Annotated in this window: 59 protein-coding genes, 6 tRNA genes, 1 riboswitch and 1 other annotated feature (1 of these 67 running past the window's edge); of the genes, 19 read left to right on the top strand and 46 right to left on the bottom strand. The window is 39.3% G+C overall.

What is annotated here, in order from left to right; genetic code table 11:
* A protein-coding gene (locus MLE13_RS11475) for a DeoR family transcriptional regulator (RefSeq protein ID WP_008429018.1) crosses the window boundary here: on the top strand, positions 1 to 173 show its 3' portion. Its footprint begins 49 nt before the window's first position; only the last 173 of its 222 coding nucleotides appear in the window; the start codon falls outside the window, past its left edge; it ends in the stop codon at positions 171 to 173.
* A gap of 158 nt (positions 174 to 331) precedes the next feature.
* Here the strand turns inward: MLE13_RS11475 and MLE13_RS11470 are convergent, their stop codons facing one another.
* A complete protein-coding gene (locus MLE13_RS11470; protein WP_240749826.1) occupies positions 332 to 1,045 on the bottom strand; it encodes a pseudouridine synthase in 714 nt (237 codons plus the stop codon).
* Positions 1,046 to 1,055: 10 nt separating this feature from the next.
* Positions 1,056 to 2,660 (bottom strand): putative polysaccharide biosynthesis protein, encoded by a 1,605-nt coding sequence (locus MLE13_RS11465; protein WP_240749825.1) that lies wholly within the window; start codon positions 2,658 to 2,660, stop codon positions 1,056 to 1,058.
* Positions 2,661 to 2,788: 128 nt separating this feature from the next.
* On the opposite strand from MLE13_RS11465, the gene MLE13_RS11460 reads away from it, so the two are divergent.
* The gene (locus MLE13_RS11460; protein ID WP_240749824.1) at positions 2,789 to 4,072 is read left to right on the top strand and encodes an NAD(P)/FAD-dependent oxidoreductase; all 1,284 of its coding nucleotides are present in this window, start codon (positions 2,789 to 2,791) and stop codon (positions 4,070 to 4,072) included.
* A 344-nt stretch (positions 4,073 to 4,416) separates the two neighbouring features.
* Here MLE13_RS11460 and leuS read toward each other — a convergent pair whose 3' ends face one another.
* The 3 genes from leuS to MLE13_RS11445 form a co-directional block, all read right to left on the bottom strand.
* Positions 4,417 to 6,828: a leucine--tRNA ligase gene (gene leuS / locus MLE13_RS11455; RefSeq protein WP_240749823.1), complete on the bottom strand. Its 2,412-nt coding sequence runs from the start codon at positions 6,826 to 6,828 to the stop codon at positions 4,417 to 4,419.
* Positions 6,829 to 6,871: 43 nt separating this feature from the next.
* Positions 6,872 to 7,077, bottom strand: a binding site (T-box leader).
* A 44-nt stretch (positions 7,078 to 7,121) separates the two neighbouring features.
* Positions 7,122 to 7,775, bottom strand: coding sequence for a 3-oxoacid CoA-transferase subunit B (locus tag MLE13_RS11450; protein WP_240749822.1), 654 nt, complete (start codon positions 7,773 to 7,775; stop codon positions 7,122 to 7,124).
* Positions 7,776 to 7,793: 18 nt separating this feature from the next.
* The gene (locus MLE13_RS11445) at positions 7,794 to 8,486 is read right to left on the bottom strand and encodes a CoA transferase subunit A (RefSeq protein WP_008429012.1); all 693 of its coding nucleotides are present in this window, start codon (positions 8,484 to 8,486) and stop codon (positions 7,794 to 7,796) included.
* Positions 8,487 to 8,661: 175 nt separating this feature from the next.
* Here MLE13_RS11445 and MLE13_RS11440 point away from each other — a divergent pair, with 175 nt between their 5' ends.
* Together MLE13_RS11440 and MLE13_RS11435 are read left to right on the top strand one after the other, a co-directional pair.
* Entirely contained in the window at positions 8,662 to 9,615 is a 954-nt protein-coding gene (locus tag MLE13_RS11440; protein ID WP_430905214.1) for a TIGR01212 family radical SAM protein, read from the top strand.
* Positions 9,612 to 10,163, top strand: a complete 552-nt coding sequence (locus tag MLE13_RS11435; RefSeq protein ID WP_240749821.1) for a class I SAM-dependent methyltransferase — start codon at positions 9,612 to 9,614, stop codon at positions 10,161 to 10,163. The genes MLE13_RS11440 and MLE13_RS11435 overlap by 4 nt, the downstream gene beginning before the upstream one ends.
* 56 nt (positions 10,164 to 10,219) lie before the next feature.
* Here the strand turns inward: MLE13_RS11435 and MLE13_RS11430 are convergent, their stop codons facing one another.
* Genes MLE13_RS11430 through MLE13_RS11420 form a run of 3 tightly spaced genes read right to left on the bottom strand, consistent with a single transcriptional unit; the run spans position 10,220 to position 13,461 of the window.
* Positions 10,220 to 11,503 (bottom strand): MFS transporter, encoded by a 1,284-nt coding sequence (locus MLE13_RS11430; protein WP_240749820.1) that lies wholly within the window; start codon positions 11,501 to 11,503, stop codon positions 10,220 to 10,222.
* Positions 11,504 to 11,557: 54 nt separating this feature from the next.
* Positions 11,558 to 11,977 (bottom strand): universal stress protein, encoded by a 420-nt coding sequence (locus MLE13_RS11425; protein ID WP_240749819.1) that lies wholly within the window; start codon positions 11,975 to 11,977, stop codon positions 11,558 to 11,560.
* Positions 11,978 to 12,000: 23 nt separating this feature from the next.
* The gene (locus MLE13_RS11420; protein WP_240749818.1) at positions 12,001 to 13,461 is read right to left on the bottom strand and encodes a SulP family inorganic anion transporter; all 1,461 of its coding nucleotides are present in this window, start codon (positions 13,459 to 13,461) and stop codon (positions 12,001 to 12,003) included.
* Positions 13,462 to 13,634: 173 nt separating this feature from the next.
* On the opposite strand from MLE13_RS11420, the gene MLE13_RS11415 reads away from it, so the two are divergent.
* The gene (locus MLE13_RS11415) at positions 13,635 to 14,177 is read left to right on the top strand and encodes a recombinase family protein (protein ID WP_240749817.1); all 543 of its coding nucleotides are present in this window, start codon (positions 13,635 to 13,637) and stop codon (positions 14,175 to 14,177) included.
* 78 nt (positions 14,178 to 14,255) lie between these two features.
* Here the strand turns inward: MLE13_RS11415 and MLE13_RS11410 are convergent, their stop codons facing one another.
* From MLE13_RS11410 to MLE13_RS11365, 10 genes are all read right to left on the bottom strand, one after another.
* Entirely contained in the window at positions 14,256 to 14,759 is a 504-nt protein-coding gene (locus MLE13_RS11410; protein WP_240749816.1) for a redoxin domain-containing protein, read from the bottom strand.
* Positions 14,760 to 14,801: 42 nt separating this feature from the next.
* Positions 14,802 to 15,467, bottom strand: a complete 666-nt coding sequence (locus MLE13_RS11405; protein ID WP_240749815.1) for a haloacid dehalogenase type II — start codon at positions 15,465 to 15,467, stop codon at positions 14,802 to 14,804.
* A gap of 191 nt (positions 15,468 to 15,658) precedes the next feature.
* The gene (locus tag MLE13_RS11400) at positions 15,659 to 17,119 is read right to left on the bottom strand and encodes a murein hydrolase activator EnvC family protein (protein WP_240749814.1); all 1,461 of its coding nucleotides are present in this window, start codon (positions 17,117 to 17,119) and stop codon (positions 15,659 to 15,661) included.
* 360 nt (positions 17,120 to 17,479) lie between these two features.
* Positions 17,480 to 17,782 (bottom strand): hypothetical protein, encoded by a 303-nt coding sequence (locus tag MLE13_RS11395; RefSeq protein ID WP_240749813.1) that lies wholly within the window; start codon positions 17,780 to 17,782, stop codon positions 17,480 to 17,482.
* A gap of 2 nt (positions 17,783 to 17,784) precedes the next feature.
* Entirely contained in the window at positions 17,785 to 17,988 is a 204-nt protein-coding gene (locus tag MLE13_RS11390; RefSeq protein ID WP_008428995.1) for a helix-turn-helix transcriptional regulator, read from the bottom strand.
* A gap of 142 nt (positions 17,989 to 18,130) precedes the next feature.
* Complete coding sequence (locus MLE13_RS11385) at positions 18,131 to 18,601, bottom strand: peptide-methionine (S)-S-oxide reductase (RefSeq protein ID WP_240749812.1); 471 nt, start codon at positions 18,599 to 18,601, stop codon at positions 18,131 to 18,133.
* 110 nt (positions 18,602 to 18,711) lie between these two features.
* A complete protein-coding gene (locus tag MLE13_RS11380) occupies positions 18,712 to 19,521 on the bottom strand; it encodes a S26 family signal peptidase (RefSeq protein ID WP_240749811.1) in 810 nt (269 codons plus the stop codon).
* Positions 19,508 to 19,984, bottom strand: coding sequence for a sigma-70 family RNA polymerase sigma factor (locus MLE13_RS11375; RefSeq protein WP_240749810.1), 477 nt, complete (start codon positions 19,982 to 19,984; stop codon positions 19,508 to 19,510). The genes MLE13_RS11380 and MLE13_RS11375 overlap by 14 nt, the downstream gene beginning before the upstream one ends.
* 383 nt (positions 19,985 to 20,367) lie before the next feature.
* Positions 20,368 to 20,817, bottom strand: a complete 450-nt coding sequence (locus tag MLE13_RS11370) for a hypothetical protein (protein ID WP_240749809.1) — start codon at positions 20,815 to 20,817, stop codon at positions 20,368 to 20,370.
* A 797-nt stretch (positions 20,818 to 21,614) separates the two neighbouring features.
* Positions 21,615 to 22,136: a YfiT family bacillithiol transferase gene (locus tag MLE13_RS11365; RefSeq protein WP_240749882.1), complete on the bottom strand. Its 522-nt coding sequence runs from the start codon at positions 22,134 to 22,136 to the stop codon at positions 21,615 to 21,617.
* A gap of 189 nt (positions 22,137 to 22,325) precedes the next feature.
* On the opposite strand from MLE13_RS11365, the gene MLE13_RS11360 reads away from it, so the two are divergent.
* Together MLE13_RS11360 and MLE13_RS11355 are read left to right on the top strand one after the other, a co-directional pair.
* Positions 22,326 to 23,198 carry a LysR family transcriptional regulator gene (locus MLE13_RS11360; protein ID WP_240749808.1) on the top strand — a complete coding sequence of 291 codons (873 nt, stop codon included), beginning with the start codon at positions 22,326 to 22,328 and terminating at the stop codon, positions 23,196 to 23,198.
* Between the two features lie 212 nt (positions 23,199 to 23,410).
* Positions 23,411 to 23,776 (top strand): hypothetical protein, encoded by a 366-nt coding sequence (locus tag MLE13_RS11355; protein ID WP_240749807.1) that lies wholly within the window; start codon positions 23,411 to 23,413, stop codon positions 23,774 to 23,776.
* A gap of 237 nt (positions 23,777 to 24,013) precedes the next feature.
* Here MLE13_RS11355 and MLE13_RS11350 read toward each other — a convergent pair whose 3' ends face one another.
* The gene (locus tag MLE13_RS11350; protein ID WP_240749806.1) at positions 24,014 to 24,436 is read right to left on the bottom strand and encodes a hypothetical protein; all 423 of its coding nucleotides are present in this window, start codon (positions 24,434 to 24,436) and stop codon (positions 24,014 to 24,016) included.
* Between the two features lie 239 nt (positions 24,437 to 24,675).
* Between MLE13_RS11350 and MLE13_RS11345 the strand changes: the two genes are divergently transcribed.
* Positions 24,676 to 24,879, top strand: a complete 204-nt coding sequence (locus tag MLE13_RS11345) for a hypothetical protein (protein WP_240749805.1) — start codon at positions 24,676 to 24,678, stop codon at positions 24,877 to 24,879.
* Between the two features lie 117 nt (positions 24,880 to 24,996).
* Here the strand turns inward: MLE13_RS11345 and MLE13_RS11340 are convergent, their stop codons facing one another.
* From MLE13_RS11340 to MLE13_RS11320, 6 genes are all read right to left on the bottom strand, one after another.
* Positions 24,997 to 25,374 (bottom strand): hypothetical protein, encoded by a 378-nt coding sequence (locus tag MLE13_RS11340; RefSeq protein WP_240749804.1) that lies wholly within the window; start codon positions 25,372 to 25,374, stop codon positions 24,997 to 24,999.
* Between the two features lie 1,343 nt (positions 25,375 to 26,717).
* Positions 26,718 to 27,461 carry an amidohydrolase family protein gene (locus MLE13_RS11335; protein WP_240749803.1) on the bottom strand — a complete coding sequence of 248 codons (744 nt, stop codon included), beginning with the start codon at positions 27,459 to 27,461 and terminating at the stop codon, positions 26,718 to 26,720.
* Positions 27,462 to 27,558: 97 nt separating this feature from the next.
* A complete protein-coding gene (locus MLE13_RS11330) occupies positions 27,559 to 28,206 on the bottom strand; it encodes a uridine kinase family protein (protein ID WP_240749802.1) in 648 nt (215 codons plus the stop codon).
* Between the two features lie 45 nt (positions 28,207 to 28,251).
* Complete coding sequence (locus MLE13_RS18030; RefSeq protein WP_346429164.1) at positions 28,252 to 28,440, bottom strand: GrpB family protein; 189 nt, start codon at positions 28,438 to 28,440, stop codon at positions 28,252 to 28,254.
* A complete protein-coding gene (locus MLE13_RS11325; protein ID WP_346429163.1) occupies positions 28,401 to 28,745 on the bottom strand; it encodes a GrpB family protein in 345 nt (114 codons plus the stop codon). Before MLE13_RS11325 ends, MLE13_RS18030 begins: the two co-directional genes overlap by 40 nt.
* Before the next feature lie 200 nt (positions 28,746 to 28,945).
* Positions 28,946 to 29,413 carry a GNAT family N-acetyltransferase gene (locus MLE13_RS11320; RefSeq protein ID WP_240749801.1) on the bottom strand — a complete coding sequence of 156 codons (468 nt, stop codon included), beginning with the start codon at positions 29,411 to 29,413 and terminating at the stop codon, positions 28,946 to 28,948.
* A gap of 471 nt (positions 29,414 to 29,884) precedes the next feature.
* Here MLE13_RS11320 and MLE13_RS11315 point away from each other — a divergent pair, with 471 nt between their 5' ends.
* Positions 29,885 to 30,208, top strand: coding sequence for a hypothetical protein (locus MLE13_RS11315; protein ID WP_240749800.1), 324 nt, complete (start codon positions 29,885 to 29,887; stop codon positions 30,206 to 30,208).
* A gap of 42 nt (positions 30,209 to 30,250) precedes the next feature.
* Entirely contained in the window at positions 30,251 to 32,245 is a 1,995-nt protein-coding gene (locus MLE13_RS11310) for a hypothetical protein (RefSeq protein WP_240749799.1), read from the top strand.
* Positions 32,246 to 33,117: 872 nt separating this feature from the next.
* On the opposite strand, the gene MLE13_RS11305 is transcribed toward MLE13_RS11310, so the two are convergent.
* Positions 33,118 to 33,750 carry a DUF2599 domain-containing protein gene (locus MLE13_RS11305; protein ID WP_058385118.1) on the bottom strand — a complete coding sequence of 211 codons (633 nt, stop codon included), beginning with the start codon at positions 33,748 to 33,750 and terminating at the stop codon, positions 33,118 to 33,120.
* 846 nt (positions 33,751 to 34,596) lie between these two features.
* On the opposite strand from MLE13_RS11305, the gene MLE13_RS11300 reads away from it, so the two are divergent.
* Genes MLE13_RS11300 through MLE13_RS11290 form a run of 3 tightly spaced genes read left to right on the top strand, consistent with a single transcriptional unit; the run spans position 34,597 to position 35,816 of the window.
* Positions 34,597 to 34,920, top strand: a complete 324-nt coding sequence (locus tag MLE13_RS11300; RefSeq protein WP_058385117.1) for a PadR family transcriptional regulator — start codon at positions 34,597 to 34,599, stop codon at positions 34,918 to 34,920.
* Entirely contained in the window at positions 34,920 to 35,483 is a 564-nt protein-coding gene (locus MLE13_RS11295; protein WP_058385116.1) for a DUF2812 domain-containing protein, read from the top strand. The genes MLE13_RS11300 and MLE13_RS11295 overlap by 1 nt, the downstream gene beginning before the upstream one ends.
* A 15-nt stretch (positions 35,484 to 35,498) precedes the next feature.
* Positions 35,499 to 35,816, top strand: coding sequence for a hypothetical protein (locus MLE13_RS11290; protein WP_058385115.1), 318 nt, complete (start codon positions 35,499 to 35,501; stop codon positions 35,814 to 35,816).
* 538 nt (positions 35,817 to 36,354) lie between these two features.
* On the opposite strand, the gene MLE13_RS11285 is transcribed toward MLE13_RS11290, so the two are convergent.
* From MLE13_RS11285 to MLE13_RS11275, 3 genes are all read right to left on the bottom strand, one after another.
* On the bottom strand, positions 36,355 to 37,437 hold the full coding sequence (locus MLE13_RS11285) for a M14 family zinc carboxypeptidase (RefSeq protein ID WP_240749798.1): 1,083 nt from the start codon (positions 37,435 to 37,437) through the stop codon (positions 36,355 to 36,357).
* A 281-nt stretch (positions 37,438 to 37,718) separates the two neighbouring features.
* On the bottom strand, positions 37,719 to 38,726 hold the full coding sequence (locus MLE13_RS11280) for an LLM class flavin-dependent oxidoreductase (protein ID WP_240749797.1): 1,008 nt from the start codon (positions 38,724 to 38,726) through the stop codon (positions 37,719 to 37,721).
* Between the two features lie 36 nt (positions 38,727 to 38,762).
* On the bottom strand, positions 38,763 to 39,569 hold the full coding sequence (locus MLE13_RS11275) for an alpha/beta hydrolase (RefSeq protein WP_240749796.1): 807 nt from the start codon (positions 39,567 to 39,569) through the stop codon (positions 38,763 to 38,765).
* A gap of 113 nt (positions 39,570 to 39,682) precedes the next feature.
* Between MLE13_RS11275 and MLE13_RS11270 the strand changes: the two genes are divergently transcribed.
* Positions 39,683 to 40,198, top strand: a complete 516-nt coding sequence (locus MLE13_RS11270) for a gamma carbonic anhydrase (RefSeq protein WP_008428971.1) — start codon at positions 39,683 to 39,685, stop codon at positions 40,196 to 40,198.
* Between the two features lie 60 nt (positions 40,199 to 40,258).
* On the opposite strand, the gene metK is transcribed toward MLE13_RS11270, so the two are convergent.
* Entirely contained in the window at positions 40,259 to 41,455 is a 1,197-nt protein-coding gene (metK, locus tag MLE13_RS11265) for a methionine adenosyltransferase (protein WP_008497270.1), read from the bottom strand.
* 202 nt (positions 41,456 to 41,657) lie between these two features.
* A riboswitch (SAM riboswitch) is annotated at positions 41,658 to 41,770 on the bottom strand.
* Between the two features lie 270 nt (positions 41,771 to 42,040).
* Here metK and pckA point away from each other — a divergent pair.
* A complete protein-coding gene (gene pckA, locus MLE13_RS11260; protein WP_240749795.1) occupies positions 42,041 to 43,630 on the top strand; it encodes a phosphoenolpyruvate carboxykinase (ATP) in 1,590 nt (529 codons plus the stop codon).
* A 43-nt stretch (positions 43,631 to 43,673) separates the two neighbouring features.
* On the opposite strand, the gene MLE13_RS11255 is transcribed toward pckA, so the two are convergent.
* The 3 genes from MLE13_RS11255 to MLE13_RS11245 all read right to left on the bottom strand — a co-directional run bounded on the left by MLE13_RS11255 (position 43,674) and on the right by MLE13_RS11245 (position 45,405).
* Positions 43,674 to 44,453 (bottom strand): alpha/beta hydrolase family protein, encoded by a 780-nt coding sequence (locus MLE13_RS11255; protein WP_240749794.1) that lies wholly within the window; start codon positions 44,451 to 44,453, stop codon positions 43,674 to 43,676.
* Entirely contained in the window at positions 44,434 to 44,892 is a 459-nt protein-coding gene (gene ytkD / locus MLE13_RS11250) for an RNA deprotection pyrophosphohydrolase (protein ID WP_240749793.1), read from the bottom strand. Before ytkD ends, MLE13_RS11255 begins: the two co-directional genes overlap by 20 nt.
* A 66-nt stretch (positions 44,893 to 44,958) precedes the next feature.
* Entirely contained in the window at positions 44,959 to 45,405 is a 447-nt protein-coding gene (locus tag MLE13_RS11245; RefSeq protein WP_240749792.1) for a Dps family protein, read from the bottom strand.
* A gap of 107 nt (positions 45,406 to 45,512) precedes the next feature.
* On the opposite strand from MLE13_RS11245, the gene yidD reads away from it, so the two are divergent.
* A complete protein-coding gene (gene yidD, locus MLE13_RS11240) occupies positions 45,513 to 45,743 on the top strand; it encodes a membrane protein insertion efficiency factor YidD (RefSeq protein WP_065527851.1) in 231 nt (76 codons plus the stop codon).
* A gap of 86 nt (positions 45,744 to 45,829) precedes the next feature.
* Complete coding sequence (locus MLE13_RS11235; protein ID WP_240749791.1) at positions 45,830 to 46,819, top strand: metal ABC transporter solute-binding protein, Zn/Mn family; 990 nt, start codon at positions 45,830 to 45,832, stop codon at positions 46,817 to 46,819.
* A 107-nt stretch (positions 46,820 to 46,926) separates the two neighbouring features.
* On the opposite strand, the gene MLE13_RS11230 is transcribed toward MLE13_RS11235, so the two are convergent.
* From MLE13_RS11230 to MLE13_RS11200, 7 genes are all read right to left on the bottom strand, one after another.
* Positions 46,927 to 47,595 (bottom strand): MOSC domain-containing protein, encoded by a 669-nt coding sequence (locus MLE13_RS11230; RefSeq protein ID WP_240749790.1) that lies wholly within the window; start codon positions 47,593 to 47,595, stop codon positions 46,927 to 46,929.
* 113 nt (positions 47,596 to 47,708) lie between these two features.
* On the bottom strand, positions 47,709 to 48,779 hold the full coding sequence (menC, locus tag MLE13_RS11225) for an o-succinylbenzoate synthase (RefSeq protein WP_240749789.1): 1,071 nt from the start codon (positions 48,777 to 48,779) through the stop codon (positions 47,709 to 47,711).
* Entirely contained in the window at positions 48,770 to 50,194 is a 1,425-nt protein-coding gene (locus tag MLE13_RS11220) for an o-succinylbenzoate--CoA ligase (protein ID WP_240749788.1), read from the bottom strand. The genes menC and MLE13_RS11220 overlap by 10 nt, the downstream gene beginning before the upstream one ends.
* 63 nt (positions 50,195 to 50,257) lie before the next feature.
* The gene (gene menB, locus MLE13_RS11215) at positions 50,258 to 51,076 is read right to left on the bottom strand and encodes a 1,4-dihydroxy-2-naphthoyl-CoA synthase (RefSeq protein ID WP_008497278.1); all 819 of its coding nucleotides are present in this window, start codon (positions 51,074 to 51,076) and stop codon (positions 50,258 to 50,260) included.
* Positions 51,073 to 51,900, bottom strand: coding sequence for a 2-succinyl-6-hydroxy-2,4-cyclohexadiene-1-carboxylate synthase (gene menH, locus MLE13_RS11210; protein ID WP_240749787.1), 828 nt, complete (start codon positions 51,898 to 51,900; stop codon positions 51,073 to 51,075). The genes menB and menH overlap by 4 nt, the downstream gene beginning before the upstream one ends.
* Complete coding sequence (gene menD / locus MLE13_RS11205) at positions 51,897 to 53,597, bottom strand: 2-succinyl-5-enolpyruvyl-6-hydroxy-3-cyclohexene-1-carboxylic-acid synthase (RefSeq protein ID WP_240749786.1); 1,701 nt, start codon at positions 53,595 to 53,597, stop codon at positions 51,897 to 51,899. Before menD ends, menH begins: the two co-directional genes overlap by 4 nt.
* Positions 53,584 to 54,975, bottom strand: coding sequence for an isochorismate synthase (locus MLE13_RS11200; RefSeq protein WP_240749785.1), 1,392 nt, complete (start codon positions 54,973 to 54,975; stop codon positions 53,584 to 53,586). Before MLE13_RS11200 ends, menD begins: the two co-directional genes overlap by 14 nt.
* A 171-nt stretch (positions 54,976 to 55,146) precedes the next feature.
* On the opposite strand from MLE13_RS11200, the gene MLE13_RS11195 reads away from it, so the two are divergent.
* Both MLE13_RS11195 and MLE13_RS11190 read left to right on the top strand, forming a co-directional pair.
* Positions 55,147 to 56,058, top strand: a complete 912-nt coding sequence (locus MLE13_RS11195; RefSeq protein WP_240749784.1) for a 1,4-dihydroxy-2-naphthoate polyprenyltransferase — start codon at positions 55,147 to 55,149, stop codon at positions 56,056 to 56,058.
* A gap of 126 nt (positions 56,059 to 56,184) precedes the next feature.
* Entirely contained in the window at positions 56,185 to 57,150 is a 966-nt protein-coding gene (locus MLE13_RS11190; RefSeq protein WP_240749783.1) for a DMT family transporter, read from the top strand.
* A 13-nt stretch (positions 57,151 to 57,163) separates the two neighbouring features.
* On the opposite strand, the gene MLE13_RS11185 is transcribed toward MLE13_RS11190, so the two are convergent.
* The 6 genes from MLE13_RS11185 to MLE13_RS11160 all read right to left on the bottom strand — a co-directional run bounded on the left by MLE13_RS11185 (position 57,164) and on the right by MLE13_RS11160 (position 57,657).
* Positions 57,164 to 57,235, bottom strand: a tRNA-Glu gene (locus tag MLE13_RS11185).
* Positions 57,236 to 57,241: 6 nt separating this feature from the next.
* A tRNA-Ser gene (locus tag MLE13_RS11180) sits at positions 57,242 to 57,332 on the bottom strand.
* A 4-nt stretch (positions 57,333 to 57,336) separates the two neighbouring features.
* Positions 57,337 to 57,411, bottom strand: a tRNA-Asn gene (locus MLE13_RS11175).
* Position 57,412: 1 nt separating this feature from the next.
* Positions 57,413 to 57,489, bottom strand: a tRNA-Ile gene (locus MLE13_RS11170).
* A gap of 13 nt (positions 57,490 to 57,502) precedes the next feature.
* Positions 57,503 to 57,576 (bottom strand) — tRNA-Gly (locus tag MLE13_RS11165).
* A 5-nt stretch (positions 57,577 to 57,581) separates the two neighbouring features.
* Positions 57,582 to 57,657: transfer RNA gene (locus tag MLE13_RS11160), tRNA-Phe, on the bottom strand.
* Positions 57,658 to 57,671 lie beyond the last annotated feature (14 nt).

Raw genomic sequence — 57,671 nt, 5'->3', positions numbered from 1 at the left:
AGTACATTCTCGAGAATGGGACTGTAACGACGCAAGATCTTGTCGACGAATTCGGCATCACTCCTCGCACCATTCAAAGAGATTTGAATGTGTTAGCCTTTAACGACTTGGTAACCAGCCCAACTCGAGGCAAATGGACAACGACGCACCGTAAAGTGAAAATGACGTCCTAACAGATTTCCTAAACAAAGAAAATGACCGCAGTTATGCGGTCATTTTCTTTGTTTAGATAGTCGAGAAATATCTCTTTAATCATGGTTTTCCGAAGCTTACCGCAAGGATAACGAACGGAGCGATTTGTAGCCAATAGAAAATGACCGCAACTATGCGGTCATTTTCTATCTTTTAAGCTAGTAAGTTCTTCTTCTGTTAAATGACGATATTCACCAAGTTCTAATTCTGGATCAAGACTTAACGGTCCCATCGACAAACGTTTCAAGTAGATAACGCTTTTGCCGACACTTTCGAACATCCGTTTAACTTGATGAAATTTCCCCTCTGTAATCGTCAATTCAATTTTAGACAGAGCAGCACTTTCCAAGATGTTTAAACTTGCAGGCTTTGTCTCATAACCATCATCAAGCGTAACACCATTTTTAAATGCTTCTGCATCTTCTTCCGTCACTACCCCTTCAACATGTGCAAAATATGTTTTATCCACATGCTTTTTAGGCGATAGCAATTCATGTGCTAACTTGCCGTCATTTGTTAATAGTAAAAACCCTTCCGTGTCCTTGTCTAGTCGCCCTACAGGAAACGGCTCGAAATGCTGCTCATCTTCAGCCAGCAAATCGATGACTGTTTTATCGTACTTATCTTCCGTTGCCGAAATCACACCTTGAGGTTTATTCATGAGCAAATAAATAAATTCTGTATAAATAACAGCTTCTCCACCGACCGAAATGTGATCGGTATGCTCTTTGACATGCACTTTTGGGTCGCGAACGATTTCACCGTTTACTTCAACTGCTTTTGACTTCAACAGAACTTTAACTTCTTTTCTAGAGCCATAGCCCATATTCGAAAGGTATTTATCTAAACGCATTGTGTCACTCCTAAAAGCCTAATTTCCGTGAGATTTTTGTTATTTTTGAGCCCATCAACTTTTGTGCTAAGCCTGTTTTTAAGCCGAGATAACCATAAACAACTGCGCCAACACCACCGATTAAAATGATACGAATCATGGATAAGAATTTATTGTCCATGCTGATAAACAAATCGATTCCTGACATCGACACGTAAACCGCACCTGCCATAATCAAGTTCAAAATAACAATTAACATCACGCGTCTTGTGACCATTTGCGAATGGTAATTCATTGTTTTAACGATTACAATCATGTTCATCCCAATAGCTGCTATATAACCAATAATCGTTGCTGCTATAGCACCGTCTGTTTCAAAACGTTCGATCAACGGTGTATTTAACAGAGCTTTTAATAATAGACCTGTCGACAAGTTGATGATGATCCATTTTTGTTTGTTGATACCTTGTAAAATAGAAGCTGTGACTGGAAAAGCAGAAAACAAAATTGCCACGGGTAAATAATGCGCTAAAATTTCAGATCCAACATCACTTACTTCGTAAAAGACATGGTATAACTCATCAGAAAGCATCGTCATCCCAATAACTGCAGGTAATGTTAAGAACAATAATAACTGAATTGATTGATCTAATGTTTTTGATACTTGTAAATACTCTCTACGTGTAAAATGCTTGGTGATCAATGGGATCAATGCCATTGAGAAACCAGTAGCAAGCATGACGGGGATCATGACAAGTTTATGAGCAGTTAAGTTTAAAATACCTAAAAGGTCGATTTCTGAGAAATTCCCACCAGAACTCATCGCTCGGTTAAACGTCATTAAATCGACAAACTGGAACAATGGATTGGCAATACCGAGGAAAATGACTGGTACGGCATAAATCACAATCTCTTTGTACATATCACGTAATTTCACGTCATACGATTCAACAGAGTTCGCTAGCAGCTGATTGTATTCGGGCTTTTTCTTTTTCCAGAAATAACCCAATGTTACAATTCCGCCGAGAGCTCCGATTGCCGCAGACAATACCGCAAACTGAATCGCTGTTTTTGGCGTACCATCAAAAATATAAAGAACTGCAAATGCGCCGCCTAAAAGGAAAATAATGCGAACAATTTGCTCGACCAATTGGGAAACAGCAGTCGGCATCATGTAGTTATAGCCTTGGAAAAACCCTCTCCATAGACTCATAAATGGTACGACGATTAATGCAAAACTGACCCAACGAATCGCTTCGGTAACATCCCCAACCGAATAAATCCGTTCATCTTCAGAGATGGTAATACGCGCAAGTGGCTCTGCGAAGATATAAAGCAAGAGAAACGAAACAAAACCGGTAATCATCATCGTCAGAAGGCCTGACTTTAATAATCGCCTACCCGTTTCATAATCACCGAGGGAATTGTATTTAGCGGTAAATTTCGAGAAAGCGATTGGAGCGCCTGAAATAGCCAGCGCCAGCATCAAGTTATACGGGATATATGCATATTGATAAAGCCCGATATTGTCTTCTCCTACCATGCTATAAAACGGAATGATATAAATAACTCCCAATATTTTTGACAAAAATAGACCTAATGTTAAGATGGCTGTACCTTTAACTAATGACGACATTTTACACTTCCTGACTTGTTCATAATAAAAGCAATCTACACGATAGTTTACACCTATAGATGAAATTACTCAACGTGTTTCGCTGCATCGTGTATACTAAAAAGAAAACGAAAGCGAGTTCTTAATATATGTATGACGTTATAATCATCGGCGGGGGTCCCTCCGGCTTAATGGCATCAATTGCCGCAGCTTCAAATAACCAAAAAGTGTTACTGATTGAAAAAGGAAAGAAATTAGGAAAAAAATTAATCATTTCCGGCGGTGGCCGTTGCAACGTAACCAACCGATTGCCGCTAGACGAAATTGTTAGGCATATTCCAGGGAATGGCCGTTTTCTTCACAGTCCTTTTTCTGTATTCAATAACGAAGACATTATTTCCTTCTTTGAAGGCCTTGGTGTCGCGTTAAAAGAAGAAGATCATGGGCGCATGTTCCCCGTATCTAACCGTGCACAAGATGTGGCGGATGCCATGTTCAAAGAAATGGACCGGTTAAATGTTACGATTATGCTCGATTCACCCGTTAAAAAATTATTAATGACTGATGAAAAAGTGACCGGAGTTCGCCTTCATACAGGAGAAGAGTATACAGCGAAAGCGATTGTCGTTGCCGTTGGTGGCAAAGCAGTACCACAAACCGGCTCTACAGGAGATGGCTACCCATGGGCTGAAAAAGCAGGTCATTTGGTGACCGAGCTTTATCCAACGGAAGTACCACTGTTGTCGAAAGAACCGTTTATCGTTAGCCGTGAACTTCAAGGTTTAGCGCTACGTGACGCAGCTGTAACCGTATTAAACAAAAAAGGCAAAGTGCTTGTCACGCATCAAATGGATATGCTGTTTACTCATTTTGGTTTGAGCGGCCCTGCAGTTTTACGCTGTAGCCAATACGTCGTAAAAGAAATGAAGAAAAACGGCGGCCAACCGGTCGAAATGCGCATCAATTCACTACCAAATGAAAATGCCGAATCCGCTTTTCAATTGCTCATGAAAATGATGAAAGACGAACCAAAAAAATCGGTTAAAAATGTTTGGAAAAGCCTTGCTCAAGAACGCTGGCTGCTATTCTTGCTAGGACGTGCAGAAATCGATCCTCAATTGACAGGCGCAGAATTGCCTAGCGACAAAGTACGAGAATTCGCAAAGCAGCTGACAGCCTTTACAATGTTCGTTACCGGCACACAACCTATCGAAAAAGCGTTTGTTACTGGAGGCGGTGTGTCGATCAAAGAAATCGAACCCAAAACGATGGCTTCTAAAAAGAAACCTGGATTGTATTTCTGTGGTGAAATTTTAGACATTCACGGGTACACGGGCGGCTACAATATTACTTCTGCATTAGTGACAGGCAACGTTGCCGGACAAAGCGCAGCTCGTTTTGCGAAAGAACACCGAGTAGAGAGCAGAGCTTAATAGCTTTTGTATAGTTATTCCGCAAACCAGCTTTCTTTTCTGCTGGCTTGTGGCAATCTCTACTGGTTTGATTCACAGTTTGTTTCTATATAGAAAATCTTTAATTTTAAATCAAATACCTCAGCACCGGCGCGTCTACGGGCTAGGCGAAGCAAGAAGACTGGCGTTCTTTGCCTGGCTTCTTGTGAAAGCCATGCCCAAAGCGGCCGAAGCGATTCAAATGAGATATTAATCTATCTTACAAACACAAAAGAGGCAGACTGGAAAATTTCCAGTCTGCCTCTTTTTATTATTCTACTTTCAAAATGCTCCCGGAAGGTTTTGCATTTTCATGTCTACCTTTTTTAGCCTACTACGATGTTAACCAATTTCCCTGGAATAACAATTACTTTGCGAATTTGTTTACCGTCAGTGGCCTTTTGAACATTGTCATCCGCAAGTGCTGCTGCTTCTAGTTCTTCTTTCGTGCTGTCTTTAGCGATCGCTAGCTTTGTTTTTACTTTGCCGTTAACTTGTACTACTACTTGGATTACATCATCGATCATTTTCGATTCGTCGTATTGTGGCCAGTTTTCGTAAGTTACTGATCCTTCATGACCCAATTTCTCCCATAGCTCTTCTGCTACGTGAGGTGCAATTGGAGACAAGAGTTTCACAAAACCTTCTACGTATTCTTTTGGAATGGAATCGACTTTATAGCCTTCGTTAATAAAGACCATCATTTGTGAAATCGCTGTGTTAAAACGCAATCCTTCAAAGTCGTCTGTTACTTTTTTAACAGTCTGGTGATAGACTTTTTCCAGTTTGCCATCGTTTGAATCCGTGATTTTTGCACTCAATTGCTCTTCGTCCATCAACAAACGCCAAATGCGGTCTAGGAATCGACGAGAACCGTCTAGACCATTTGTTGACCAAGCGATAGATGCTTCAAGTGGTCCCATAAACATTTCGTACATACGCAATGTGTCTGCACCGTGGCTTTCGATAATTTGGTCGGGGTTCACGACATTGCCTTTTGATTTCGACATTTTCTCGTTTCCTTCGCCCAAAATCATGCCCTGGTTAAATAACTTTTGGAAAGGTTCTTTTGTTGAAACCACACCGATATCGTATAGCACTTTATGCCAGAAACGCGCATATAGCAGGTGAAGTACTGCGTGCTCTGCGCCACCGATATACACATCAACTGGCAACCAGCGTTTCAATAGTTCAGGGTCAGCCAACATTTCATCATTAGTTGGGTCGATAAAGCGCAAGTAATACCAGCAGCTTCCTGCCCATTGTGGCATCGTGTTGGTTTCGCGACGACCTTTCATTCCTGTTTCTGGATGAACGACATTTACCCAATCGGTAATATTAGCAAGTGGAGACTCGCCTGTCCCGCTTGGCTTAATATCCGTTGTTACTGGCAACATAAGCGGCAAGTCTTTTTCTTCAACAGGCGTCATTGTACCATCTTCCCAATGAATGATCGGAATTGGCTCGCCCCAGTAACGCTGACGGCTAAACAACCAATCGCGCAAGCGGTAAGTAATTTTCTTTTCGCCGACTTTTTTATCAACTAGCCAGTCAATCGCTTTTTCAATTGCTTCTTTTTTGTTTAACCCGTTAAGGAAATCGGAATTGATCAATTCGCCATCGCCTGCATAAGCTTCTTCTTCAATATTGCCGCCTGATACTACTTCGACGATAGGCAAATCGAATTGCTTCGCAAATTCATAATCACGCTCGTCGTGAGCTGGAACTGCCATAATTGCGCCTGTTCCGTAAGTTGCCAATACATAATCGGCGATCCAAACTGGCATTTTTTCGCCACTTGCTGGGTTTGTTGCATAAGCGCCTGTGAAAACACCTGATTTGTCTTTCGCCAAATCTGTGCGTTCCAAATCACTTTTCGTTTTCACGTCGTCAATGTATTTTTCAACAGCTTGTTTTTGTTCTGCTGTTGTAATCGCAGCTACTAATTTATGTTCAGGCGCAAGCACAGCATAAGTCGCACCAAAAATTGTATCTGGACGTGTTGTAAACGCGCGGAAAGAATGTTCCGTATCCGCTACTTGGAATTCCAATTCTGCGCCTTCTGATTTCCCGATCCAGTTGCGCTGCATGTCTTTCAAGCTTTCTGGCCAATCAAGATCATTCAAGTCTTCAAGCAAACGGTCCGCATAATTTGTGATACGCAATACCCATTGGCGCATTGGACGACGCTCAACCGGATGACCACCGCGTTCTGATTTGCCATCGATCACTTCTTCGTTCGCAAGAACTGTTCCAAGTGCTGGGCACCAGTTAACTGCAACTTCATCAACATACGCTAGTCCTTTATTATACAATTGGATAAAAATCCATTGCGTCCATTTATAATAAGACGGATCTGTCGTGCTAATTTCACGGTCCCAGTCATAAGAAAATCCAAGTTCTTGAATTTGGCGCTTGAACGTTTCAATGTTTTTAGCCGTAAATTCAGCTGGATCATTTCCTGTATCCAGTGCATATTGCTCTGCTGGAAGACCAAAAGCATCCCAACCCATTGGGTGCAAAACATTATAGCCTTGCATGCGTTTAACACGGCTTAAAATATCAGTCGCCGTGTAGCCTTCTGGGTGACCCACATGAAGTCCAGCCCCTGATGGATATGGGAACATATCTAGTGCATAAAATTTCGGTTTAGACGGATCGTCTACCATTTTAAACGTTTTGTTGTCTTGCCAATATTTCTGCCATTTTTTCTCAACTAGTTTGTGCTTGAATGTCATTTCCAATTCCTCCTCAAAATAAAAAAATCCCGCCCCTTAAAAAATAAGGGACGGGATTTTCCCGCGGTACCACCCAAATTAGCGACTGCTCGCTCAACTTGACTCCTTAACGCGGAAAACGGTGTATCTTACTTAGTTTCACATACACTGACTCCAAGGTGAGTTCGTTTGGGCATTTTACCGACTTGCACCAACCGCCGGCTCTCTGTAAAAAATACGCAAACTACTAGTCCTCTTCGCTGTCATTACCTATTGTCTTCATTTTAGACGAGTCGCCGTTTTTTGGCAATAGCTTAAGAGACTTTAACGTTTTCTGTGTTTAATGGTGCATCTGTTGAATCGATAATATCTTGAACCGTAAAGCCATCAAATACTTCTGTTAAGACCAATCCAGCATCTGTCACTTCAATTACAGCACGTTCTGTAATGATTTTGTTGACGACACCTTTGCCTGTTAGCGGCAAATCACATTGTTTTTTTATTTTGGCAGAACCGTCTTTTGATACATGATCCATAATAACGATTACTTTTTTCGCACCGTGCACCAAATCCATTGCGCCGCCCATGCCTTTAATCATTTTCCCTGGAATCATCCAGTTCGCTAAGTCCCCATTTTGAGCTACTTCCATACCACCAAGAATCGCGACATCAATATGTCCACCGCGGATCATCGCGAATGATTCAGCACTTGTAAAGAAAGCCGAACCAGGAATCGTTGTAACAGTTTCTTTACCCGCATTGATTAAGTCCGGATCAACATTTTCTTCTGTCGGATACGGTCCGATTCCTAAAAGTCCGTTTTCTGATTGAAGAACAACACTTTTATTGTCGGAAATGAAGTTCGCAACTAAAGTTGGCATACCGATTCCTAAGTTGACGTAATCGCCGTCGTTGATTTCTTTTTCAGCTCGTTTTGCAATGCGTTCTCTGACTAATTGTTTATCCAAGATTTTCTCCACCCTTTCTTAAACAGTGCGTGTTGTAAGACGTTCGATCCGTTTTTCTTGGTCTGCTTGAAGCAAGCCTTGTACATAAATGCTTGGCGTTTGAACGTGATTCGGATTGATGTCACCGATTTCCACGATTTCTTCTACTTCCGCAATGGTAATTTTCCCAGCCGCTGCAGCAAGTGGATTAAAGTTTTGTGCTGTTTTGTTATAAACAAGGTTGCCCATCTTATCAGCTTTATGTGCTCTAACTAATGCAAAATCTGCTCGTAACGCGTGTTCAAGCACATATTCTTTGCCATCGAATTCGCGAATTTCTTTGCCTTCTGCAACAGTTGTACCTACGCCAGCTGGTGTGAAGAAAGCTGGAATCCCCGCTCCACCTGCACGCATTTTTTCAGCTAACGTTCCTTGCGGAGTCAATTCAACTTCGATTTCGCCCGATAACACTTGACGCTCGAATTCTTTGTTTTCACCTACATAAGAACCGATCATTTTTTTAATTTGTTTGTTTTTCAATAATAGGCCAAGACCCCATTCGTCTACTCCACAGTTATTGGAAATGACGGTCAGATCGGTTACCCCTTTATCAACTAGTGCTAAAATAAGCTGTTCAGGTATTCCTACTAACCCAAATCCGCCTACCATAATTGTGGCACCGTCTTGAATTTGTTCAACTGCTTCTTTTGCAGAACTGTAAATCGGTTTCATTCCATTATGCCTCCTCTGACTCATCCACTTAAATTCATTATTAAAACGCTTCCATTTTTAATTTAAACAAACTATTGCTCTAAACGCAATATTCATAAAAATCCATTGTCTCATTAGTAGGCATTGTTTGCCGTTTTGTCGTCATGCTACAATGGCTTTCGAGGAGTTGTTTCGATTGAGTAAAGAGTTTCCTTTTTCATCTGATGGAAAACGTTATTATACATGGAATCGCCATTTGCGCGATCATTTTGGCTTTAAGGTCATGAAAATCGCTTTAGATGCAGGGTTTGATTGTCCGAACCGGGACGGAACAGTAGCACACGGGGGCTGTACGTTTTGCAGCGTAGCAGGTTCTGGTGATTTTGCCGGAGATCGTGTCGACTCGATTTCTGAGCAATTTGATAAAGTTAAAGAAAAAATGCATCGCAAGTGGAAAGATGCTAAATATATGGCGTATTTTCAAGCCTATACCAATACACATGCGCCGTTACCCGTGATTAAAGAAAAGTTTGAAGCGGCACTCGAACAAGAAAATGTTATCGGTTTGAGCATCGCAACGCGTCCGGACTGTTTGCCAGATGATGTCGTGGATTATTTAGCCGAATTAAACGAACGCACGTATTTATGGGTCGAACTTGGATTGCAAACGATTCATGAGCGAACGGCCCTTTTGGTCAACCGTGCGCATGATTTCGAAGCATATGTAGAAGGCGTAACAAAATTACGTAAGCGCGGCATTCGCGTGTGTACACATATCATCAACGGCTTACCACTTGAAGACCGAGACATGATGATGGAAACTGCTCGTGAAGTGGCAAAACTTGATGTTCAAGGCATTAAAATTCACTTGTTGCATTTATTAAAAGGCACACCAATGGTCAAGCAATACGAAAAAGGCATGGTCGAGTTTCTTGAAAAGCAAGAATACATTAACTTAGTAGCCGACCAACTTGAAGTGTTGCCACCAGAAATGGTTGTCCAACGCATTACAGGAGATGGCCCGATAGATTTAATGATTGGTCCGATGTGGAGCGCCAACAAATGGGACGTCTTAAACGGCATCGATGCAGAACTCGCACGCCGCGAAAGTTGGCAAGGTAAACTTGCTGCTGGGAGTGTGTCTTCATGACGGTACAACGTGTATTGCCTTTTACAAAATCATTGCTTGAACAAGCGGTCTCTTCTGGAGACGTAGCCATTGATGGCACTGCTGGCAACGGACATGATACACACTTCCTTGCAGGTTTAACTGGAGCAACCGGAAAAGTTTTCGCTTTTGATATTCAAGCAGAAGCGATTGACGCGACACGAATTCGAGTGCAAGACGTTGACCACGTCGAACTTATTCATGACAGCCATGCCAAAATAAAAGACTATGTGTCAGAGCCCATTGCAGCTGCCGTTTTCAATCTTGGCTATTTGCCAAAAGGTGATCACAGCATTATTACAAAAGCAAAAAGTACGCTTGCTGCTCTCGAACAATGTTTAGATCTTTTGAAAATAAAAGGCGTTTTGTTAGTTGTCGTATACAGTGGCCATGAAGGCGGCAGCGAAGAACGTGATGCCGTTATGGAATTCGTTTCCTCCCTACCGCAAAAAACTTTTGATGTGCTGAAATATGAGTTTATCAACCAGCAACATTCACCTCCGTTTCTTTTAGCAATTGAGAAAAAATAAGAAATCATTTAAAAAACGCTGAAAAGAGCAATTGCTCTTTTCTGCGTTTTTTAAGCTTAGTTTTCTATTCCTTCTTTTTCCGGCGGATTTGCTAGTAAAGCTGCCACAATTCCAAGAAGCGGGAAAATCATAATAACCCATAACACTTCTTTATAGCCACCAAAGAAATCGTAAAACAAGCCGAACGGTAATGGACCAAGGGCAGAACCAACTACCATAAAGGCCATCGAAATGCCGGTAATGCTACCAAGGTATTGCCGACCGAAATAATTTGGCCACACAACACTAAGGGTCACGCGTTCAATTCCCAACATAAAGCCCCATACAACGGCAAAAAGAATTGCTCCTGAAAACAAGTCCGCTTCTTTCAATAAGAAAATCGAGGCAATTTCCCCAACAAAAACAAAAGCTAACATCCACTGAACGCGTATTTTATCAAGCAAATAACCTGCCAGAAACGTTACTGGAAAACCAATAACCGCCATCAAACTCAAGACAGTCGCAGCTGTTTCAGGTGCTAATGATTGAATCGAAAAAATAGACACCAAATGGAAAGTCATTCCGGTATTAACCAATGCAGGAACCACTACACAAAACAACAGGAGCCAAAAAGAGCGGGTCTTTTTCGCTTCTTTTACCGTCCAACTAATGTCTGAAGATAAAGCCTTGTGTGGATCCTCTTCTCTTACTAAAGGTCCATTATCCGGCAGCAAGCCAATATCTTCTGGCCGATTTCGGATAAAGAAAAATGCTAAAGGTGTAAAAATCAGGACAATGGATGCGCCAAGAATTTGCCAAGTCGTTCGCCAACCATAAGCTTCAATTAGCCAAACATTGATCAATGGAAATGCAGCAGATCCAATCATCCCACCTAGCGCAGCTAACCCAAGCGCACGACCACGTTTTTGTATAAACCATTGTGGCACTAAAGCGTTTGGAACGAGCGTCATCGAGCCTTGACCAAATAGCCGTATAGCGAAAAAGCCCATAAACAACATCACCCAATTGACTACGAAACTATTAAATATACTGGCTGCTGCTAGAATTAAGGATACGGCAATCGCCATTTTTCGCGCACCGACTTTATCAATCATTCGACCGATGATAAACAATAAAAATCCTGCAAGAAGTGTCGCTGATGAGTAAATACCGGACACGGTCGAGCGGCTCCAGCCAAATTCTTCTATGTAATAATCTATAAAAATGGCGTTTGAATAGGTTTGTCCAGGTCCAGAAAAAAAGTGAGACAATCCCGCGAGAATAACAATTACCCAGCCGTAATAAAATGGCGTATGGATAACGCCGTTTCCATTAATCCTATTTTCCTTTGTATTCTTCATAACAACCCTCCCTCACAAAAAAAGAGCCCATTTGAGCTCTTTATATTCGTGCTATTATTTTACAATTAAAACGGGGCAATTTGCACGTTTTACCACTTTATGACTAACACTACCAAGAACCATTTCTTGAAGTGAGTTCAAGCCGCGGCTGCCGATGACAAGTACGTCGAATTCATCTTGGTTAGCATATTCAACAATGGCAGGTCCAGGTGTACCATGGAGAATTTCCACTTTGTAATTGACGCCTCCCGCACTTAACGCATCTTCTACCGGCTGAAGATTTTTTCTACGTTTAAGGTCAAGTTCCGTGGAACTGCCACTATGCAAAACTTCTTTTTTAGAATCATCATAATCTGCCACAAAGACAATGGTTACTTGAGGTTCAGCTGATCCTTTTGCTAATTTCACAGCTTCTTTCGCAGCGCGCTCGGAATGTTCCGAGCCGTCCACCGCTAATAATATTCGAGTATACATGCACCAGCACTCCTCTGCTATTTTTAATGGGTTGGTAATTTTACATGTTGATTGTTAAAAACTGCTAGCTGATCAATCAGCTTTTGACTGCCGGTATCCAAGCCAACAATTTTCACATTATTGCCGTTTTCCTGGAATTTCAAGACAACCCGATCAACGGCACCAACGCCGGAATCATCCCAAATATGTGACTCAGTAAAGTCAATGATAACCGTTTGTCCTTGCGTTTCGTAGTCAAATTTTTCAAGGAAATCTTCAACTGAAGCAAAGAACAATTGACCTACCACTTCGTAATATGTGTCTTCCAATAGTTTTTTCTTCACTTTAATCTTCGATATTTTTGCGACAAAGAAGATGGCACTCAACAGTACGCCAGCTAGCACACCGATTGAAAGGTCATGTGTGTAGACAACAATCATTACAGTTGCCAGCATAACAATAGAGTCGGCTTTTGGCGCTTTTTTCAAATAACTAAATGACGACCAGTCAAAGGTGCCGATAGATACCATAATCATGATTCCGACTAAAACCGGCATTGGAATCTGTACCACGACATTTCCTAAAACAATAATGAGGAACATGAGGAACGCACCGGCTACAAAAGCCGACAGTCTGCCTCTCCCACCTGACTTGACGTTAATAATAGATTGACCAATCATGGCACATCCCGCCATTCCACCGAAAAATCCAGTGACAAAATTGGCGATTCCTTGTCCTCGAGATTCCTTATTCTTATCACTTGTTGTACTTGTCATATCATCTACAATATTCGCTGTTAACAAGGATTCAAGTAACCCAACCACTGCTAAAGCTAGAGAATAAGGTAAAATAATCAGTAAAGTTTCCATGTTAAATGGAACATTCGGCAGCAGGAAAGTCGGCAACGTTTGACTAATAACACCTAAATCCCCTACTGTTCTCAAATCTAGTCCCCCGTAAATTGCAGCACCCGTCAAGACCACTAACGCAATCAATGGCGCTGGGATTGCTTTAAAGAACCTGGGAACGATGTAGACAATGGCAAGCGTAATTGCTACGAAAACATACGTTAAATTATTGATGCCGATAAAATGCGGCACTTGTGCCATGAAGATGAGGATGGCAAGTGCATTAACAAATCCGATCATTACTGCGCGTGGGATGAATTTCATCACTTTTGCGACTTTAAAAACTCCAAATAAGATTTGAATAACGCCCGTTAAAATAGTAGCAGCCAATAAATATTCCAAACCATGATCCCGCACCAACGGTACCATTAGCAGCGCCATGGCTCCGGTTGCCGCAGAAATCATACCGGGGCGACCTCCTACAAACGCGATAATAACCGCGATACTAAATGAAGCGTACAGCCCGACCATTGGGTCCACTCCGGCGATGATTGAAAATGCTATAGCTTCCGGGATCAATGCCAGAGCGACAACAATTCCCGCCAGGACATCTCCTCGTACATTTCCGAACCATTGCGTTTTAATTTTTTTCCACATATTCACTTTCTCCTCTTACATTTTTTTGACTTTTAACTCTCATAAAAGCCGATCCGTTTTACCAATAAAATTAGTGTATCATCTTTTTACCCAAAAAAGAACCTTTTTGGAACTATCGACACTTTTACCTTGTGCTATGATAGATATGACTCGCTATGAAAGGGGATTTTAACTTGTTGATAGGTTACGCAAGACCTAGCGTTGAAGATCCAGAGTGCCAACACCAACTCATGCTTCTTAAAAATTTCGGCTGCACTAAAATATATGTAGAAATGCACGCCTCTCCAAAAAATCGGTTGCAACTTGAAAATTTGTTGGAACAAGCAGAAGATGGCAGTCAACTAGTTGTTGCCAGGCTATACACTTTTGCGGATTCTACTCGGCAGTTAGTAGAGCTTCTAAACATACTGGAAACAAAAAAGACCACTTTTTTTTCTATCCATGAAAATATTGATACAAATAACGAAAAAGAGTACCCGTTCATTAAAATTTTGAGCTATTTGTCCGATTTTCAAAGTGATGCCATCAGTGAAAAAACCAAAGCGGGATTATCTCTTGCCAAGGAAAAAGGTGTCGTCTCTGGTCGCCCCAGAAAAGCAGACAAAAACGTAAAAAAAGCAATCGAACTGTACGAAAGCAAACAATTTACCTTAGCTGAAATTAAAGAAAAAACCGGTATCAGTAGGTCTACCTTGTATCGCTATTTAGAGAATTAATGACAGTAAAAAGACCCTTACCTAAAATTAGGCAAGGGTCTTGCTGAGTAAATTAAATGTTCATTTTCTAATGAATTATCACTTTAAATTCTTTTTAATATACTGCACAACTTTGCGAAGCTCTGTTGCGCTTGGACGTCCATAAGGGCTCGTTTGCTGCTGTTGATAAAGAATATTCCCTTTTTCATCAAGCAAATAATGAGCAGCTTCCCCGTGGATTCCATGATCTTCATATAGTGCATCTTCTCCGTGGTAATAAGCGCCATACTGGTCTAACAAATCTGTTGTAAGGTCAGACAAGAGCGGAAAGCTTAAGCTATGCTCATTTTTCATCCCCAATGAGTTTTCTTGGCTATCTGTTGATAGAGCCGTAAAATAAACGCCTTTTCCTTCAAAATAAGAAAGGCTTTCTTCAATTTCTTTTAAATCTTGGTTACATACTGGGCACCATGATCCTCTGAAAAAGACCAAAAATCTCCAACCTGGACGATCCGTCAAATCTTGTTCGAGAGAATAAGTACCGCCTTCTGCTAATGGTAGTTCAAATAATGGTGCTTTATCACCGAGTTGCAATGTTGTCATAGTTAATTTCCTCCTCATTTTTAAAACTCAATCGATTAAACTTTATTTCCACTTTAACAATCCATTTAAATCGTCGAATATATAATCCGGCTCCAGATCAAGCTCTTCGACCGGCATTCCTTTTCGGTTGATCCAAGCTGTTTGGAATCCGAAACTTTTCGCACCCGATACATCCCAGCCATTAGACGACATAAAGAGAACTTCATGACTTTCGATTCCGAGTTGCTCTAACGCATATTGATAAGATGCCGGTGTTGGTTTAAATTCTTTCACGTCATCAATACTCAACACATGATCAAACAACTCTTCTAATCCGGCATTTTTAACTAAAGGATCTAGCATATCGTGAGAGCCATTTGAAAAAACCACTAAGTTTTTATCTTTTAACTGCGTAAGAACTTCTTTAGATTCTGCGTAAAGCGGTAAATGCAGATAGGCATCCAATAACTTTTGTTCATTTTCTTTACTTGGCTGCAAGTCATTTTCGTTAAGTGCATATTTTAATGCATCATGTGTAATGGCATAGAGCGTGGCATAATTGCCCATCAGCTGGCGCAACATAAAGTATTCAACTTGCTTGGATCTCCATGTCTGACTGATTTTTTCTCCATATCCGGGATATAATTCTTCGCATTCTTTTTTTATCGCCGTAACGTCGAACAAGGTTCCGTAAACATCGAACACAAAGGCTTTGATTGAATTCTCCACGCCACATCCTCCTTTTGTTGACTCTGCAAACAATTTACTAATTTGCTTTACAGCCTTTTACTACTATACCCAAAGCCAGTTGGATTAATCGGAGATAAACAAATTCATCTAACATAAATATAAAAAAACCCGAACCGGCGCACTTTTAAAGTGCTTCGGGTCGGGTTAATTTTTTCCTTTTTATAACTATTTTAGAAATAATTCATTGGATTCACTGCGTTTGAGCGAGCTCCATTCCATGGACCAACATGGATTTCAAAATGAAGATGTGGTCCGGTAGATCGTCCTGTGCTGCCAACGAGTCCAACATTTTGACCTTGTGAAACTGCCTGTCCAGATGACACATTGATAGCACTCATATGAGCATAAACAGTTGCATACGTTTGGCCTTGAATTGAGTGAGTTAAAATTACTACGTTACCATAACCACCCATGTTACCGGCATAGGAAACATAACCAGTTGCCGCCGCAGAGATTGGTGTACCCGTTACATTGGCAATGTCTTGTCCAAGATGTGATTCGGCACCGTCACCGATATCACGTCCACCAAAACCTGAAGAATGTCGTCCAGAAGCTGGCCAAATAAACATCGCACTAGGTGCTGGTTCTGCTACTGGTACTGGTGCAACTTCTACTTTTACTGGTGGAGTCACAGCAGGTGTAGGTGCTTTCGGCTTGCTTGCTGATTCAGCTTTGGCACTACTTTTAGCTTGAGCCTGTGCTTCTGCCTCTGCTTGTGCACGAGCTTTTTCTTCTGCTGCGGCTTTAGCAGCTGCAGCTGCAGCCGCTTCTGCTTCTGCTTGTAGACGAGCCTCTTCTGCAGCTTTTTCAGCAGCAATTTTTCGCTGGCGTTCTTCTTCTTCTTTTCTAGCAATTTCTGCTAAACGTGCTTGTTCGTTCATGATTTGTTTTTCTAAATCTGCACTAACTTCAAGAGCTTCGGCATGTTCAAATTCTAACTCATTTTTTTCAGCTGCCAGGCGTTTTTGTTCTTTTTCTAAGTTTTGAACAGCTTGTGCTTGTTCTGCTTTTTTACTGCTTAATGAAGCTTTTAACCCAACCAATTCTAAACGTCGAGATTCTTGTTCAGCTAACTTGGATTCTACTTGTTCTTTTTGTTCAGCTAGCAGTTTTTTATCTGCCGCTTGTTCCCGCATGATTTCTCTGTCTGCTTCTATTAACGTATTCACCGCAGAAAAACGATCAATAAAATCAATAAAACTGTTTGCGCCAAGTAAGACATCTATGTAATCTACAGAACCGCCACTTAACTGGATAGCACGAGCTCGTTCTTTCAACAACTCTTCACGTTCTTCTATTTTTTTTTCAAGTTCTTCAATTGACTTTTTCAGCTCATCAATTTCTACTTTAGTTTTATCGATTTTCGCTTGAACATCACTGATTTTTGTTTCTGTACCCGTAATTTGTGCGTTCAATTCTTCAATTTTTGCTGTTAATTGGTCTAACTTTGATACGTTTTGATTGATTTGTCCTGCTTTTTCACTAATATCAGAAGTTAATTCACTTTTTTGTTGTTCTGTTTCTTGCTGTTTCTGCTCTAATTCATTTAATGTATCTGCGTTAGCTGTCGGTATCAATATTGATAAAGCTAATACAGAGGATAAACTAGTTACTAACCATTTCGATATCATGTGTTTTATCCCCTTTCAATAATTACGAGTGTTTCATCTATGTATATTTTGAATGTTAAGTTGAAATAACACAAAAGCCTCCATTTAATGCAACATGTTCAGTATAACAGCTTGGAATCTTTATTCTGTTACAGCAGTATTTCAATTTATTCTAATTGTGAAATATTTATGTAATATATTAGAAATTATAATATTTGAAATTATGAGATTTTTAAACTAGAAAGGCTTAGAATTTAATTGTCATAGCTTAATTTGTTGCTGTATATTTATTTTTTGCCTTAAGAAACAACTGAACGCAAAGAAGAGCTACGAAGGTGTAGCTCTTCTTTGTATAAAAAATAGGATCACTCCTCGGCCCACTTAAAGTTTGGAACTATAATACACCGTAGAAATCGCCCAACCAGCTAAATGAATAATCAGTAAAGTACCTACTACTTCAATTGCTGCCAACTCCATTCCGAAAATTACAAAGATGAACTGAATATACATGGCGACCAATGTGATCTTCCAGGCATTTGCTAAAGCTTTCATAGTGATACTTGCGTACCGCTCATCAAGTCCTCTGTTTTCTGCAGCTTTCTTCCGTCCCCACCACAGTCCGAAAAGTCCTCCCGTTACTCCGAGCAATAATCCCAGTAGACCTAACAGTTGGTTTGTTTCCATCCTTATTCACTCCCTTTCTCAAATATAAAGACATCTTCAATGCGAAGTTGAAATAAAGTAGCGATTTTATACGCTAATTCCAATGACGGTTTATAGCGTCCATTCTCAATTGAAATGATTGTTTGTCTCGAAACACCTAATTTCTCAGATAGCTGCTCTTGCGTATACCCGAAAGATGTTCTTAGCTCTTTAATTCGATGCTCCATATTCTATCCCTCCGTGTAAAGCTCGCTTTACGTAAAGTATACTTTACTTCGAATAAAATGTAAAGCCTCCTTTACTTCCGTTTATAGTCACAAAAAAAGAAGCCCGCACTGGCGCTTCTCTTTCGGTAATAATGTACATTACCTATTTATATTTACTTAACAATTCTTTTGGGATATGACAATAATCATTGGGACATCTCGTTAGCCGGTCTTGATGTTCTTCCGCACTTTTTACATAATTCGAAAGCGGTAGCACTTCGACAACTATACGCTCACAATCGTTTCTCTCACGAATAAATGCTTTTACCTCTTCTAAATGCTTTGGATTTTCACTATACACGCCAGTTCTGTATTTTTCTCCAACATCTTGCCCTTGCCGATTCGAACTATAAGGATCAATGATTTCAAATACATACGACATCAAGTCTCGAATCGTCAACATTTCTGGATCAAACTCTGTTTTCACACATTCCGCGTAGCCATCATAGTCCCCATCAAGTGTATGACTCGTCCCATTTGCTCGTCCTGCTTCTGTCGCCTTTACTCCAGGCAAGGTTTTGATAAACGCTTGTACTCCCCATAAACATCCACCCGCAATATATATGACTTCCATATGGAACCTCCCTAGCCTAACTATTTAGAGCCAGTATAACATTATCATAAAGCCTGCTCATTAATTAATACTTACTTTATATTGAAGAAAGGCTGTGTAATAACCACTCTTTATGGCTTATAATAACCCAGTACTTCCGCTTGTATTGCCTCTACTTTCAATGAATGCTGACTGCTTCTAAACCAATCATCCCCGATGAGAAAAACTTCATCTTCTCCTAAATAAATTTTTTCCATACTCATTTGAAAAATCTCTTCCATTCCCGAAGTGCTGCTGTTAGGGGATGCATTTTTTTCAAACCATGCATTGTATTCTTCAAGAGAGCCAATTCCTAAGCGATGAGCCTTACCATAAAATGTATTCAATTTTTGTTCATCAACAAAAATTTGCCCGTCTAAAATTTCAATTGTTTCCCCCGGCAAACCGATAACCCGAGAGATGGTTTCTTGCATTCCATCAAAAAAATCATATTCGTATTTAACAACATCTCCGCGCGATATCTTTTTGTCTTTATACGCCAATGGATTAATTACTAGCGGATATTCTGCATACTCATGATTGCCTCTATCCATCGCATCATAGTTAAACTCAAAAATTTCTAGTGGCTGCGTATATTCCGCAAAAACGGGGATGTCTACATCTGGATCTGTATCAGTCACTACTGATTTTTCTATGCCACCAGTTGATGGTAGTTGCGGCACTCGCCCTTTATCGTTAACAATCTGGATTGCAAAAAGCGCAACGACTGTCAATAAGATCACAAAAACCGCTGCATATGTGAACCACTCATATTTTTTTATAGTAAATTTATGTGGCCGTTCTCCAGCTTGTATTTGAAATAGCATATTGCGTTGTAAAGATTTGCTAAACCTCGGGCTTTTGCCAATAAAATCATCGATATCCCGCTTAAATTTGTTCATCTTGGAATCCCTCCCACTCGCTTGTATCAACAGAGTTTCTTAACAAACTTTTAGCTCTGTGCAATCTTGTTTTCACCGTACTTTCCGGACAGTTCAGCAGTTTGGATATTTCGTTAATAGTGAATTCATGATAATAATAAAGAAGAATGGCTTCTCTGTATTTGATCGGCAAATCTAAGACATATCTTGTTAAATTGAAAATATCTGATTCTAATTCATACGATTCTTCAATTGATTTTGAGTTCAATAGTAGATTCCCAACAGTCTCAGTAAAAATAATTCGTTTATTTTTCCAGCTTCGCAAATAATCATGGCACCGATTGATCGCCATTTTAGATAGATACGTTTTCAGCGAAGAGCGATGTTCAAACTGATTGGCTTTTTGATAATAAGTAAAAAAAACTTCTTGAAGGATATCTTCCGCAATCGACCAATCTTTCACATATAGATAAATTAACCGCATCAAGTATTCACCCTAAACACTCATGACCTGTTCAATGTGTTCCTCATTTAATTTTTTATCTCTAAGATTCTTAGCCAACTATTACACCGCCCCTTCCTAAACACCCCATAGACGTAAGTTTTAAGATTTTAGTTTCAAATTTTTAAAAATAGAAGTTTAAAAGTCTATCCGGCCGCTGAAATAATAAAAGGCAGATAGTGGCTTTAATGCCTTCTATCTGCCTTGCCTTTATTATATAAAATAATTAGGTATATGATTTGACGGATTATTTACTTCCGATAATCCGGAATATGTAAACCAAACCTAATCGAAATTGCTTTTAAAAAAAACTTACGAAAGAACCCATCGAGTGTTCTGTTTACTAGTAACCTCTTTTGCACTTGTCACTCTTCTCGATATTCAACAATTTCTTTTATATACTCGCTATCACTTTCATCAATTTTATAAAAGTCGATTTGATCCCAACTCTCACTTGTTCTTCTTCCAATAATTGCAGTATCTTCAACAAACCATAATTTTGAATCGATTAATCCAACAGAAGCATTTGGATTATTTAACTCAATGTACATATCAGGTTTTTCCAAATCAATATTGGGATCATCAATTTCCTTCGCGTTCAAGTAAATCATAATGAAATTATCGATAATAGTTGGGTTTTCTGAATCAGTAAAAACACTTTCGTGAATTATTTTGCTTGAATTTTCGATGTCCTCATAACCAATTTTTATTTCTTTCATAACTTTGGCCTCACCTATGTTGCCTACAAAAAAACCACTCAAAAATATTAGACCAATAATTAACAAACTACCGATTAATTTCACTGTTGTACTCAAGTAAATCCTCCTCTCATATTTACATCAAGAAAAATTTGAAATATCTTCTTACATAGCATTTTTCGGTTAACTTAATTATACCAATTTTACCCATTAAAAAATATGTAATAATCAAAATTTTTAGGTATATTTAATTTTATTTCTGAGATACTAAATAACTCTAACCGTCCGTAAAAGTACAGTTTCGTAAACAAAAAGGAGAAAAGATGCGCTATGTACAGCCCCTTCCCGCCATTTCACTATAGGTAGCTTCCGATAAGGTGTCCTATGTTAACTAATTTTCTTTAAATTCCACAAGTTCCTAAGGTATTTAATACAAATATCTAATAAAAAACTCGAAAAGAACAACTTGTTCTCTTCGAGTTTCAGTTATTTTACTAATTTAAAATAAGTTATTTAATAATGAACCATGCCATCTTTTCACCCGTCCATTCTTCGGCAATACACAGATGAAGAAGAGTAGTATAAAAGAATAAGTTATTTGAAATCCATATCATCCCTAAAGGGTTTAGAGGTTTTTTAGGGTTTTAATAAGGTAATATTCTATTCTGCTTTTATTTGAATAAGTACATCCTTTGGAAAATTAACAATGAAGTGAAAGATTCCATTTTGATTCACTTGAACCGTTCTACCAGGTGTATTGTAATCTACGAAGCCTCATTCATAATAAAAATCATTATAAAGTTGAATCTATTCGACCAAATGCTGCTCTAAGCTAACGAATAAAAGCATCCTTTAGTGAAATAAATCTTATTTATTGCCTTTTATCTTATTTTTCATTTCACCACAAGAGTTATTTACCAACCTTTACGCGTAGATAAAGAAGTGATATGTGCTAGATGATGTCTTCCGTGCCAAGCGTAGCTGCCTATGTTTTCTCCAACAGAAATTTCACCTGAATCTGGATGTATAAATGTTTTTTCAATATCAGCAGGGCTCAAGTTATGTAAAAGGTTGGTCCAGCGTTTATGCAAGGCGGTGAGCAACGAGAGTGATATATCAATGGGCAAATTGTAATCAGGAAGTTCCGCCCAGTCCCCTTCGTTATAGGGCTTAATTACAGGTTTTTCTTCTGTCAAGGCCAACTTAAATCGAATATAGGCATTCATGTGACTATCTGCTAGATGATGAACTACTTGACGAACGGTCCATCCCTCTGAACGATAAGGGGTATTAAGCTGTTCTTCATCCAAGCTTCTTACAGCATCTTGTAACAGTCCTGGTAAATCTTCAATCTCACTGATCCATCCCCCAATCACACTGTCAGTAACCACGCCATCAAATTCAAACTTGCCAATTGGATATTTCTCTTCCGTTATAAAGTGCTCATAGGCAAGCTTGGTTTCACTCGGCTGAACGCTCAAGGTTAATGAATACTTTGTTTCTCTTTTCATTTTAATTCCTCCCTTATCGATTTCTCTTTAAGTATAAAGTGAAAAAACAGTATGGAAGCAGGGAATCATTGATATATACTATCAATATCGTTGATAGTAGGGAGTGGACAAAAGATGGAATTGCTTTATTTCAAAACACTAATTCAAGTGGTGAAAAGCGGCAACTATACACGAGCTGCTTATGCTCTGGACTACTCACAATCCAGTATCACCACTCATATTCAAAAACTTGAAGCAATTTACGGAGGAACTTGCTTGTTGGAAAGACAAGGAAATTCGATGAAATTAACACCTGCTGGAGAGGTGATTTATGGTTATGCAGAGAAGTTGCTGACGTTATACGAAGAATCACACGAGCGATTGGCAACACAAGAGGTTCACACGATAAAAATTGGTTCTATTGAGACATTGGCCATTTATAAACTGCCCACTATTTTAGCTGACTTTAAGAAACGCTATCCTAATATTAAAGTGCAAATCCAGCCGCATACAGAATCGACCATAATAGAGAAAATTGCTAATAAAGAACTCGACTTCGGGCTTATCATCGATCGCCCCCTCCATTCGAATATGATCAATAAGATTCTTTTAACGAAACAAGCGATGAAAGTGATTATTCCATCTGCTCATCCTTATGCAAAAAAGGAACGGATGACTATTGATGACTTTAAAGATGAAACTATCATTCTAACGGAAGAAGGGTGTACATACCGAAGTTATTTAGTAAACCAACTGGAAGAAAGGAAGATGAATTTTACTATATCAATGGAGTTAAGCAGTATAGAAACCATTAAAAAAGCGGTACAAAGCAACTGGGGAATTGGCTTCATACCGGCATTCAGCTTAGAAAAAAAAGACAAAGTAATTGGAATTCCTTTTCAAGATGAAAATTTTCAGTTTTACAGCCAACTTCTCTATAAAAAAAGTAATGTCAGTAATCTAGCTCATCAGTACTTAATTAATCTGTTTCAAAAAAGTGCCTTATAGCCACTACTGATTAAGAGTAATCGTATGCAATGTAAAAAAGTAAAAAGATCTACAATTAGCCTCTTCTTCTCTTTCTATTCAAGCAGCTTCCTATAATTCATGATATGTAAACTCATGTCTAGTCAAAATATGATCCAATATGTTATATATGTTCTAACATTCTAAAAAGGATGCTCCCTTACTATCTCTAATTATTGAAAGGAGATTTATTGATGACCTATTTTTATTACATTGCCTCCGATATCGAGTTAACCACGGAAATCTATAAAGAACATGAATTATATTTTGAAAGATCTAATGAACGGATTAAAGGATTCGACTTTCCTATCCAGCTTGAAATTGATAATGGTATTAATACAAAAGAAGAAGTAGATATTCTGTTTGAGTACATTCACAAAAAAGCTGAAAATCACAAAAAATGTACCTTTCAAGTTGCCAAGCTGGTTAATTCTAATAGAGTACCATTCAAAGTCTTAGAGAAAAAACAAGTACACTTACACAAACTCAAGTCTTCAGAAGAATTATTTTTGCCTGAAGGCCATTTGCTCACTATCAAAAAAGTTCCAGTAGTGTATTAAAGATAGATGTAATTCAGCTTAAAACCGTTCGTAAAAGTACACCTACATGAACGAAAAAAGAAGATGTCTAGAACCAGCAACTTCTCCAGTTTTCTCTTATAGACTTCCGATAAGCTGCATTATATAACCTCTAAATATGGTCCTAGAGCCTTAAAATATAGCCTTTTGAATGTATCATTTTTTCTAACTAATTCACTTTCCCTTGTAATATTGCTAACTTCTTTAGAATCTATTACTTTAATTCATTTTAGGTCTCTTTAAGATATATCTTGGGGGCGATCCAAAACCTTGTTCAGCTTCAAAATAGGCTAATTCACCAGGAATGCACGAAATGATGGAAGGAAAACCAAAACCGACTGCATGTTCCAATGCTTCTTGCAACGGCAGTTCTTTTCCGTCTATCTTTTCACTGTAAGACAGTGAGTAGCACATCTTTGCAGCACCGTTACTTTTTAGCAGCTCGTAAATGTATTTTGGACTTGAGTTGGGGGAAAGAATCTCAAACATGTATTTTTCCTTTAACATCTTTGTATATTGATGGCAGAGTCGATTCAATGCATGATTCCTTTTCTTAGGCGTAAATAATTCATAAAGAACTCTTTCCTGCACCTGTTTTTCAAAAAAAGATTTCACAACTAATTCTTCCATTTCCTTCTTCATTTTGCTTCGCTCCTTCCCACTTTGCTTATTAAGTAATTCATAATTCAAGTTCTTTTGAATGTAACTTAATTAGGATTAATTTACATTCAGAATAATTAAAAAAATTCTTCGTTTTTGGTATACTAAATACAGTTATTGTCTTTTTTAAGATAATTGTCCTAAGCTAGTCCAACCTTAAGATTCAGAACTAGTAATTTTTGAGATTACTACTATTTGTGTGAGAAAGGAGGAGCGCTGATATGGAGAGACTAGATAATTCCCGTTGGAAAATGAGTATGGCTGGCTTTACTGCGTTTGTGTTAGCTTCTATTTTTTTCTTTATAACTGGTCCTAATATAGCTGGAATACTTGGATTTTTAATATCCGCAATCGTATTGTTCATTCTAAATGTTGGTTATGTTTTTTACACAAACAAGAAATCAGGGAAAAAAAATCAGATATAGACTGACCACTAAACGTTTGCTTTTCCCTTGAATGTGAATGTAACTTAATTCACATTAAATTACATTGCATTCAAATTTAAATTCTATTTTGAACTTATAAATGTCAAAAAAATATTTTCATTCGTTTTTTAAAATTAATTTTTCTTTTTTACCATTCCATTTAATTTCTACTTCCATTTCTTCATCTTCTTGAGTTATTGCACAGCCTCTACAAGATCCTTTTGAAATGGTTGTACTACCTTCTTCCAAGGAGATATTTTTACCCGATTTTTCATCTGATCCCGACTTTATAACATAATTTATTTCTTTAGGAGAGGGTTCGGCCCCTTTGTACATAATTGAACCAAAGGTTTCTTCACTTGTTTCGTCATATATAATTGCTTCGTATTCAACTCGCCAATTTTCACTTTCACCTGAGAATACAAATTTATCTCCATCCCCACAGCCACTCAAAGTAATTAATAAAAATATAGATAACCCTATTATTTTCTTCATTTAAAATTCGCTCCTTTTATTGAATGCAGCTTAACTGCACATAAGTTACATTCGAATTTTAGTCTCTACCCGCTCATTTCCTCTAGCTACTGCTGAATCTGTTTTCGTATTATATCTTCTGTAGTTAAATTCGAACCTCATACATTAAATATACTCAGAACTAAAAAAATAGCTAGATAATTTTGGAAATAAAAGCGTTTGGAAATGTACACTTTTGCATACAAAAAGGAGAAAAGATGCGCTGCGTACAGCCTCTTCTCTCCTTTGCACTATAATTAGCTTCCGATAATTCGGGATATGTAAGTTATTATCTAAATCATTAATATCAATAATCGTTGTATTTCTTCTTCATTCATCGTAAGTTTCTTTTTTTCTAATTTCACAACTACTACTTAGTGGATATATTTTGAAACTTCTTCATCGACAAATCGTAATAAGATACGAGGAGGTGCTAAAAATAAAACGCTATCTTGTTTTCATCTTCAGTTTCATTGCGCTATATCTTTGCTATTCATGGACTTCCGGATTTTTACTTACATCCATCTTTGTCTCTCCATCTTCTATATTGATAGATCAGAACACAGTTGAACCATCGCCCCATTTGAGTTTCATTGTTTTTTTCCTGATTGCGACGATGGCTTATTTCGTTTTCCAACGCAATTTTCAAACGATAAAAGTTCCCTATTTCTAGGGAATCTGAAGGTACGTATCTAAAGCGTATTTATACGTGATAAGAAAAAGAAATAAGGTGATCAAATGTTTTTTTCGAAATGGACGCTTTTTCAAGGTGGCACATTATTTGGTATGATTTCCTTGATAGTCATTGCTGAATTCTTTTCGCTCCAAATCAGCAGCGTTTTATCTTCAGATTCATATATTTCATTTTTACTGGTTTTGACGTTCGTTTTAGTATGCTCTAGTCTAATTAGCCTTTTTTTAATTTTTCACAGCAAAAAAAGCGAACAATTTTTATCTCATCCTTTATGGGATAAGATGACTCTTCTTTTAGCCTTCCTTTTCATCCTATCCACCTTAGTTTTTATACTTGCTGTTATTTTTACACCGTTGAGTGATGTAATAGTAGTGAATCGGTGGATTTTGTACCTCTTTATGATTTACTTTTTATTTCTTCTAAACCTTTTTGTTTTGTCTATCGTACATAAAGTAAAAAAAGACCTTTCTAAAGAAAAAAAGATTGAGTTGTCTTTTGTGTGGACTGTACTAGGTATGATTATATTATTTTTCCTGATACCTTCAGTATGATTAATAAAAATAGACCGAAACCTATGAGACAGACAAATTTTTGTTTGCTTCATAGATTTTGTTAATTACTAATGGACGTTTCATTTCAAGTACCACTTAAGTGCATTTCTATAGAGTACATTTTCAGCTTGTCTGTCTTCGAGGGCATCTTGAATCAACGTAACGTCTGAATGTTGAAACGGTACTTTTGCCCTTGTAGAAGGCAAGTCTGTACCAAACATTAAAGCATGAGGATCGATAGAACAGATTGCTTGAATAGCTTCTGCTGCATCAAAATCGATTCTTCCAAAACCAGTAGCTTTTACTTTGATTCCTTTTTCAACTAACGATAAAAGAGTCGGAAATCCCTCCTTGGATAAACCCAAATGATCAATAGACACAGCAGGCAGCTGCACGACTTTCTCTGCAATTTCGGGTAAATCTCGGGAATTGATATAAAGTTCCGTATGCCAGTTTACCAGTTCGAAAACTCTTCTCGAAAAATAGTCCAGCTTGGACAGGTCTTCTGAGCCCCCTCGATTCACATTAAACCGTAACGCTCGAACACCTAATTGGTTCAACTCGAGGATTCGTTGGTCTGAAGTATTGTAGGGAAGCTGAGTAACACCAACAAAGTTCCTCCCTAGATTTTGTAAAGCGTCTATCAGGTAGGACTGATCAAATGCTTGAAATGAACCTGAAACCACAGCTCCGCCAACAACCTCTAAACGCTCAATATTTTTTAAATAATCCTTACTAGTAAAAGCCTCTGGCATAAATCCCTGATTTTCAACCAGTGGAAACCTTGGATCTATAATATGTAAGTGAGCATCGAATAATTTCATTTCTATCTCCTCCTTTTCTTTATAACCAAAGCTCCTATCTGAACTTCTTTTCTTCCAATGATTTAGTCATATATAAATTAATATTTGATTGCATTTACTAAATATCAAAATTAACTTTCTCAAGGATATTCTGCTCATTGACCACTTTGATAATCACATCAAAATTTTGACTATAGGGGTGCATAAAAACTTCATACTGAATACGCCGTTCTTTGTGAGATTTTCTAAGATCGCTTATCTTTCTCCCTCTTTCTTCAAGATCACGAGTCGACCTTCTCTTCAACTCAGTTTCTTCATTCGTATAAAAATAAATGGTTATATCAAATAGAGCTGGATCAATAAAGGCCACGCTCATCCCTTCTACTACAGCAATATTTCTTTCAGAAGAAATCAACTCACTTCTCATGTAGGGCGTATCTATTGTATAGAAATCCACCCCTTCACGAACCATGCGAATGTCTCTCTCTAAAGACGGTAAATGGTGCGCAGAGGGATGACAAGCTGTCATCTTATACCGATGATTTTCGTTTTGATAGGTATATTCGATTTTCGCATGATTACGGACCTTTGAATCTATAATGTATGGATCTGTGTTTACATAATTGATTTTGCTTTTATCCAACAGATTTATAAGCCTATTGGCAAACGTAGTTTTCCCTGCAGCACCATGGCCAGATATTCCGATAATAATTTTTCTATCCATCTCTTTTATTCTTTTTGCTAACTCTTGAATAAAATCTTCCATTCTTCCTCCCCTTGTAGGCTTATTGTGGCTTTTTTGAGCGCCATTCTAAAGCTTCTTTTTGAATTTTAAAGCCAGTTGCTCTTTTTCCTGGATATAGGATTCGATGTCGTACGGAAACTTCTGACTCAAACGGCTTTTTAATTCTCCATATTCTTTCCTAGCAACCGAATGAGTGCGAAGATAATCCCGAAATGCTAAATGTCTTTCAATTTCAAGACTTCCGAATTGATAAATATGGAGATGATGCGTCCGTTCATCTCCACCTTTTTGAAAATACCTGCGTCCTGGAATTCATTTTCGCCTTTTCCTTCATACCCTAAGCCTCGTAATTTATTAGTATAGGTATCTACTAAAGTGATTTCTTTGACTATAGCTAATATGTCTATGACCGGCTTAGCTTGTAATCCTGGAACGGATGTACTGCCAAAATGATGAATCGAAACAATCTCTTCGCCTAAAATTCCATTTAACTTATTTGCCTCTTTGACAAATAAGGATATCCACTGTTCATCATATAGCAAAACTATAACTTCTCTCAAAACTTCACCCTACTTTCGCTAACTCACAAATTTTTCATAAACATGAATTCTCTCAAATGTCATCAGGAAATGGTGTTTCGTATCTTCAAAAACAAAATTCCCCTTAAAAGTGCACTAATCTAAAGAATAGATGGAAAGAGCTAAAAGTTTGGTTTCTATCCTTCTTGGAATACTGAATATGTAACTTCTTCATTTTTATTTTAGATTCTTTTCCCCATTGCTGTTGATTGCGTTTGATAGCCCAGTTTCTCATAAAGTTTATAAGCATTAGGATTTTTGCCAAAAACATTTAATCCCATAGAGGTAATCCCATCACTCTTCATGCTTTCTTCTAATTCTCTCAATACAAAGGTAGCGAATCCTTTCTTTCTAAATTCTTCTTTAATTAAAATATGATAGATATAAACTTTCTTATTTTCGGATTGGATATTGTACCAAATAACCCCAATTGTTTTATCTTCTTTCGGTGAATAAATAGTGTAAACTAACTGACCTTCTGTGTGTTGTTTGTTTGGAAGTAGTTGTTCCATTAAATTTTTTGATTCTTCCATCGCCTTTTCTAATGGAATCATATAGTTTTCAACTAAGTCTTTAGCGTAGTCAGGTATAAAATATGCCAAGTAATGATCGAATTCTTCTTCTGTCATTTGTTGTAGTTTTGTTTTCATAATAGTCACTCCTCACATTTTAAAAAAATATAGAATATTCTATATTTTATTTCATCCCAACTAATTATACCATTATTTCCCTGTCGCTTATTTTGTCATTTCTCTAGCCCATTCTCAAAGAAGAACAGCTTATAGAAATAAAGCGTTCGTAAAAGTTCAATTTTCAAAACAAAAAGAGACTCAGGTTTGAGCCTCTTCTTCCGATAATTGGTCATATGTAAACCTAACTTTTTTAAAAGATTGCTATATAAAACATAAAAATCTATAGCCCCATTTGATTTGTTTCTTACTAAAGAAATCCCCTTAATTCTTCTATACTGAAATGTTGCAATTATATAAACTTTCCAAATAATTGAAACTATCAGTATTGTAAACCGTATAATATTTAAGAACGCTTTTATAATCGTTGTTCACTTAATAAAATTTTCTTCCCATTTTTCAAAAATATTTAAATCACAGGAGGAAAAATCAATGAAAAAGCCAATCATTTTTATTTTGACACTACTGATTCTCGGGATTGGAAATTGGCTGATTTCAACCCTGTTCAACCTGAGTTTTGTGGACGTATCCATTCCCTTCGGGGTCGTCTGCGCAGGTTTGGCTCATAGCTTTACAGGTGGAACCAGCCCGTATACCCGTCAATCAGACATGGAAACGCGCGGCGAAACCGGCATTCGAATGCCATTCAAAAATAAGGCGGCACGTACCTCATATGTTTTTTTCGGTTCTCTCACTTATTTTGTTTTTGCATTCGTTATGACGCTCGTTTATTACAGGGAGTATTTCATTGGGTAACGCCAGTTTTTCAAAATTCACTCACCGAAAGGAGGGATTTTCTTGAAAAACGTTGTCCTCATCCCGTTTAAATATTTACTCGGCTTACTCGGAATACTGTTGATAAGCTGCGCTCCCGTTCTCTTTTCACCCGGTCAATCATTTGACATTCGCTTGTTTTTCCAGACATGCTGGCAAGTACTGACTGCCTTGCTGCGACCTGCCGAGTGGCAGCTTAATTACCGTGTTCCTGGTACGTTCGATATGGTTGATGTATCCTTTTCACACTATTTAACCGGTCCTTATCTTTATTCCATGCCAATTTTGATTTCTGCATTACTCCTTGCACTCTTGCTGTCGTTCGGATTAGCCATGCTGTTCATGCTGTCAAAAGGACGTACAAAACTCATCATTTTGCAATCTACAAAAGTGTTGGAGTCGTTCCCGGATTTTTCATACATATTCCTGATTCAAATTGCGGTCGTCCAAATCTATACAATAACCGGTTACCTGGTTCTCGATTTTTATAGCTTAGGTGGCGATTTGGTTTATTTGGCACCGATCCTCTGCTTATCGGTTCTTCCGACGCTGCTGTTCTTCAAATTTTTTGTCCTTCTTTTTGAAGCCGAATGGAAGCAGCCTTACGTTGATCTTGCTAGAGGCAAAGGATTGGGAAACGTAGAGGTTTTATTGAAGCACTGCGCCTCCAATGTGCTGAAGAGCTTGTTTTTCCAGTCGAAATCCATTGTGTGGCTCACCATCTCTTCGTTGCTCATCATCGAGCATTTGTTTGGAATCGAGGGCATCCTTTATTACCTAAGAAGTGATTTCACACCGAAAGGAATAACATTTATCCTCGTGACGGTTTTTACGCCGTTCTTTCTTTTTTATGCATTCGTTGAGCTGATGATTAATAAAAAACGTATCGAACGAAATGCTGTTTTCGGAAAGTTTAATTTAAGGTTATTGGACGTTACCCAACTGCGTTCGCTCATTTCCTCAATCTTTAGGAGAGAAAGAAAAGGGACTATGAAATTTTTTCAAAAGTTACGATCAGTTTTGGTTGCGCGTTTGAAAATTACGATTCCCTTCTTAATCGTTTTGGGTCTTTTCTTCATCAGTCTCTTCTACTTCTTTTTTTACGATGACCAGGTCGGCCAAACGCAATACTTATATGCAGAGGATGGCAGCATGTTGAGCAGTGCACCACATCCTCCTTCCTCCGACCTTCCATTCGGAACGGATCCTTATGGTTATTCGATTTTTCAGCAATTGCTGGTGGGCATCAAATACACCATTGCCATCACCTTCATCATTGCTACGGTCCGCATGGCTGCCGGTTATGTATTCGGCTTCATCTATGTCTTCTATCTAAACAATAGAATCAGAAAAGCCGTGACCTCGATTGCCGATGGGATGCATTTCCTGCCCTTAAGTCTGCTGGTCTTTATGTTACTCGTGCCCGTCCTCATTAATCATGGAGATTGGACCACCACCTTACCTGAACGTCTCGCTATTCAAGTATTGATTATGTCACTCATTGTGCTGCCAATCACGATGAGCTCAATCGGCAACGAAATGAACGAAACGTTGAAGAAAGAGTTTGTGCAGAGCTCTGTGTTGATGGGTGGTTCCTTGATTTGGATTTTGGTGAAGCACATCAACCCCCAGTTGTGGCCAAAGCTTGTGTTGAACTGGACACAGCATGTTGTGCAGGTGCTCCAGATGTTTGTACATTTGGGCATCTTATCGATCTTCGTGGGAGGTGCAGCAAGTCAGGACGGTGCCGGACGACTCATTCCAGAAATTTATGAGCTGTCCGGAATGATTGCCATCTCCAGAGAGGCGTTCGTCACCCAGCAATTTTGGATGATCCTCCCGCCGATTTTTGTCTTCATGCTACTGATTTACTGCTTTAATACGATAGCCGAAGGACTGACGCAGAAAAAGCCGGTTTCTGTACCTGTAAAAAAAGAAAAGGCAGTCAATGCTCCAAAGCCTGTTGAAACTGGTATTGCAAGATTCATGAGGTTAAAAGAGCGAAATGATTTAGGGTAATTTAAAAAAGACGTCATAAATTTTTAAGAAAAATAGAGGATGGAAGGTTTGTAGAAACCTTCCATCCTCTATTCAATATTTGAAATTCTTACAATAAAATTTTTTATTTTTTATAGACTTCCGATAACTTATGATATGTAAACTTATTTATAAAAAGCTGAGTATGCTATAATTTATTAATGAAAATTTAACTTTCATAATTAATTTGAGAGAGTATAATATCTTGTGTAAATCAATAAATAAAAAGAGGAACATATTTCCTTGTAGAATTAAGTCACCACAACCAATTCACAGAAAAGTGGTCTTTCCTTTAACTCAATTATTTTACGCTCTCTATAAGCGAACAGATATTAAACTTCCATTCGGAGCAGAATTTCAAACAACTATATTCTTAAGGAACTTTGTTTTTTTATAAAACAATTTTATTGTCATTAGACACATATTAGATCACATCATTCACTATTCCTATAACCCCCTTATTGCTGGCAAAATATCGATGAGAGGACGCCACGGAATCCAAGAATAGAAAAAAGTTACTACTGATAGGTAGTGGCTCATTTTGTTAGCTATATTCATTCAACAGTCCAAATTCCCCTTTTGATTAATATTTCAATTTCAGATGAATTTTATCCGTATCCTTTTTAACCGGAAAAATCCTATAGTAGGCAGAAATAGAACCCACCCATTTGTATGGGTGGGTTCTATTTGGTTTGTAGCCATATTATTATAGAGCATATACTCAGATTTGCTCTTAGAGCGAACAATCTAAAAGATTATAGCAACCCACCTCCCCATCGTCTGTTCTGCTGTTGCAATTCTTAGGTAAAGAAATTCTTCTTTTTCAAAAGATATTTAATAATATGATTGTTTAGTTACTCCGGATTGCAAAGTTCCCTAACCATTACAACGCCTGAAACAATCGGTCTACCAACCTCTAAATCCCAACTTCCTGCTAAAGCACCAAAAACATCATAATCGAAATGGCATTTATATTGATTCCATAAACTTCCGTTGTCGTATTGGATACCAATATAATTGTCTCCTAATTCATCCCAAGCAGCCTCCATTGTTATCTTCCAAAGTCTGACGGACCACTTTGGTTCCATAGAATATGTATGATAACCGGAACGTAAATGAAACCATACGTCAGTAAAATATTCATCAAGATTTCCGGACAAACTTGCCATTTGTATAGAATTAGCCCCTTTATTTGCATCTTGAACCATAAAATCATCGCTTAAAAGACGTTTAACTTCATCATTTTGTTGCTCTTCTGGAAAGGTTTCAATGTAAGTTTCTAGTCTTACTCCAATTTCATCAATCCATTCACCGTTATCTTCAACGTATTGATTCACTTCCTCAAAAGGTACAGCGTCAATTGTTGCGATTGCGTCCCTTAAGTACTCAAATTCATTCGTTTCAGTTGCTGCAGAAGCTGGAGCCAAATTACCAAACACCATCAGGATAGTTAATGTGATGAAAACCATTTTCATTTTGTTTTTCATTATAGTTTCTCCTTCCATTCTACTAAAAAGTAGTTTGCTAGTTTTAGTTCACTTTTATAAGAATTGTTTCAATGCTTTCTTGCCCGTCAGTATCACTCCCTTCAATTTTTACAAGACCAAATCCATTAGTAAAGCGTTTCCCCCCTATCTACATCCATTTTATCAAAATATTATGACAAATAATATAAAAAATTAGGATTATTTTACATTTTTAGTTATTAATTATACTTCTGAAAAATAATCTCTATATTATCCCTGTAAAATCGAAATTGCGACCTGCGACAGGATGAAATTATGAGTATGCATTACAGTATTCGCAAACTGCAGTTGTAATATAATCCTATCTCTAATAATCACTTATAAAAGTTGTAGCTGTTAATAAACTTGCCTTTTAAGAAGGTGCAAAGATAGCACTCGCGATAAAAGAGCCTAGCAATTCGCAACCTCAACATAGGTATTTTTCGAGGTTCCTGCTAAAGTCAAATATGTTTCCATTCTTACCATTTATAGTTCAGGAGCGCTTGCAGCAAGACTTTCACTTAGTGTAGCCATACTCGTAAAGTGACAAAAAAGAACATACACAGATAAAGCGTCGGAATTAATGACAATAAATAAGCGTGTTTAACGGCTTTCAGTGATCTTGCTGTTATCCAAACATCGAAAGTTGATTTATACAATAAAGTTAGGTTTCATTGACGTGTCGGTTATCAGCAGTTTTGTGAAGAAACTAATCTAGCACTTTCGACATCCTTTAAAGACCAAGGCTATATTCAGATTTTGACAAATATATCACACTTCGCTACAATAAATTATATCGTAGTACGCTATATGAAAAGTGGTGATTGAGTGGATAAAAGAATACGCAGATTTTATATGCCAATGACTGAAACTAGCTTTTATATCCTGTTTGCTTTGCAAGATGAAATGCACGGTTACAATATCATGAATTACGTGAAAATACTTACAAAAGATGAAGTAGCGTTAGGGGCAGGGACGGTTTATACCAGTTTATCCAAGATGGAGAAAGACGGGCTAATTGTTCTTGTAAAAAAAGAGAGCAATCGGAAATTTTATAAAATCACTGACTTAGGACGTGAAATATTAGAAACTGAAATTCTGCGTATCGAAAGATTATATAAAAATACAAGAGCGTATGAAGGGAGAGAATAATGCTTGAAATGAAAACGATCAAAAAGAAATTTTATATAGCTGATTTTGAGGAAGAGCAAGAATTTTTATCCTCTCTACACAACGCCGGCTGGAGATTGACTGACATAAAAGGTAAAAGATATTCATTTGAAAAATGCGATAAAGAAGCTGTTATCTACCAAATAGACTTTAATCCGAAAGAGCAGCGGAAAAGTGAATATGTCCAATTGTTCATAGATTTTGGATGGAAATTCATCACTGAAAAAGACGACAGATTTTATTTTTCAAAGCCTGGTTTACAGTGCAGTGAAGATCAAATATTTAGTGATCATGAAACGAAAATGGTCATGTGCAGAAAGATTATCAAGCGAAAGTTAGCTCAACTTATTACACTTTCAGTCATTTCTATCATCATTTCGTGTGTATTAGCATTCAATATGTTTCATTATAGTCTCTTCCCGTTGGGTATCATTTTCATCGTATCGCTGATATGGCTTGGTGCGCTAATACTGACTCTTTACTCAACGAAATATTTAACAGGCTTTTTCAAACTAAAGAAAATAATGGACAAAAGCGTAAATTAGAAAGGGGACATCATAATGTATGGTTGGCTAAATATAGGAAGCCTTATATTGGGGTTGATTGCATGGGCATTGCCTATTGCAATGCTGGCAAAGCACAATAAGGAGAATAACAAAAGGTTGGTTTTGTTTTCGATAGCAAGTATTAGTGCCTGTGTAATCTCGCTGTGTTTTCAAATTTTATATCAAGATTACTTAGTCAGGATAGAGGATTGGTCGGCGCTTGCGGACACTTCTAAAGCTGTAGTTCGCCTTTCTTTCTTGCTTGCTATAGTGACTATTCTACTTAATGTAATTACTGCGCTTGTATATAACAAAAAAGTAAGTGAGAACTAATCACAGATGGAACTGAACCCCAAATGGAAGACACTTTAAAAAGTGATCCCATTTGGGGTTCAGTTCATATGTTATCATATTTAATTAGATTTAAATTCTTAGAAATTCTGAATATTTAAATAATAAAAAGGGGATTAGATTACGAAACAAACGGGCATATTTTTAGTGGGTTTATCTTTAGTATTCCTAGCGGTAATTTTAGTGGTAGCTAAAGCTACAGAAAAAACCATTGGCGATATAGTACCTTTTCTATCTTATTTACTTATTTTCTTGGTTTTTATTTCTGGAATTATAATTACATATACAAACAAAGAGGATAACTCATAATAAACCGTTCGTAAAAGTACACCTTTACGAACACTCTTAACTCAACCCAAAAACATAAAAAAGGACGTTCGTAAACGTGTCTATACGTTTTACGAACGTCCACATTTTTCATATACATTTACGAACGATTTTTTGGTCCCATTCCTATTAACATCTAAATTCTTTTAACATTAAAGTTAATATAGTAATTCTTTCATTAAATATTCGAATCTCACTCAGATGTACGATTTTCTTGGTAAGAAAGTGTATCCCAGAATGAGATATCCGCATCTGCAATAGAATCATCCGCAATTGCACGAACTGTTGCATCGAGTGTCGTGATGGTTTGTTTAATTAGATAGCCATTGCTCTTTTGTCCCAAAACATACGACTCGTAAGAATGATCCGACATGCCGCGCATCTCGAATAACAGGGTAGAAATTCCATATTCTACTGCAATGCCATTTCGACTAATGGTTTCTGCATTTCCGCCTCTGTACTTGCCTAAATGGCCCCATCCTTTTGAATCGATGGCATCGAAAACCACAGCTCCTAGCTGCTTGGATTTAAGAAGTACATCCGGGTCAACGTTCGGTGTTGTCGGGTACAAAATAGAACCGGATACCAGTTCTCCATCTCGCTCACTTTGAGTACCTTGATGATGCAAATCAATCATGTAATCAATATCATATTTTTTCATCACATTCTCGTGGAAGGCTTTTGTTTCAGGTTGAATTTTGGTAATGTGATCACGGTTTAAGTCGATGCCGTCCGCGTTATAGCGTGTGAGATTCCGCTCTCCTTTCGCTATGTAATCATCTAATGAAAAGTTCACATCTCCCATTGCTCCATCTGGATTTAGCATCGGCACGATTAAAATATTGACGCCATCTGTTACCCCTTTCATCTTGCCTGTTCCAAGGTGTTTGATGAATTCAAGCGCGCCTTCTGTTGTCAATTGTTCGTTGCCATGTTGTTGAGTTAGAAAAAGAATTGTTGGATTTTCAGGATTTGTCACATACTTAACTAAGTACAAATCACGCCCTTTAATACTTTGTCCAATTACTTCAAGTTCCATATTTTTTTGTTTGGCTTCTTGTGTTTGTAAAAAATCTGCCATTTCATCATATGTTGTCAGTATTGATGTGTTGATGGTTTCGTTGCCACCATAAACTGGTCCATTCCCTACAGCGCCGACAGCTGGAGACATAAATGGAGAAGCGCTCAATACCATTGCTCCTGCAATTGTTAAAGTCATCATTTTTTTGCGAATCATCGTCTTGTTAGCTGTTTTCGTCACATTCATTTTCTTCATCCATTTTCCACCCCTATTATTTTTTTAGAAACGGTCTTGAGAAAAACACTTCAGCTCCTACTACAGCCTCCATTCAAAAGTATTTCGGTACCCTAAGTTCTTTCCTTCTTTATTATTTGAAATCCTTTAAATAATTGAAAAATGAATAAAAGGAATCAGTACATCTTAAATTAGCAGTCTTTTAGTCGTGTTTAATGCTATATCTTTTTTCTTAGCATTAAAAAACCACTTCCTTTATTGGAAGTGGTTAGCATACTATCTGTGAATAAAGCAATTTCGGTTTATATTCGTCTCTTCATTTCTTCCGCAATCAATTCATAGGTCTTGAGTTTGTCTTTAAAATCGTAAGCTGCAGAAACTAGCATAACTTCATCTGCTTCGTATTCAGAAGCTAATTTTTCTAGTTGGTTTGCAACGTGCTGTGGTGTGCCCACTATCATGCGGCGACGATTCTCAGCGACAAGTAATTTTTCGAATTTAGAGTATGGATAAGCAACTGCTTTTTCGGGTGGTGGCGTGCCTTGTGAAGGCATGCCCTGTGCGCCCATTGATAGCAATAAATCCAAAGAAGACGCTACCCATTCTGCTTTTTCTTGCGTTTCTTGGCAAACAGCAAAAATCGCAAATCCAATATAAGGTCTACTGCCTTCATGCGATTTAAAATTCTTTCGGTATTCTTTCGTAAAGGATTGGCCGCCTTCTCCATTGATAAAATGGGCAAATAGATAAGGAAGTCCTTTTTCTGCGGCGAGCAACGCTGAACTTCTACTTGATCCTAATATCCAGATAGGTGGATTATTGGGTGACACTGGTGTCGCCTTCATGCCGTAATAAGGGTGATCTTCAGGAATAGTATCGGTTAAGTACATCCGGAGCTCGTCTAGTTGTTTAGGAAATAGGCTGGTGTCGCGTTTTTTCCCTTCATTTAATGCGAAAGAAGCACGCGGCATGCCGCCAGGAGCGCGCCCCATTCCTGCATCAATTCTTCCAGGGTACAAAGCTTCAAGCAATTTGAAGTTTTCCGCAACTTTAAATGCCGCGTAATGAGGCAACATCACGCCACCTGAACCGAGCCGAATGGTAGATGTGACGGCTCCTAAATGCGCAAGTAACAGTTCAGGAGAAGAGCTAGCCAAAGTAGGTGCATCGTGATGCTCTGACACCCAAAAGCGTGTATAGCCCCATTTCTCGGCGTATTTTGCAAGTATAGCCGTATGTTTTAATGCTTCCTGTGGCGAACTGCCTTCTGAAATTGGCGATTGGTCTAATACGCTATACGTTAACGTCATAAGACTCTCTCCTTCCCTCTCTGAAAAAGACATTTTTTATTCTTCGATCAAATAGCCAACAGAACGCAATATGGTATGGATAAACCCTTGTGCAGCTAGAAAAACCTCTTCTTTTTCAGGTTCTTGAAATACATCATGGTAGCAATATTTCCATTCTTTATAAGTAAACTCGGTTAATTGTTGTTTTAGCAACCATTGACGAGCCGCTTCTTTTTCGGTGATGACATCCCGCTCCGCCGTATACAAACACGTTGGAATTTGTGGGTACACTTCGATAGCAGCAGCCGTTTCTTTCATATAACTTTGCAATTCTTTATACCACCCCGCCGTAATAACGGTATGATACTGATTGCTTTCGGTTTCCTGACTAAAAGAAAATTGATCTCGCGTTAAATGACGCAATTCGATGCCGTGGTCCATTTTTCTACGACCTGTCAATTGGGCAACACCTGGAAAAGCGTTGGGCGCTTTTGGTGGCAGTTTTTTTAACTGCAGCCAAGGAGACGTAAAAATGGCTCCAGCTACATTAAATTTACGGTGCCCCAACACATTCATCGCAACCGTAGCACCTAGTCCATGGGCAATCACAAATACCGGCAAATCATTGTTTGATGCAAGTTTCAGCATTTCAATCACTGCTTGTTCATATTCATCAAACGATTCGCGGTGAACGTTGTCAGCTCCGGCATTTTTGCCGTGACCAGGTAAATCCCCTGTGTATACATGAAATCCGACCGACCGCCATTTTTCAATTTGCCACGCATAACGCATATGCTGTTCATATGCACCATGGATTAAAACCACTACTGCTTTTGCTGTGCCTTCAGCCTGCCATTTCCACATAATCAAACTTCCCTTCCTTGCCGATCAGCTCTTGATGCTATATTGTCATTTGACGTTTTGTTTTGTTTTGATACGATTATAGAATATCTTATCTTGTTTAAAGGAGCTTTGCCATGATTTATCCATTTAAAGACAAATTTCCACAAATCGACACATCTGCTTTTATTGCAGACTATACGACAATCACTGGCGATGTGACGATTGGCGCTGACTCATCCGTTTGGTTTAATACCGTCATTCGCGGTGACGTTTCTCCCACCATCATCGGCAATAAAGTTAATATCCAAGACTTGTGCATGCTTCATCAAAGCCCAGGCAAAACTTTACTTCTTGAAGATGAAGTAACAATAGGGCATCAAGTAACGCTTCATAGCTGCACGGTTCGTAAAGGTGCGTTAGTCGGCATGGGTTCTCTTATTCTTGACGGAGCTGAAATTGGAGAAGGCGCATTTGTTGGTGCGGGTAGTCTCGTGCCGCCAGGAAAAGTTATTCCTCCTGGTATGTTAGCGTTTGGTCGTCCTGCAACAGTTGTCCGTGAACTTCGCGAAGACGACAAAGAAGACATGAAACGCATTGTCCGTGAATATGCAGAAAAAGCAGCTTATTATAAATCACTCCAAAAAGAGTAACGAACAGTAAAAAAGGACGACCGGGCATCACTGCCTAGTCGTCCTTTTCGTATTGTTAACTTAAACGCCAGCTTGTTCTTTTAAGATCGCTGCTTTGTCTGTACGTTCCCACGGCAAATCAACATCCGTACGGCCAAAATGTCCGTAAGCTGCAGTTTGCTTGTAGATTGGGCGACGTAGATCCAACATTTTAATGATGCCAGCAGGACGCAAGTCAAAGTTTGCGCGTACCAAATCATCTAATGTGTCTTCATCAACGATGCCAGTTCCAAACGTATCAAATGCGATAGATACAGGATGTGCTACACCAATTGCATAAGCTAATTGAACTTCACATTTATCTGCAAGGCCAGCTGCTACAATGTTTTTCGCTACATAACGTGCCGCGTAAGCCGCTGAACGGTCTACTTTTGTTGCATCTTTTCCTGAGAATGCGCCGCCACCGTGACGAGCATAGCCACCGTAAGTATCAACGATGATTTTGCGTCCAGTTAAACCTGCATCTCCTTGAGGTCCGCCGATAACAAAACGACCAGTTGGGTTGATAAAGTATTTCGTATCTTCGTCAATCCATTTCGCTGGTACAACTTCGTTAATTACGTACTCTTTAATGTTGCGTTGAATTTGCTCTAATGTCACTTCTGGATGATGTTGAGTTGAGATAACAATTGTATCCACACGAAGCGGTTTATTGTTTTCATCATATTCAACCGTCACTTGTGTTTTACCATCTGGACGCAAGTATGGAAGAATTTCTTCTTTGCGTACTTCAGCCAAACGACGTGCCAATTTATGTGCCAATGAAATCGGCAATGGCATTAATTCTTCTGTTTCGTTGTTTGCGTATCCGAACATCAACCCTTGGTCGCCTGCTCCGATATCATCTAATTCTTTATCTGTCATTTGGCCATCACGTGATTCAAGCGCTACGTTAACTCCTGCAGCGATATCTGGTGATTGCTCATCAATTGCTGTAAGAACAGCACTTGTTTCTGAGTCAAAACCATACTTAGCGCGTGTGTATCCAATTTCTTTTACTGTTTGTCTAACAACTTTCGGAATATCCACATAAGTAGATGTCGTGATTTCTCCAGCGACTAGAACAAGTCCTGTTGTGACAGTTGTTTCACACGCAACGCGTGCATTTGGATCCTCGGTTAAAATAGCATCTAAAATAGCATCTGAGATTTGATCACAGATTTTATCCGGATGTCCTTCTGTTACTGATTCTGATGTAAATAATCTACGGTTTTTCAAAAAATGTTCCTCCTTATATCCTGCGAGATTGCTCTCGAAATTGATACGGTACTCGTTTCCCATGTCAAGTCCGTTCCAGAAAGTCTGGATTGAACTTCAAGCCGTTTGTGGCCTTTGCACACGAGGATTAAGGGCATTTCATAAAAAAATCCCTTCACTCATTCTGTATGAGGAAAGGAAAAATCATCATTAGCACCTTTCACTCTTATCATCCAAGGCCTGTTCGCCTTGTGTCAGGTTGGGCACCATCACTGCAAATGCAGCAGGTTGCCGGGTTTCATAGGGCCTGCCCCCTCCACCAGCTCGGAATAAGAGTATCCGTTCAATTTTTCATCATACGGAAGTAGCACTGCGATGTCAACATTTTAATCAAATAAAATTGACAGACTTTGCGATACAAGCTGTAAAACCCCTATAAATTTGAAATGTTCAACTATTCTTTCTATATATAGTGTTAATGTCATCCATTTTTTTAATTTCTGCAGTGGATTAGTGTAGACTAATAAACCTAATGTGTTATACTAATGAACGAATATACATCCTCCCCATTGCTATGGGAATAACAGAAAAGGAAGGTACATATATATGACTTCAGTGAACTTTGCAAACGACTTGAAGGAACTTTTAACTGGCCAAAATGTGCATGTTCAATTATCAGTGCCACAATTAGTGGAAGCAGCAACATCCCGCAAGGAAGCGGTATTAACTCGGGAAGGCGCTGTAAAAGCGGAAACAGGAAAATACACTGGCCGCTCACCGAAAGACAAATACATGGTGGAAGAAGAAAGCTCTAAAAACAAAGTCGACTGGGGCAATGTGAACCGTCCAATCTCAAGCGAAGTGTTTGAAAAGCTCTACGCTAAAGTGATTAAGCACTTAAAAGACAAAGATGCGCTTTACGTTTTCAAAGGATTTGCTGGTGCTGACCACGAATCACGTGTACCTATCCAAACAATCAATGAATACGCATGGCATAATCTTTTTGCTCACCAATTGTTCATCCGTCCATCGGCTGAAGAATTACAAACACATGAAGCTGAATTCACTGTTGTGTATGCTCCAACTTTCCAGGCAGACCCTGAAGTTGACGGCACAGCTTCTGAAACTTTCATCATTGTATCAATGGAGCAAAGGATCATTTTGATCGGCGGAACTGAATACGCTGGCGAAATGAAAAAATCGATCTTCTCTATTATGAACTACTTGCTTCCTGAAAAAGGCATTCTTCCGATGCACTGTTCAGCAAATGTTGGTCCTGAAGGCGATGTAACATTGTTCTTCGGCCTATCTGGTACGGGTAAAACGACTTTATCAGCTGATGGCAATCGCAAGCTAATCGGTGACGATGAGCACGGTTGGTCAGATAACGGTGTCTTTAACATTGAAGGCGGCTGCTACGCTAAAACAATCAATTTGTCTCGTGAGAACGAACCACAAATTTACGATGCAATCCGTTTTGGTTCAGTTCTTGAAAACGTTGTAGTAGATCCTGAGACACGCATTCCAAACTATGACGACGGTTCATTAACTGAAAACACACGTGCTGCATACCCAATGCAAGCAATCGACAATATTGTAGATCCTTCTGTTGCAGGACATCCAAAAACGATTGTCTTCTTGACTGCTGACGCATTTGGCGTATTGCCTCCAATCAGTAAATTAACAAAAGAACAAGCAATGTACCATTTCTTAAGTGGGTACACGTCAAAATTAGCAGGAACAGAGCGCGGAATCACTTCACCTGAAGCAACATTCTCCACTTGCTTTGGTTCACCTTTCTTGCCGTTACACGCAACTGTGTACGCTGAAATGCTTGGCAAGAAAATCGACGAGCACGGCGCTCAAGTCTTCCTTGTGAACACCGGCTGGACTGGTGGCGTATACGGAGTTGGTAGTCGTATGAAACTATCCTACACGCGCACAATGGTTCGCGCTGCGATCAAAGGCGAATTAAACAATGTACCAACTGAAAAAGAAGCTATCTTCGGATTTGAAATTCCAACAGAAGTACCTGGAGTTCCAACAGAAGTATTAAACCCACGCCATGCTTGGTCAGACAAAGCAGCATACGACCAAAAAGCGAATGAATTAGCACAAGAATTCCAAGAAAACTTTAAAAAGTTCGGCACTGTCGCACCTGAAATCAGCGTGCAGGGCGGACCAACTCAAAAATAATCTCACAAAAGCCCGTTCGGAGTAAAATCCGAACGGGCTTTTTTTACTTTTCTTTTTCTCTCATCCAGTGACACACCGCTTTTACAGTTTGTCGATTTGCTGCGGGCGGAAAGAAATGCGTGTACTCAGGAAAGTACCACGTTTCATATGGTTGATCGTTTAATTTTAACGCTTCTTCTAACAAATACGCTTGTCCAGGTGAGACGTTGTCATCTTGTAAGCCATGAATGATTAAAACGGGCGCAGTAGTTTCTTCAATACGCAATAACGGATTGCGTTCTTCAAAATGAGTCAAAGCGGTATTTGGGGTTCCCCCATAAAGTCGCTTCATCATACGGCGCATATCTGGGCGTTCTTTATACGTTAATACTGTATCCGTAACACCTGCCCACGTGACGACCGATATAATATCTTGACGTAAAATTGCTGTCCATAATGCCATGATACCGCCTCTTGAAAATGCCAGCAAGTGGACTTTTCCATTGCTGAATTTTTTTAGCACATCAACTGCGTGAACAGCATCCCACCGGTCTTCACCTGCAAATTCGTCACGTCCTTCACCGCCTCGATTGCCTCGATAATACGGAGCAAACACCACAAAACCTTGCGCGGCAAACTGAGCAATCCGTGCAGGACGTACCATCCCAATCGACTGAATGCCCCCTCTTAAATACAAGATACCACTATAGTTCCCTCTTTTTTTTGGTTCAGCTAGCATTCCTTTTACTCTCAGTCCTTCTGACCAATACACAATTTCAGTTAATTGAACGTGAGGATTTGGAGAAGGATAACGTTTTTTTGTTTCAATCGTTCCATTTTCCAAGTAGTTTCACCTTCTCTATTATGGTTGCCATTCCCTCATCTTTCATTAAAAAACTAAATTCCTCTGTGAGTTTTAACTCTTTCAATAAGATGATGCCTTTTGTCTCAAGAAGTGGAATGGTATCTATTTGGTCGACCTTCCCGACAAAAACCGTTTTACAAAAAGGCTGTTCGGTATAAACAACATATTCTGCTAGCCATTCCATCCCTTTGACAAGGGCTCCCGTTTCTTCGTAAACTTCCCTTTTCGCAGCGTCTTGTAAACGTTCGCCTGCCTCTACTTTACCGCCTGGAAACTCTAGACCACGTTTATTGTGCCGTGTTAAAACCCAGTCTCCTTTATAGCAACAGATCACTAACACATGTTTGCTTTCAATCGAAAATCGGTTTTTTTCAAATGATAATTCGCACGAATATCCGTTCAGATCTTGATACTGCATTTCTTCACCCCGTTGCCATAAGAAAAACGTACACTAAAACTCAGTGTACGTTTGTATAATCTTATTTTACTTCTTTTCGCCCAAAAATGCTGATAACATCCAAGAATGTTTTTCGAGGTTTTGGTGAACGGCATTTAACATGTCTTCTGTCATGTCATCACCGTCGTCAGCAGCTAAATGCATGCCTTTTTTCAAGGATTTCATGATTTTGTCATAATCACTTACTATGGCGTCGACCATTTCTTCTGCTGTTTCTTTGCTACTTGCTTCTTCAACAACAGAAAGCTCTAGCTGCTCTTTCATCGTTGCCACTGGTTTTCCACCAAGCGCAAGTAGGCGTTCAGCAATTTCATCCATGTGTAACGTTGCTTCGTTATACAATTCTTCAAATTTCACATGCAATGTAAAGAACGAAGGTCCTTTTACGTACCAATGAAAATTATGTAATTTTGTGTAAGCAACAGACCATGTCGCCACCTGTACGTTTAATTCTTGATTTAGTTCGTTTGACATTTCCATTCACTCTCCAATTTTTTTGATAAGTTCTTATACTTTATTTATACCTCTCATGCCCCTACAATAAACATATAAAGTAATCTGACGAAAAGAGCTGAACAATTTTGAAAACAGTATTACTAAAAATATTCCGTTTTTATCAGCGATTTATCTCACCTTTATCACCGCCAAGTTGCCGATTTTATCCAACTTGTTCTCATTACGGAATCGAAGCAGTTGAAAAACACGGCGCATTAAAGGGCGGATATTTAGCAACAAAACGAATTTTAAGCTGTCATCCTCTCCACAAAGGCGGAATCGATTTTGTTCCAGAAGAATGGCCACCAAAAAAATAATTGGTGGTTTTTCTTGTGTTTTTAAAGAGCATGATGTAATATTCTACTAGTCATTAAAACGTAATCATTACATTTTGGAGGTTAATATGAAAAAAATTATTTTATTGCTATCTTTACTTTTATTATTAGCAGCTTGCGGGAAAACAAGCGAAGAAGCACAGAGTATCGACAAGGACGACTCGAAGCTGCAAGTTTATACAACCGTTTATCCCCTAACTTATTTTACTGAACGCATTGGCGGCGACTTTATCGATGTTCAATCGATTTACCCGGCTGGATCTAATGAACATGCTTTTGAACCGACACAGCAAGACATGATTAAGCTAGCAGATGCAGATTTGATGTTCTCAATTGGACTGGGTCTAGAAGGATTTATCGATAATGCGAAAAAGACATTGGAAAATGAAAATGTCGAATTCGTAGCGACTGCGGATCAAATTACAGATGAAGATATAGAAGCCGCACTGGGTCACGTAGAAGATACACACGAAGAAGATGTAGTCGAAGACGAGCATGCGGAAGAAGCTGAAAGTGATGATGGTCACGACCACGGTTCAACTGACCCACACGTCTGGATGTCTCCTGTATTAAGTGAAAAACTAGTAGAATCGATTAAAGATTCTTTAGTTCAAGCAGACCCAGAAAATGCAGAAGTGTACGAAAGTAATTACACAGAACTTATTGTTGAACTAGAAACCTTAGATCGTTCGTTCGACTCTTTAGCAGAACGTGTAAGTAAAGACACATTTTTTGTTTCTCACGCTGCCTTTGGGTATCTTTCAGAACCATATGGCTTTAAACAAATCGCCATTGCTGGCTTAAACAGTCAAAACGAACCGTCACAAAAAGAATTGACGGAGATTGTAGATTTAGCTAAAGAATACGATTTACAATATATTGTTTTCGAACAAAACGTATCCTCTAACTTAACGAAAGTCATCCAAAAAGAGGTCGGTGCAGAAGCCATCGACATGCACAACCTTGGCGTCTTAACGCAAGAAAACATCGATAACGAAGAAACTTACTTCACGTTAATGGAGAAAAATCTTCAAGTGTTGGAAACGATTTTGAAATAGAAGAAAAAATTTCCTAAAAAAAGTGGTGGAATGAGTGCTATAACACTCATTCCACCACTTCTTTTTTTTGATAATAAATAATCTGTTTCATCATCTTATATTTGATACTACTTCCCTGACGTCAATTTCGTCAATCGCTTTGTCAAAAACTGACGCCATTCATCTGCTAGTTCATCCGCTTCAAGCACTTTCATAATCCCGGATACGTCTTTCGGCTTGTGGAAATTAATTTCATTCGCATAAAGAACTGACACTCGTGTCGGACTTTTTGACACCTTCCGAATAGTCGAATCAGCTCGAACCATTCCTTCTTCTAACACTCGGCAAAGATAGCCCGTATACCCCGTTTTCACCATTGCTTTTAACAAAGGTTTCATCTCAAGACGTCTGTCGATTGTGTTACAAGGAACTCGTCCCTGTGTGACTTGAACGACGGCTTCGCCTATTTGAAAAATATCGCCGATGCAAATATCCCGCTCCAGCATACTTGTCACTGTCAGGTTTTCCCCGAATGCTGTTGGGGGTAATTCCGTTTCAAATTGATCATTCCAATAAGCATAATGTTCATAAGGATAGAGACAAACCGCACGGTCCGGTCCCCCGTGAAATTTCAGATCAGCAACTCCGTCTCCTCTAAAACCCTCTTTCGTCAAAAACGCTTCTCGCACTTGTTTTTTACGAATAGCCGTTTCCATTTCCTCGCCGTTTCCATACGTCATTTTCTCAGGTAAACCAATCGCAAAATGTTTGATGACCGCCTCTTCTGAACTTTTCATATGTCCCCCACCTTATGATCCGCCAGCGAATCGACTCTGATTTACTTTTCTGTATTATACACCCAAAAACACAGCAGTCGTTCAAGAACTTTTCGTCAAATTAAAGAAATATTTTATTCGGCAAGATTTACCATGTACCCTATTCCTATTTGATCGCTTAACTGAATTCCACCATTGTCGACAATGATTGCTGGTTGAATAATATCCTTTTCCCAGAAATGATTCGAGGCGGATAAATCACCTGGATAGTGTATATCTGGTAAAGATGCTAGCGCTAAATTATGGGCTTTCGATACACCAAATTCAATCATGCCACCAACCCACATCCCGATCGAATTCTCACGACACAATTCCACCACTTTCAAGGTTTCCGTCCAGCCACCAAGGCGACTCATTTTCAAAACGACAATATCGCCCGCTTTACTGTCGATCATTTGCTGAACATCTTCTACACTAGCAATGCTTTCATCTAAACAAATTTGTGTCTTGAGTTGTTGTTTTGCTCGTGCATGCAATATCCATTCTCGTTCTCCAAAAGGCTGTTCAATTAACGTAAATCCAACATCATCAAATTCTGTTAGTCGATCAAAATTGTCTTTATCGAAACTGCCATTGGCATCTGCGAAAAATAATATCTCGGGATAGTTATTAACAATGGACTTCAACATGGATGGATCTGTATCCGGGTGAATTTTGATTTTGATTCGCTTGTAGCCTGCTTTGTTCGCTTGTGCTACTTTGTCTCCTATTTGAGACGGATCTGCAGCTACGACGATGCCAGCGGGAATTGCTTTCGAAGTGCCTCCGACAAATTGCCAAAGCGGTTGCTGCTGTTGTTTTGCAAATAAATCCCACACAGCCATCTCTAATGCTGCTTTTGCCATCCGGTTGCCTTTCACAGCTTTGAACAACTCCCAAACTTCTTTTGGATGATGAAGAGTTTGATTTGTGAGCAGTGGCAGTAACACTTGTTCTAGCACGAAACGACAGCTGGTAATGGTTTCTTCTGTGTACCACGGTGTTTCAAATGCCACACATTCACCGTAGCCAGTCTGTCCTGAATCGCCTTTTACGCTAACCACAATTACTTCTCGTTCATCTACTTGCTGTAAAACAGATTTAAAAGGGGTTTTGAGCAGTCTTCGTACTGTCTTTAAGCGAATCTCTTTAATGGTTATACCCATGCTCTCAGCTCTCTTCTCAGCAGCTTGTTTGAAGCGTTGCGCGGCAACGACTCGACAATCGTCAATTGCTTTGGCACTTTATAAGACGCCAGCTGTTTGCGACAATACGCCAATAGCTCTTCTACTGTCACTTCTTGCTGCAATACCACAAATGCTACCGGAACTTCTCCCCACTGTTCACTCGGCGCACCGCAAACGCCAACTTCTTGAATAGCCGGATGACCGGATAACACTTTTTCGATTTCAGCCGGGTAAACATTTTCCCCACCAGAGACGATCAAATCCGAACGGCGATCCACAACAAACAAAAAGCCTTCGTCATCTAAATAGCCCATATCTCCTGTATGAAGCCAGCCATCTTGTTGCACATCTCGCTCGGCAAATTTGCCAATATAGCCAGGTGTTACTTGAGGACCGCGAATAAGGATTTCTCCCACTTCACCAGGTTTTTCTGTTTTGACTTCATATAAAAATAACGGTTTACCTGCAGATCCAATTTTTCGCTCTGCGTCCGCCACTTGTAACGTTGTCGTTTGCGACGATGTTTCCGTCATCCCATACGTTTGCAGCACTGGAATTTTACAGTTTTCAGCACGTTTCATATAAGCAATTGGAATCGGTCCACCTCCGGCAAGAACCGCTTTAAACCGGTCTGAAGCTTGCATCGAAGCTTGTTCCATACTCGATAAAATACGTTCCAACGTCACTCCAACAACTGACATATGCGTCACGCTGCCGTTGCAAATTTCTTCCGCGCTTTGTTCCGCGTCAAATTTCTCGTACAAACGAACGCCCATGCCATAAATCAACGACCTCATCAATATTGAAAATCCGCTAATGTGAAACAATGGCACGGCACATAACCAAACGTCTTCCGGCGCTATGCCAATATTGAGTGCAGACGACACGGCACTTGAAAAATGATTTTCCGCAGTTTGGCGAACGCCTTTTGGATGCCCAGTAGTGCCTGAAGTATACATAATCGAAAGAGTGCGGTCTTTTGACCATTGTTGCTGCGGTTCAAATTGAACGGGTTTGGCATTTTCGATTTCACCAAATAAAACCACGCGTGAATCGTCCACTTTTTCTTTTAGCACATCAGCTACGAAAATAAATGCTACTTCCGCATCGTTTATTTGGTACGTTAATTCATTGCTTGAGAGGCGTTCATTGAGCATGACCATTTCACAACCTACGTGCATACAGCCATACAAGACAAAAACGAATTCTGGAGTAGATTTTGCTAATACCGCGACACGGGAATTTTCTTTCACGCCAAGCGCGCTTAGTTTTCCCGCATAATCTAGTGCAATCGTATTTATTTCAGAAAAAGTCCATTGTTGTTGCTGAAACGACAACGCCATGCGGTCACCGCTCAAATAGCTTCGTTGACTCAACCAATTCGGATATGTCATGTTCAAAATCCTTTCTTCAAAAAAAGCTGTCCCCAGAGAGGACAGCTTTCAATTATTCAATAATCATGGGAAACGTGGGAATTGACCAAAGTCCGGTTTGCGTTTTTCTTTAAACGCATCGCGTCCTTCTTTCGCTTCATCTGTTGTGTAATACAATAATGTTGCGTCTCCAGCCATTTGCTGCAACCCAGCAAGACCATCTGTATCAGCATTCATCGCCGCTTTAACAAAACGAAGTGCAGTTGGGCTCATTTCAAGCATTTCCTGACACCATTGAACCGTTTCGTCTTCTAATTGCTCAAGAGGGACAACTGTATTAACTAAGCCCATATCCAATGCTTCCTGTGCGTCGTATTGACGGCAAAGGTACCAAATTTCACGTGCTTTCTTATGGCCAATAATACGTGCTAAATAACCAGAACCGTATCCAGCATCAAACGACCCTACGCGTGGACCTGTTTGACCAAAGCGTGCGTTATCCGCAGCAATCGTCAAGTCACAAACAACGTGCAAGACGTGTCCGCCGCCAATTGCATAACCTGCAACCATTGCGACAACTGGTTTTGGAATGACACGGATTAAACGTTGTAAATCTAATACGTTCAAACGTGGAATTTCATCTTCCCCAACATAGCCACCGTGTCCGCGTACGGATTGGTCGCCACCTGAACAGAAAGCTTTTTCGCCTTCGCCAGTTAAAACAATAACGCCTACATCTGAATGATCGCGTGCACGTGAAAATGCATCGATTAATTCGTGAACGGTTTTCGGACGGAATGCGTTGCGCACTTCCGGACGGTTAATCGTAATTTTTGCAATCCCGTTAAAAATTTCATACTTAATGTCTTCATATGTACGTTCTGTAATCCACTCGCGTGTCATGATTTTCCTCCTTGATAGTTCAAACTTAAATACTCTCTTACTATTGTAGCAAACTCAGCAGGTTTTTCCACATGTATTGCATGGCCCGCATCAATAGTTTTATGAACAGCATTTGGCAGTTGTTCAAGCATCTTTTGTGCAAGTGCCTCAAACTTTACATCCAACCGCCCAGTCACCAATAAAACGGGTACATTCAAACCTTTTAGCTCTTGCCAATAAGACTGTTGCGCACCTGTTCCCATGCCGAGTAAACTATTCGCAAGGCCTAGTGGATTTTGCGCCAAACGTTCTTCACGTACCGACTGTTGCACCCCTTCAGGCAACTCTTTTTGACTTGCGAACAACGCAATGTTTTCCCAAGCATCAACAAAATTGACAAGACCACCTGTCACAATCCGCTCTGCAAGACGTGCATCATTAGTTCGACGGTCTTTTCTTGCTTGTTCGCTATCAAGTCCAGGCGACGCACTTTCTAGAACTAATCCCGTCAACCGCTCCGGATAGTGACAAGCATACGCAAGCGCCGTACGACCACCCATCGAATAACCAATAAGCGTAAAGTCTTCCAACACTAATTGATCAAACAAAGCATCCAAATCTTCTAGCTGATGTTCCATCGAATAAGCTTCAAGCTCTTCTGGACTAGCTGACTCTCCATGACCGATTAAATCAATCAAAATAATTTTGGCATTCGTCCACTTTTCAATAACCGAATGCCACGTTTTGGTGCTTCCTGTAAAGCCGTGCAGAAAAACCAAAGTTTCTGGCTTTTCTGGATTCCTTACTTCAACATGATAAAAATTGCCACCGACCTTTAGCTTCATTGCTTAGCCAGCTCCTCATCAAAACGGCTCCATAATTTACGGTGCGTCGTGACATTGTTTTCACGATTAGTGAACACTTCAATCATTTTCACTGATTTTGTTTTCGGTTCGTCTAGTGCAGCGGCAAATTGTACAACTGTTTCAGCAGACACATATTGCGCATCGTACATGTTCGCTGCATCGCTAAACGTCAGACCAGTCGGTGTACCAAACAACTCTTCAAAATAGCGCTCTTCTTGAGACTGTGGCAAATAAGAGAAAATGCCACCCCCATTGTTATTCATAATCACAATCGTCAAATCCGTCTCCTGCATTTTGGAAGCGATCAATCCGTTCATATCATGCAAAAACGATAAATCTCCGATATACAAATAAGCTGGACGCTGTTTTGCTGCTTGCACGCCAAATGCCGTTGATACGACACCGTCAATGCCATTTGCCCCGCGATTTGCATAAAGCATAATATCCCGCTCGGTTGTTGGGAAATACGTATCTACATCTCGAATTGGCATACTGCTGCTCACAATTAAATCACATTGATCCAACCGGTCGAAAAGCACTTTCGCTAATACCCCTTCATCTAGTTCGTTCTGACAATGCTGCTCGACAACTTTCCAGTATAAATGAGAAGCTTGCGTCCATTTTTTACGATACGTGTTTGTGGATTTATTTTCCAATGATAATTGCCATAAGTCTTTTTCAGCTGCCTGAATATGATGCGTCGCGACAGATTGTGGGTCACGCAACATCGAACTTTCATCAAACACCACATAGGTCTCTGGTTTTACTGCTGCTAAAAATAAGCTTAGTGGTTTTGAAACCGGTTGAGGTCCAACACGAATCACTGCATCCGGTATGACCGTTTCTTTAAATCTCTCACTTTTAAGCAACGCATCATAAGAATCAATAATTAACGACTTTGCCGATTGCGGAACATTTCCACGTAAGTTGGATAATGGATCTGCCAATACTGGCCAATCCAGTTTCTCAATAAACGCCCAGAATTCATTAGGCATTTTTTGCGTTTGTTCTCCAACAATCAATAAGCCTTTTTCTTTTTTCAAAAGTTGTTGTAAAAACATGCGAATTTCCGCACTTAAAGACAGTTCTCCGCCAAAATGAGCAATTTCATGATTGCTTACATAATCTTGTTCAAAATCAATACGCAGTGGCTCACGGAATGGCACGTTTATATGTACCGGTCCTCGCGGTTCACTCATTGCATTTTGCACAGAACGGTGCAAATGACGGGTTAAAAACGCCAATTGATTTTCCGTTTCTGGCATTGGCAAATCCGTTGCCCATTTAACGTGAGTTCCAAATAAATTTACTTGGTTGATTGCTTGTGGCGCACCGACTTCACGCAGTTCGTGCGGACGGTCTGCTGTAACTACCAGTAAAGGCACACGCGCATAAAACGCTTCAACAACAGCCGGAAAATAATTAGCCGCAGCCGTTCCCGATGTACAAAGCAGCATGACTGGTTTCCCAGAAGCTTTAGCTAAGCCTAGCGCAAAATAAGCCGCGGAGCGTTCATCAATTTGTCTGTATACAGCTAAGCCTTCCTCCTTCATACAAGCATATGCAAGCGGTGTTGAACGAGACCCCGGACTAATAACGACATCTTTAACCCCCTGCTCAACAAGTGAATGAGTAAAGGCCGATACATATTCAGTTAATGCTTTACGATTCGTCACTCAATTGACCTCCCAATGCCCGGAGCATCGGTCTAAATTTAACCCATGTCTCGTCATACTCTGATTCAGGTGTCGAATCTGCTACAATCCCACCACCCGCATATAAATAAGCTTTTTCTTCATCTAATAAAGCCGAACGAATGGCAACAGCAAATTCACCGTTTCCTTGTGTATCAATCCAGCCGATAGGTGCCGCATAATAGCCTCGGTTCATTGCTTCGTGCTCACGAATCATCTTTAATGCTTCTAATTTCGGCTCTCCACCAAGAGCAGGTGTTGGATGAAGTAGTTCTACCAAGTCAAATAGTGTAGATCCTGCATTTAACAACCCCTCGACTGGTGTATACAAATGCTGGATATCTCTAATTTTCATCAATTTTGGTGTTTTCGGTACGATGGTTTGACTGCATGTTGCTTTAAACACATCGCTAATCATGCTCACAACATATTGATGTTCTGCACGATTTTTAGGATCTTGTAATAAAGCTTCTCCAAGTTCTGTATCTTTTTCTATGGTTTTCCCACGAGGAGTTGAACCTGCTAAACAAGTAGATAATGCTTTTTCATTTTCTACTTTCACAAGTCGTTCTGGAGTTGCCCCAAAGAAAAACTGTTCTTCCGCTTCTAAACCGAATAAGAAACTTTCAGGTTGTTCATTGGCTACTTGATACAGAGCAGAAGTTGGCGAAAGTTTCTTTTCAAACCCCAGTTTCACTGTGCGTGCAATAACCACTTTCTCGACTTCTTTAGCTTTAATAATATCCGTAACGCGTTGAATCGATTCTAAGTACTCTTCTTTTCTTAATTCGGTCCGTTCAATCACATTCGGTTTATCGTACTTATCCACTTCAGATACTTGTGCAGCATGAAGTAATTTGTCTCGTTCTTTCCGCAACGCATCAAATTCATTAAAACTGTCTTGTTTTTTCGTGATCAAGTGGATACTTACAAACGCTTGATCACCTTTTAAAATCAATTGAAAAGTTGGCACTACAAAATAAGCCTGTGGGAACCTTCTCCACTCACTCGGCTTTGTATTGAATGGATCAAACGAAAATCCTCCGAATAAGACCGGATGAACCGAACGTTCTTCATTGACGATTTGTTGACATAAGTTTTTCCAGTCTTTTTTTATATTTTCAAACCTTCCAGCTGTCTCATCAGATGATAGAACATGAGCATGTCCAATTCCAACAAGCGTGAAAGTCTTTTCACGATTTTTCCAATACATGCGTTTTCCTGCGTGGTCGTTTCCGCCAGCTTCAAAAAATGCTAATGCAGACATATGCGTAACTTCGATTGTTTCAGTATAAAAGCGATAGCCTTCAATCTGGTCTGCCGCAAATTGCTGGGTCGATGAAGACGATTCTGAATTCACCTGATTACCTCCGTTTTAAGACAATAGTCTAATTTATTCCAGTCACTGTTTCACTTTTTAATCTCTATCCTCTATCATACTCTTTTCTGCTAAAATCAGCACATCATTTGCTGTATTCCAGACTATTTTAAAGTACAATGAAGAGTGGAAAGAATTAAAGGAGAGATTAAGATGACACATTCCCTACAAGCAGACAGTGGATGGCGCGTATGGTGGCAATTGACACGTCCCCATACACTGACCGCTTCCTTCGCTCCCGTATTTCTCGGAACGATGATTGCTTTACATTATTCCCCGATTGACTGGATTTTATTCCTAGCAATGTTATTTGCCAGTTTACTAATCCAAGCAGCAACCAATATGTTCAATGAATATTATGATTTTGCGAGAGGCCTAGACAATGAGAACTCTGTTGGTATTGGCGGTGCTATTGTTCGTAATGGTGTGAAGCCAAAAACCGTTTTAGCTTTAGCATTAGTGTTTTACGGTATTGCTGCAGTTATCGGCATTTACATTTGTTCACAAACTAGCTGGTGGCTTCTAGTTGTAGGCGCAGTTGCTATGGCAATCGGCTACTTTTATACAGGTGGACCTTACCCGATTGCTTATACGCCATTTGGAGAACTTTTCTCAGGCTTAGTTATGGGCTATTTAATCGTTATTATCGCCTTTTATATCCAAACGGGCATGGTAACTGTAGAAGCTTCCCTACTTGCTGTACCGAGCACCTTATTAGTAGCGGCTATTATGTTAGCTAATAATATTCGCGATATCGTTGGCGATGAAGAAAGTGGCCGCAAAACACTGGCTATTTTAGTTAAAAGACCGACAGCCGTTAACATTCTTATGGCTTTCTTCATCCTATCTTACGCCTGGATTGTCATTTTCGTTATTGCAGGAACATTAACACCATGGACTTTACTCGTTTTTCTTAGTGTTATAAAACCGATTAGAGTGGTTCAAATATTTAAACACCACACTGCACCATTAAAAGTAATGCCAGCCATGAAAGATACGGGAAAAACAAATACACTTTTCGCCTTACTACTTGGTATCGGATTACTAATTGAATATCTTCTATAATTAGTATAAGAAAAAAGAGATTTCAGTTGAAATCTCTTTTTTCATGTCCAAATAAAGCTTTGTAGAATTTTTAAGTATGCGCTATAGTTGAGAAATAATTCGAAATATTACTCAGGAGGATCTAAAGTGAAACCCATTATTATCGGTATCATTGCTGCTTTTTTCTTCGCATTTACATTTGTTTTAAATGCCACAATGGAAGCAAGTGGCGGAAGTTGGATTTGGAGCGCTTCTCTTCGTTATCTTTTTATGATTCCTTTTTTACTATTAATCGTTCTATCGAGAAAAAACTTAAAACCACTATTACAAGAAATGAACAGAAACAAAAAAGCTTGGTTCATTTGGAGCTTTATCGGGTTCGGCTTATTTTACACACCGCTTTGTTTTGCAGCTGCCTATTCTCCTGGGTGGCTAATCGCAGGGACTTGGCAAATCACTATCATTGCAGGCACCCTGCTCGCTCCATTATTTCTTATCACTATACATACTAATGATGGTGCTGTTCAGTTAAGAAGAAAAATCCCGGTGAAAGGTTTAATGATTTCTTTCATCATATTGGCAGGAGTTAGTCTCATGCAGTTAGAATATGTAGCGACCGTTTCTTCTGCTACACTTTGGTTTGGTTTTATACCAGTTCTTCTCGCAGCATTCGCATATCCACTTGGCAATAGAAAAATGATGGAGATATGCGACGGTAGATTAGATGCTTATCAGAGGGTTTTGGGAATGACCTTAGCCAGTCTACCTTTTTGGCTATTGTTATCGTTATTCGGCTTACTTACAGTGGGCGGACCATCCGCTTCACAAAGCTTCCAAACCTTAATTGTCGCAATCACTTCAGGCGTAATAGCCACAGTTTTATTCTTTAAAGCCACAGATCTTGTTAGAGGAAACATGCAAATGTTAGGAGTGGTTGAAGCAACGCAATCAATGGAAGTTTTATTCGCTTTGGCTGGAGAAATTCTTTTCTTATCAATAGCTTTACCTTCAGAATTATCATTATTAGGAGTTTTTATTGTTATGGGCGGTATGATTTTTCATAGCCGAAATTCAACTAAAACGAAAAAAAGAGTCATGCATTTAAATGCATGACTCTTTTTTATGATGACCCCTACGGGATTCGAACCCGTGTTACCGCCGTGAAAGGGCGGTGTCTTAACCGCTTGACCAAGGGGCCAAATACTGGCGGAGAAGGAGGGATTTGAACCCTCGCGCCGGTTGCCCGACCTACACCCTTAGCAGGGGCGCCTCTTCAGCCACTTGAGTACTTCCCCAGTATGGCTCCGAAGGTAGGACTCGAACCTACGACCATCGCATTAACAGTGCGGTGCTCTACCACTGAGCTACTTCGGAATGGTGGGCCTAAATGGACTCGAACCATCGACCTCACGCTTATCAGGCGTGCGCTCTAACCAGCTGAGCTATAGGCCCATATGTAATATTATGGAGCGGGTGAAGGGAATCGAACCCTCATCATCAGCTTGGAAGGCTGAGGTTTTACCACTAAACTACACCCGCATAAATGGTGGGTCAGGACGGAATCGAACCGCCGACACTTAGAGCTTCAATCTAATGCTCTACCGACTGAGCTACTGACCCACAACATTGAATAA

The sequence above is a fragment of the Planococcus halocryophilus genome, from assembly GCF_022489025.1.
In the GTDB taxonomy this organism is placed as follows: domain Bacteria; phylum Bacillota; class Bacilli; order Bacillales_A; family Planococcaceae; genus Planococcus; species Planococcus halocryophilus_A.
This window is presented reverse-complemented; position numbering and strand designations above follow the sequence as displayed.

Bases quoted from the DNA above. Each gene is read 5' to 3' on its own strand.
- MLE13_RS11470 (WP_240749826.1), bottom strand. From the start codon at position 1,045: ATGCGTTTAGATAAATACCTTTCGAATATGGGCTATGGCTCTAGAAAA.
- MLE13_RS11465 (WP_240749825.1), bottom strand. From the start codon at position 2,660: ATGTCGTCATTAGTTAAAGGTACAGCCATCTTAACATTAGGTCTATTT.
- MLE13_RS11460 (WP_240749824.1), top strand. From the start codon at position 2,789: ATGTATGACGTTATAATCATCGGCGGGGGTCCCTCCGGCTTAATGGCA.
- leuS (WP_240749823.1), bottom strand. From the start codon at position 6,828: ATGACATTCAAGCACAAACTAGTTGAGAAAAAATGGCAGAAATATTGG.
- MLE13_RS11445 (WP_008429012.1), bottom strand. From the start codon at position 8,486: ATGAAACCGATTTACAGTTCTGCAAAAGAAGCAGTTGAACAAATTCAA.
- MLE13_RS11435 (WP_240749821.1), top strand. From the start codon at position 9,612: ATGACGGTACAACGTGTATTGCCTTTTACAAAATCATTGCTTGAACAA.
- MLE13_RS11430 (WP_240749820.1), bottom strand. From the start codon at position 11,503: ATGAAGAATACAAAGGAAAATAGGATTAATGGAAACGGCGTTATCCAT.
- MLE13_RS11425 (WP_240749819.1), bottom strand. From the start codon at position 11,977: ATGTATACTCGAATATTATTAGCGGTGGACGGCTCGGAACATTCCGAG.
- MLE13_RS11420 (WP_240749818.1), bottom strand. From the start codon at position 13,461: ATGTGGAAAAAAATTAAAACGCAATGGTTCGGAAATGTACGAGGAGAT.
- MLE13_RS11410 (WP_240749816.1), bottom strand. From the start codon at position 14,759: ATGACAACATTGCAACTCGGTGATAAAGCACCATTATTTGAACTACCA.
- MLE13_RS11400 (WP_240749814.1), bottom strand. From the start codon at position 17,119: ATGATATCGAAATGGTTAGTAACTAGTTTATCCTCTGTATTAGCTTTA.
- MLE13_RS11395 (WP_240749813.1), bottom strand. From the start codon at position 17,782: ATGGAAACAAACCAACTGTTAGGTCTACTGGGATTATTGCTCGGAGTA.
- MLE13_RS11390 (WP_008428995.1), bottom strand. From the start codon at position 17,988: ATGGAGCATCGAATTAAAGAGCTAAGAACATCTTTCGGGTATACGCAA.
- MLE13_RS11385 (WP_240749812.1), bottom strand. From the start codon at position 18,601: ATGGAAGTCATATATATTGCGGGTGGATGTTTATGGGGAGTACAAGCG.
- MLE13_RS11380 (WP_240749811.1), bottom strand. From the start codon at position 19,521: ATGAACAAATTTAAGCGGGATATCGATGATTTTATTGGCAAAAGCCCG.
- MLE13_RS11375 (WP_240749810.1), bottom strand. From the start codon at position 19,984: ATGCGGTTAATTTATCTATATGTGAAAGATTGGTCGATTGCGGAAGAT.
- MLE13_RS11360 (WP_240749808.1), top strand. From the start codon at position 22,326: ATGGAATTGCTTTATTTCAAAACACTAATTCAAGTGGTGAAAAGCGGC.
- MLE13_RS11355 (WP_240749807.1), top strand. From the start codon at position 23,411: ATGACCTATTTTTATTACATTGCCTCCGATATCGAGTTAACCACGGAA.
- MLE13_RS11350 (WP_240749806.1), bottom strand. From the start codon at position 24,436: ATGAAGAAGGAAATGGAAGAATTAGTTGTGAAATCTTTTTTTGAAAAA.
- MLE13_RS11345 (WP_240749805.1), top strand. From the start codon at position 24,676: ATGGAGAGACTAGATAATTCCCGTTGGAAAATGAGTATGGCTGGCTTT.
- MLE13_RS11340 (WP_240749804.1), bottom strand. From the start codon at position 25,374: ATGAAGAAAATAATAGGGTTATCTATATTTTTATTAATTACTTTGAGT.
- MLE13_RS11335 (WP_240749803.1), bottom strand. From the start codon at position 27,461: ATGAAATTATTCGATGCTCACTTACATATTATAGATCCAAGGTTTCCA.
- MLE13_RS11330 (WP_240749802.1), bottom strand. From the start codon at position 28,206: ATGGAAGATTTTATTCAAGAGTTAGCAAAAAGAATAAAAGAGATGGAT.
- MLE13_RS11320 (WP_240749801.1), bottom strand. From the start codon at position 29,413: ATGAAAACAAAACTACAACAAATGACAGAAGAAGAATTCGATCATTAC.
- MLE13_RS11315 (WP_240749800.1), top strand. From the start codon at position 29,885: ATGAAAAAGCCAATCATTTTTATTTTGACACTACTGATTCTCGGGATT.
- MLE13_RS11305 (WP_058385118.1), bottom strand. From the start codon at position 33,750: ATGAAAAACAAAATGAAAATGGTTTTCATCACATTAACTATCCTGATG.
- MLE13_RS11295 (WP_058385116.1), top strand. From the start codon at position 34,920: ATGCTTGAAATGAAAACGATCAAAAAGAAATTTTATATAGCTGATTTT.
- MLE13_RS11290 (WP_058385115.1), top strand. From the start codon at position 35,499: ATGTATGGTTGGCTAAATATAGGAAGCCTTATATTGGGGTTGATTGCA.
- MLE13_RS11285 (WP_240749798.1), bottom strand. From the start codon at position 37,437: ATGAAGAAAATGAATGTGACGAAAACAGCTAACAAGACGATGATTCGC.
- MLE13_RS11280 (WP_240749797.1), bottom strand. From the start codon at position 38,726: ATGACGTTAACGTATAGCGTATTAGACCAATCGCCAATTTCAGAAGGC.
- MLE13_RS11275 (WP_240749796.1), bottom strand. From the start codon at position 39,569: ATGTGGAAATGGCAGGCTGAAGGCACAGCAAAAGCAGTAGTGGTTTTA.
- MLE13_RS11270 (WP_008428971.1), top strand. From the start codon at position 39,683: ATGATTTATCCATTTAAAGACAAATTTCCACAAATCGACACATCTGCT.
- pckA (WP_240749795.1), top strand. From the start codon at position 42,041: ATGACTTCAGTGAACTTTGCAAACGACTTGAAGGAACTTTTAACTGGC.
- ytkD (WP_240749793.1), bottom strand. From the start codon at position 44,892: ATGCAGTATCAAGATCTGAACGGATATTCGTGCGAATTATCATTTGAA.
- MLE13_RS11245 (WP_240749792.1), bottom strand. From the start codon at position 45,405: ATGTCAAACGAACTAAATCAAGAATTAAACGTACAGGTGGCGACATGG.
- MLE13_RS11235 (WP_240749791.1), top strand. From the start codon at position 45,830: ATGAAAAAAATTATTTTATTGCTATCTTTACTTTTATTATTAGCAGCT.
- MLE13_RS11230 (WP_240749790.1), bottom strand. From the start codon at position 47,595: ATGAAAAGTTCAGAAGAGGCGGTCATCAAACATTTTGCGATTGGTTTA.
- menC (WP_240749789.1), bottom strand. From the start codon at position 48,779: ATGGGTATAACCATTAAAGAGATTCGCTTAAAGACAGTACGAAGACTG.
- MLE13_RS11220 (WP_240749788.1), bottom strand. From the start codon at position 50,194: ATGACATATCCGAATTGGTTGAGTCAACGAAGCTATTTGAGCGGTGAC.
- menB (WP_008497278.1), bottom strand. From the start codon at position 51,076: ATGACACGCGAGTGGATTACAGAACGTACATATGAAGACATTAAGTAT.
- menH (WP_240749787.1), bottom strand. From the start codon at position 51,900: ATGAAGCTAAAGGTCGGTGGCAATTTTTATCATGTTGAAGTAAGGAAT.
- MLE13_RS11195 (WP_240749784.1), top strand. From the start codon at position 55,147: ATGACACATTCCCTACAAGCAGACAGTGGATGGCGCGTATGGTGGCAA.